A 55,727-nucleotide genomic window follows, 5' to 3' on the forward strand; every position below is an offset into this window, starting at 1 on the left:
CTGAGCCGGGTGCGCAGCTCGGCGCTGTTGGGCAGGCCGGTCAGCGCGTCGTGGCTGGCGCGGTGCGCGAGCTGCAGCTCGTGCCGCTTGCGCTCCTCGATGTCCTCGACGTGCGTGAGCAGGAAGCGCGGGCCGTCGGCGGTGTCGGCCACGACGCTGTTGCGCAGACTCACCCAGACGTACGAGCCGTCCCGGCGGGCCAGCCGCAGCTCGGCGCGGCCGCCCTCGGCCGAGGTCCGCAGCAGCGTCCCGATGTCCTCCGGATGCACCAGGTCGGAGAAGGCGTAGCGGCGCATCACGGACGCCGGCCGCCCCAGCAGCCGGCACAGCGCGTCGTTCGTCCGCAGCAGCCGGCCGTGCTGGTCGCCGCCCATCTCGGCGATGGCCATGCCGCTCGGCGCGTACTCGAATGCCTGCCGGAAGCTTTCCTCACTCGCCCGCAGCGCCTGCTGCTCGCGCTCCAGACGGACCAGCGCACGCTGCATGTTTGCCCGGAGCCGGGCATTACTGATCGCAATCGCCGCCTGGAAAGCGAACATCTGCAACGCCTCGCGGCCCCAGGCGCCCGGACGGCGCCCGTTGCGCGGCCGGTCGACGGAGATCACGCCGAGCAGGTCGCCGCCCCCGGAGGAGGCCGCGTACATGGGCGCGAAGAGGCGGTCCATCGGATGCCACTCGTCGGGGAAGCGCGGCGCGGGCCCGGAGGTGTGCCACTGCGGGACATCGTCGTCGTCCAGCACCCAGCCCTGCGTGTACGGGATGAAGCACAGGTCGCCCCAGCGCTCCCCCATGGCCAGCCGGCGCTCCCAGGACTCCCTGGAGCCGACGCGGCCGGACAGCAACGCCTCGGCGCCCGCGCTGCCTGCGACAGCGGCCACCACGAGGTCGCCATCAGGCCGTACGAGGTTGACCGCGGCGAGCTCGTAGCCCAGCCCGCTGATCGCCCCGTCGGCGACGGCCTGCAGGGTGTCCGCAAGGCTGCGTGCGGTGTTCAGGTCGGCGACCACTTGGTGCAGCTGCCGCAGGGTCGCAAGACGGACGTATGGCTCCGACTCGGTCTCCATCGCTCGCTCTCCCTGAGACCTCGACAGCAACTCCAGGCTTTTTGTCGTCCTCTAGTCGTCCGATTGCCACGGCCACTGAATCACAGTGAGCTGTACACCCGGTACACAGGGTCAACAATTACCCCTCGCTGTGACTCAAGTCACAGAACACGCCGTGAAGTTACGGAGGTCGCGTCAGGCCCCTTCCGGTGCCTCTCCGGGAGCTCCTCCTATGTGTTCGTAAACTTCCTGAACGCAAATTCCGGGCTCTGGAGCGCCCCGGCTCCGTCGGGGGTCCTAGGACGCGGCTGGTCCCAGGGCCCGATGCGGGCGGCACGCGGTCCCGTTTAGCGTTCATGACGTGTTCACGAACAACCCTGCCGCCGACGTCACCGACCCGCACACCGATCGGGAGACCAGCCCTGCTCCGGAGATGATCCCGCATGCTGGTGGGGTGAGTGCCGACGAGTTCCGTGCCGCCCTGTCCCGGCTCGCCGCCGGGGTCGTACTGATCACCGCCCTCGACCCGGAGGACGATCCGGCCGACGAGGATCTCGCGGCCGGGGACGGTCTTCCGGTCGGGGAGGACGCGGGGATGACCGCCACCGCGTTCATGTCCGTCTCGCTCGACCCGCCGCTGGTGATGGTGAGCGTCCGCAACGACTCGCGGATGGACGACATCCTGGAGCGGCAGCCCCTGTGGGCCGTCTCGGTCCTGACGGAGAGCCAGCGCAACATCGCCGGCCAGTTCGCCATGAAGGGCCGCCTCAGCGACCGCCTCCTCTTCGCGAGCGTCCCGCACGTACGGGGCGAGCGGACCGGCGCGGCACTCGTGAAGGGCGCCCTCGCGTCGATGGAGTGCCGCACGGAGCAGCGCGTCGTGGCCGGCGACCACACCCTCATCATCGGCCGCGTACTGACCGCCCACACCCCGAACATCGAGAGCAACCCACTGACGTACTTCCGGGGGCGGTACCGGAAGCTGGGCTAGGGCCGGTGGGGCGCCGTGGAGGGGGGCCGCGGCGGGGGCCGGTTCGGCCCGGTAACGGCCCGGTAACGGCTCCGGCCTCGGTCAGTGCCAGTCGCGGCCCGAGCGGCCGCGCTTCGTGTCGCCGCGCTGCTTCTTCTCCCGCAGCCTGCGCTCATTGATGCCGCGCGGGATCCGCGTCTTGCGGCGCGGCTTCGGCGGCGGCGCGGACGCCTCCGCCAGCAACGACGCGAGCCGGACCGCGGCCGTCTCGCGGTTGCGCCACTGGGAGCGGTGCTCCGACGCCCGTACGGACACCACGCCACCGTCGATCAGCCGCCCTCGCTCCCCCAGCCGCTGCAGCGCGCGGTCCTTCCAGACCTCGGGCAGCGCATCGGTCGCGGCCAGGTCGAAGCGCAGCTCCACCTGGCTGTCGGAAGTGTTGACGTGCTGGCCGCCGGGCCCGGAAGACCGTGAGAAGCGCCAGACGAGCTCCGACTCCGGGAGGGCGACCGAACCGCGGATGACATAGGGCCCGGACATGCCCCCCATGATCCCGCGTCCACGCCCGTCCCGTCACCCGCATTTCGTCACCGCATTCGTTGCCCGCATTTCGTCACCCGTGCGAAAGGGCGGCCGGGGAAGCGGCGGGGCGGCCGGCAGGGGCGGCATCAGGACTTGGCAAAGAAAGTAAAGCAAGCTGGAACCTCAAGGTCCCCGGCAGTCGTTGTGCAGGATGACGGTAGCTTCGTCCGGAGTACGGAGCCCGATGATTCGACGAGGAAAGAGGGCACTCCCATGGCTGTAAGCCTGTCCAAGGGCGGCAACGTCTCGCTCACCAAGGAGGCTCCGGGCCTGACCGCCGTCACGGTCGGCCTCGGCTGGGACGTCCGCACCACCACGGGCACGGACTTCGACCTCGACGCGAGCGCGATCGCGGTCAACCCGAGCGGCAAGGTCTTCTCGGACCAGCACTTCGTGTTCTTCAACAACAAGGCGACGCCGGACCAGTCCATCGTGCACACCGGTGACAACCTCACCGGCCAGGGCGAGGGCGACGACGAGCAGATCAACGTCAACCTCGCCGCACTGCCCGCCGACGTCGAGAAGATCGTCTTCCCGGTCTCCATCTACGACGCGGAGAACCGCAGCCAGAACTTCGGCCAGGTGCGGAACGCCTTCATCCGCATCATCAACCAGGCCGGCGGCACCGAGATCGCGCGCTACGACCTCAGCGAGGACGCGGCCACCGAGACCGCGATGGTCTTCGGCGAGCTGTACCGCAACGGCGCGGAGTGGAAGTTCCGCGCCGTCGGCCAGGGCTACGCCTCGGGCCTGGTCGGCATCGCCCAGGACTTCGGCGTCAACGTCTGACAGTCGAGAGCTCACGGCCGCCGCACCGCCCCGCGGACACGCGCGGCCGCACGTACGGCCCGCCCCCGCGGCTGCCGTACGACGCACCGGGAGGCCCGTCCGGCCTGCGCTCACGCGGGCGGGACGGGCCTTCGGCGTGCACACCCGGCCGCGCGGGCCTTCGGCGTGCGCACCCGGCGCCGCGCGCGGCGGAACTCCTTCGCGCCCGGCCGCGGACCCGGCCAGCATGGACCGTATGCCGCTCGTACTGGAACCGCTCTCGCCCCTCCTCGCCGAGCACGACGGGCACCTGCCGCCGCCGCTCCTCGACGAGCTGACGGAGCTCTACGCCTCCAACGCCGCGTTCTTCGCCCTCAGCGGCGACTTCCCCGACCCGTACGCCATCCAGCGCGACGAGGTCGCATCGAGCCTCAACGGGGAGCTGGCCCACCCGGCCGCCGAGGTGCTGCTCGCCCGTGAACACGGCAGCGAGCACGACAGCGAGCACCGCCGACCGACCGGCCTGGCCGTCACGCTGACCGAGCACCCGGACCCGGTCGACCCGTACCCGTGGATCGGCCTGCTCCTGATCCACGGCGGCCTCCAACGCACCGGCCGGGGCCGCCGGTTGGCGACCGCCGTCGAGCGGCGCCTGCGGGCGGCCGGGCACGACGGCGTACGGCTCGCCGTCCTGGATGCCAACCCGGACGGGCTCGCCTTCTGGCACGCGCTCGGCTATCGCGTCATCGACCACCGCACGGACCATGCCCTCGCCCGCCCGTGCACGGTCCTCCACAAGGACCTGCCGAACGGGTAACGGCTGCGCTCAGGCGGCCGCGGGCGGTGACGCGCCGGCGGAGTCGGCCCCGGCCTCGGCGGGCGGTGCCGCGAGTGCTGCCAGTTCGTCGAGGGACATGCCGAGGGTCGTGCCCAATGCGGCGATCGTGAAGAAGCCCGCCGTCGGCGCGCGCCCCGTTTCGATCTTGCGCAGTGTCTCCGCCGAGAGCCCCGCGGCCGCCGCGATCTCGACCATGCTGCGTTCGCCGCGCGCCGCCCGCAGCAGCGCGCCCAGCCGCTCGCCGCGCTCGCGTTCCCATGGAGTCAGAGGTGTACGGACCATGCCCGTGATACTAATACCGGTAAAGAAATACCGGTATAAAAATTGGCGACCGGTCGGCGACCGGCGTCGCCAGTCGTTTCCGCGCCCGCGCCTGCGGCCGGCATCACGGAGGTTCACCCATGGTCGAGATCAAGACCGACATCGCGCTCGAAGCCATGCGGCCCGCGGGCCGCGTCGTCGCCGACATCCTCACGGCCGTCCGCGCGGCGGCCGCGCCCGGCGTGCGGCTGAGCGAGCTGGACGAGGTCGCCCGGTCGGTGCTGGCCGAGGCCGGCGCCACCTCCCCCTTCCTCCACTACCGCCCGTCCTTCGCACCCACCCCCTTCCCCGCCACCATCTGCACCTCCGTCAACGACGCGATCGTGCACGGCATCCCGAGCGCGTACCGGCTGCGCGACGGCGACCTGCTCAGCATCGACTGCGGCGCGACCCTGGACGGCTGGGCGGGCGACGCGGCGGTCACCGTCGCGGTCGGCACTCCGCGCCCGGAGGACCAGCGGCTCATGGACACCACCCGGCGCGCCCTGGAGGCGGGGATCGCGGCCGCCGTGGTGGGCGCCCGCATCGGCGACATCTCGCACGCCATCGGCAGCGTCGGCCGCGCCGCCGGCTACGGCATTCCGGCGGACTTCGGCGGCCACGGCATCGGCCGCCAGATGCACGAGGACCCGTCGGTACCGAACGACGGCCGGCCCGGCCGCGGCTTCGTACTCCGGCACGGCCTCGTCCTCGCCATCGAGCCGATGTTCCTGTCCGGCGGCCACGGCGACTACCGCGAGGCGGACGACGGCTGGACCCTGCTCACGACCGACGGCAGCCGCGCCGCCCACTTCGAGCACACCGTCGCCATCACCGACGACGGCCCCCGCATCCTCACCCAGCCCTGACCCCCTGCCCGCCTCCCTCAGCCCTGGCTTCTGACCCTCGCCCGTCTCACCCAGCCCCGGTCCCTCCCCGTGCCGGAGCGAGCACTCCGACCGGCGTGCGACCATCAGCTACGTGATCGACCTCGGCTACTCGCTCTCCCGGCGCTTCCCTGACCCCCCGCAGACGGACTACCGCACCGCGGACGCCCGCGCGCTGCGCCACGACCTGTTCTGCGGGGACGTCTACCTCGCCGACACCGAAACGGACCGGGAAGTGTCCACGTCCTGGGGCTGGGTGCCGGTCCTGGACTTCGCCTGGGCCCTGTGCGACATCGTCGAGCAGCTCGACCGCGACCCGCACGGCAGCCGCGCCGCCCGCCCGCAACACGCCGAACTGGACTTCACCGAGTCGGCCGACCGGATGCTGTTCGAGCGCCGCTTCGGCTGGGTCGACGTCACCGCCGACTGGGTACCGGTCGAAGAGGCTCCGCTCAGCTTCAACCACGCCGCGCTGCGCCGCGAGGCCCGCGACTTCCTGCACGATCTGATCGCCGACCTCACGGACATGCACGACGGGCTGGCCGACAACCCGCTCGTATGGGACCTCCAGGCCCGCTTCCCCCGCGTGTAACCCCCTTCCCCCCACCGCCGCTCACTCCACCAGTACGCCCACCTCCGCCGCGAACGCCGGGGCCAGGTCCATGAGCTGCGACGGGCTGATCACCGCGCCCGCGAGCCGGTCGATGCCCCGCGCGATGTCCAGCGCCGCCGCACCCCGCAGATCGACGTCCCGCATCCGCGCCTGATGGAAGTCCGTACGCGCCAGCGTGCAGCCGTCGAACGTCACACGCTCCAGCTCGGCCCCGCCGAAGTCCGCCTCCACCAGCACACAGTCCTCGAACGCGACGTCCCGGAGCTTCGCCTTGCGCAGGTTGAGGAAGTCGAGCTTCCCGCCGCGCACCACGACCCGCTCCAGCACCGCGCCGTGCAGCTGCGTCCCGCCCAGCCGGGCGTCCCGCACCTCCACATCGCGCAGCGACACCTGCGAGAGGTCCGTGCCGACGCCCCGCACCCCCTCCAGCACGCTGTCGATGAACCGCGCCCGGGCCAGCACCGTCTCGTCCCACGCGCACCGCCGCACCGCGCAGTCCAGGAACCGGGCGCCCCGCGCCGACTGCCCCGCGAAGTCCGCGTCGGCGAACTCCAGTCCGTCGTAATCCCCCTCCGGCTCCCACTCCCCTCCGTCGTACGCCACCAGCTCCGGCAGCCGCACCTCCGGCCGTCGTACGGCCGGCATCGTCCGCCCCGCGTCCCCGCCTCGGCCGGCCACTCGCCCACCGCCCTTCTCCGCGCTCGCCCCGCGATCGGTCCGCTCTCGTCCCCGTTCCGCCCCGTCCTGATCCATCCTGCACCCCACCACTGACAATCGCCCTGACCAGCGGAAACACCATCGGATGTCACATCACCCCCGCCCCCTCCCGTCCATACGACAAAGGCCACCGGACAGGAGACCCGCCATGCCCCACCCCCGCCGTCGGATCACCATCGTCGGAGGCGGCTTCGCCGGCCTCACCGCGGCCATCTCCGCCGCCGAGGCCGGTGCCGACGTCACGCTCCACGAAGCGCACCGGTCGCTCGGCGGCCGCGCCCGTACCGACGAGGCGCCGTACCGCACCAACGAAGGCCCGCACGCCCTCTACAACCGGGGCCCGCACTACCCCTGGCTCCAGCAGCGCGGCCTCCTCGGGCCGCTCGCCCCGCTCCCCCTCCGAGAGGGCGCCCGGCTCCGCTTCCACCACCGCGGCGAGCTGCACCGTGTACCGCCCCTCGCCCTCCTCCGGCTCCGCAGCCGTACGGACGCCCCCGTGGGCCAGTCCTTCCTGACCTGGGCGAGCGCACATGTCGGAGAGCCGGCCGCGCGCGCCGCCGCGTACTACACCGGCGTCGCCACCTTCCACCACGACCCCGGTCTGCTCTCGGCCGCGTTCACCCACCGGATCCTCTACCGCACCACGCGCCTCAGCCCGGAAGCCCGGTACATCAAGGGCGGTTGGGGCGCGCTCATCTCCCGTACGGCGGAGCACGCCCGCGGCCTCGGCGTACGGATCGAGACCGGCTCCCGGGTCGACGCGCTGCCCGAGGACCGGCCCGTCATCGTCGCCACCCAGCTCGACTCCGCCCGTGCGCTGCTCGGCGACGACGCGCTGACCTGGAGCAGCGCCCGTACGGCCCTGATCGACCTGGCGCTGCGCGAGCAGCACCCGAAGAAGCACCGCACGACCGGGAGGCGTCGCCCCGCCGATCTCTTCGTGGTCTCCGACCTCGACCGCTCCGGGTGGATCGAACGGTTCACCGCGCAGGACCCCACCCTCGCCCCGCCCGGCGAGCAGCTCCTCCAGGGCCAGGTAGGCATCGCTCCCCATGAGACGCGCGCCGACGGCATGGCGCGCGCCGAGCGCCTCCTGGACGCGGGCTTCCCCGAGTGGCGCGAGCGCGTCACCTGGCGCCGCGACGCGCTCGCCACCGGCCGTACGGGGGCGGTGGACCTGCCCGGTACCACCTGGCGGGACCGCCCCGCCATCGACCGCGGCAACGGCGTCTACCTGGCGGGCGACCAGGTCGCGGCACCCGGTGTACTGAGCGAAGTGGCGTTCACCAGCGCCATCGAGGCGACCACCCTCGCCCTCTCCGCCGCCCGGTCCGCCACCCGGGCCAGGCGACTGGCCCCCTAGCCCACGATCCCCATCTCCCGGGCCGTGTTGTTCAGCCGCCGCCCGCCCGTCTCCGTGCACGTCACGATGTCCTCGATCCGCACCCCGAAGCGCCCCGGCAGATAGATCCCGGGTTCGATCGAGAAGCACATCCCCGGTACGAGGGGCAGGTGTTCGCCCTCGACCATGTACGGCGGCTCGTGCGTCGTCACCCCGATGCCGTGCCCGACCCGGTGGATGAAGTACTCGCCGTACCCCGCGGCCTTGATCACCTTTCGCGCCACCCGGTCGATGTCCTGGCAGGCGGCCCCCGGCCGCACCGCTTCGAACGCCGCCTGCTGGGCCTCCCGCACGATGTCGTGGACCTTGCGCTCCTCGGAGGTCGGCTCGCCCACGTGCACGGTCCGCGTCGTGTCCGAGCCGTACCCGTCCTTCAGGCCGCCGAAGTCCAGTACGACCATGTCGCCGTTCTCGATGACCCGGTCGCCCGCCTCGTGGTGCGGGTCGGCCCCGTTGGGGCCCGAGCCCACCACCGTGAAGTCCACCTGGCTGTGCCCGTGTTCGATCAGCAGCCGCGCCAGGTCGGCCGCCACGTCGCACTCCCGCCGGCCCCCGAAGGGCACCTCGAGGATCGCCTCGTACGTGGCGTCGGCTGCCGCGCCCGCCGCCGCCAGCCGCTCCACCTCGTACGCGTCCTTGACGGCGCGCAGCATCGGCAGCGCCTCCGTGAGCGAGGCGTACGCGCTGCCCGGGAGGGTGCGCTGCAGCCCCAGGAGGTGCATCGCCCACGCGGAGTCGGAGATGCCGTACCGCCGCTGCGGTTCCAGGAGCTTCGCGAGCACGGCATACGGGTCCTCGCCGTCGCGCCACCCGAGGAGCTCCGTCGCACGGGCTCCCGGGGCGTGCTGCGCGTCCGCCCGCTCCAGTACGGGCACCAACAGGCGCGGCCTGCTGCCCACGGAGAGCAGCAGGGCGGTCAGCCGCTCGGTGATCGCGGTCGGCTGGTAGCCGGTGAGCCACACCAGGTCGGGGCCGGGCGTGACGATCAGCCCGGCCAGCCCGGCGTCGGCGGCCGCCCGCCCGGCCCGTTCCATCCGCCGCTCGTAGTCCTCCCGCGTCACCTCGGTGTGCCCCGCCATCCTCGCGCCGGCCGCCGCCTCCGTACTCGCAGCAGCCCCTGCGCTCGCCGTCGCCGCCGTCGTCCCCTCAGAAGTCGCCATGACCGGGAATGTACGCCGGAAGGCGCCGCCCGGGGAGCGAACGTGCCGGGAGGGCGGCGACGACGCCGCTGACTGGGGCTCTCAGCCCTCCAGCAGCTTCTCGACGGCCGCCAGTTCGGCGCAGAGCGCCAGCCCCTCCAGGGCGTCGCCCAGCTCCTCCAGGCGGGGGTAGCTGGGCGCGATGCGGATGTTGCGGTCGCGCGGGTCCTTGCCGTACGGGAACGTCGCTCCGGCGGGGGTCAGCGCGACGCCCGCGTCCTTGGCGAGCTGTACGACCCGGGAAGCGCAGCCGTCCAGGACGTCCAGGCTCACGAAGTAGCCGCCCTGCGGGCGGGTCCAGGTCGCGATGCCGGTGTCCCCGAGCCGCTTCTCCAGGACGGCGTCCACCAGCTCGAACTTGGGCCGCAGCAGCTCGGCGTGGCGCTCCATGTGGGCGTGCACGGCCTCGGCGTCGGGCAGGAAGCGGGCGTGCCGGAGCTGGTTGACCTTGTCCGGGCCGATCGTCCGCTTGGAGAGGTGGCCGAGCAGCCAGTCGACGTTGGCGGGCGACGAGCCGAAGAAGGCCACGCCGCTGCCGGCCCCGGTGATCTTCGAGGTGGAGCCGAAGACGAACACCCGGTCGGCGTGGCCGTACTCCTCGCACAGGCCCAGGATGTCGGCGACCGGCTCGCGGTCACCCTGGAGCTGGTGCACGGCGTAGGCGTTGTCCCAGAAGACGCGGAAGTCCGGCGCCGCGGTCTCCATGGCGGCCAGCCGCCGCACCGTCTCCGGCGCGTAGGTGGTCCCCGTGGGGTTGCTGTACTTCGGTACGCACCAGATGCCCTTGACGCGCTCGTCGGCGACGAGGCGCTCGACCTCGTCCATGTCCGGGCCGCTCTCCGTCATCGGCACCGGGATCATGTCGATGCCGAGCTTCTCGCACACCGCGAAGTGCCGGTCGTAACCCGGTACGGGGCAGAGCATGGCCGTCCGCCCCTCCCGCTCCCAGGGACCGGGCGCCCCGGGCAGCCCGAACAGGACGGCGTCCACCACCGACTCGTACATCAGTTCCAGGCTGGAGTTGCCGAGGGTGACCAGCTGCTCCACCGGCACCTGGAGCAGCCCGGCGAACGTCGAGCGCAGCTCGGCCAGCCCCTTGAGGCCGCCGTAGTTGCGGCAGTCGGTGCCGTCCTGCGCGGTGTGGTCGTTCCCGCCCGGCAGGGCCAGCAGCGGCTGCGCGAGGTCCAGCTGCTCGGCGGACGGCTTGCCCCGGGTCAGGTCCAGGCGCAGCCCCCGCTCCTTGAGGCGGGCGTGCTCGCCACGGAGCTCTTCGAGCCGGTCGGACAGTTCGGTGTGGGTGAGAGTGGTCAGATCCATGCCTGTCATCCCTGCTCAAAGTCGCGTGCGGTACTCAGTGACCGCGGCCACCAGGCGCGCGGGCAGCGCCGAGAGTACCTGTACGCAGCGCCCGCTGCCGAGGCATTTGTGACGCACGCGGCTTTACGGCTCGGTACGGGAGCGGCGGGAATCCTTACGGCTCGGTACGGGAGCGGCGGGGCAGCACTGCGATGGCCGCGAGCGGTACCGCCGCGAGGACGAGCCACGGGACGGGCGCCGGCAGCCCCGTGTCGAGCAACGAGCCGGTCGCGGCGCTGCCGGCCAGGACGAGCAGCCCGGAGACCGAGGACATCGCGCCGGTGTAGAGGCCGAGCCTGCCGCTGGGCGCCAGGTCCGGCACCCAGGCCCGAGCGGCAGGCGTCACCAGCATCTGGCCCAGCGTGAGCAGGACCACGAAGGCCGCGGCGGGCAGCAGCCCGGCGGTGCCGGTCCACGCAGCCGGGCGGGCGGCGGCCACCACCGCGAACCCCGCCGCAATGAGGAGCAGCCCGGCCGCCATGGAGCGGCGGAGGTCGAGCCGGTCGGCGGCCCAGCGGGTGACCGGCAGCTGCGCGACGACGACCAGCAGCGAGGAGAGCGCGAAGAGCCAGGCCAGCGGGGACTGCGAGCCGGCGGCGCGGGCCACTTCGGCGGGGAGGGCGAGGTAGAGCTGGTTGTACGCCAGGAGGTACGCCCCGTAGGCGCCGCACACCGCGAGGAAACGCCGGTTGCGCACCATCTCGCGCACCGCTCCCGGTGCGCGCACCCGCTCGCGGCCCGGGATGTGCTGCGGCAGCAGCCACAGATGCCCGGCCAGTACGAGGACAAACACCCCGGCGCCGGCCAGGCACGCGGTACGGAAGTCGACGGCGAGCAGCAGGGCGCCCAGGAGCGGGCCGAGGAACGCGCCCGCTTGGCCCGCCACGCTGAGCAGGCCCAGGACGCGCGTACGGGAACCGTGCCCGGCCTCCTCCCAGAGCACCGACTGGCGGGCGACCTCGGACTCGACGGCGGGTGAGAACAGGGCGGCCGCGAACCCGATCAGCAGGACCGCGCCGATGACCGCCCACGGCTGCTGCGCGTACCCCAGCCAGGCGAAACCGGCGATCCGCAGCACGCAGCCGGTGAGGACGACGGGCCGTACGCCGTACCGGTCGGTCAGCGCGCCGCCCAGTACGAAGAGCCCCTGCTGGCTGAACGTCCGCAGCCCGAGCACCAGGCCGACCAGCCAGCCCGCCATGCCGATGGCCGCGCCCAGATGCTCGGCCAGGAAGGGCAGCACGGCGAAGAAGCCGATGTTGAAGGCGAGCTGCGTCGCGATCAGCAGCCGCAGCAGCGGGGAGAGGTGCCGCCAGGTCCGCTCGCGCCGGGACCATCGGGACCGTCGGGACCATCGGGAACGCCGCACGGCGGCAATCCCCGTCACCGGGCCACCGTCCCGGCACCCGTACCGGCCGCTGTCCCGGCCACCACGGCCTCCCGCACCTCGGGCTCCGGCTCCGCCGCAGGCGCGGGCACCTCCGCCCGCCGCGCACGCCGCAGAACCCGCGGCATCCGCATCCGCACCCCGCCCGTCACGGTCACCGCCAGCGCGCCCAGCAGCGCGAGTACGGCGGCCGGTGCGAGCACCGTCCACGGGGCCCGCTCGGCGTACGGCTGGTTCTCGGCGAGCAGCAGGCCCCACTCGGGCGACGGCGGCTGCGCGCCGAGGCCGAGGAAGCCGAGCGCGGCGAGGGCCAGCGCGACGGCGGGGAGGCGCAGCAGCGCATGGCGGGTGACGGGCGGCAGGACGGCGGGCAGCAGCTCGCGCCGGAGCAGGAACCAGCGGCTCGCGCCGAGGCTGCGCGTCGCCTCCAGGTGCAGCGTGGCGCGCTCCTGTTGGAGCAGCGCGGCGGTGTGGGCGGCCAGCGGGGTCCAGGCGACGGCGGCCACGGCGAGCGCGGGGGTCGCGGGTCCGCTGCCCGCCACGCCCGCGACGAGGAGGCCGGCGAGCACGGGCGGTACGGCGTTGACCGTGTCGACGAGCGGCCCGGAAAGCCGGGGCAGCAGGCCGAGCAGTACGCCGATGACCAGCGCGGCGACGCTGATCGCGAGGGCCAGGGCGAGGGTGGTGAGCGCGCCGTGCGCGACCCGGGCCAGCATGTCCCGCCCCAGGGAGTCCGTACCGAACGGATGCGCCCACGACGGAACCTCCAGCCGCGCCGCCGTATCCAGGGCGAGCGGATCGCGGGGCAGACCGATCGCGACGACGCACACGAGCAACGCGCCGTACAGGAGGGGCAGCCGGCCGGACCCGTGCCGCTTCGGGCCGCGCAGGGACTCCCGCGCGCCGTGCAGGGACTGCAACGCGCCGTCCCGCAGAGCGGGGCCGAGCGCGAAACGCGCCACGAGGCGGACCAGCCCGCCGGCCACCGCTGCGAGCAGAACGAGCGCGAGCGTACTGGTCTGCAGTACGGGCAGGTCCTGCGCCACGGCGGCCTGCAGGGTCAGCCGCCCGAGCCCGGGGATGTCGAACACCTGCTCCACGGCGACCGCGCCTCCGGTCACGCCCACGAGGAACAGCCCGAGGTTCGGCAGCAGTCCGGGCACGCAGCGGCGCAGCGCCTGCCGCGCGATGCGCCCCTCCGGTATGCCGCGGGCGGCCGCGGCGCGCGCCCACGGTTCGGCGAAGGCGCCGGGCAGCAGATCGTCAAGGAGCCGCCCGAGCAGCGCCCCGGCGGGCAGGCCGAGGGAGAGCGCGGGCAGCACCATCCACTGGGGCCCGTACCAGCCGAGCGCCGGCAGCCAGCCGAGGTGCACGCCGACCACGGTCGCGAGTACCGACGCGGTCAGGAACTCGGGCAGCGCGGCGAGCACGGCCGCCCCGCTGCCGCCCGGACGCCGCCCGGCGAGCCGGCGGCGCGCACCGAGCCGCAGCGTACGGGCGCACACCACGGCGGCCGTACCGACGGCCACCACGATCGCCGCGCCCATCAGCAGCAGCGACACCCCCAGGGCGTGCACCACCGACGGCAGCACCGCGTCCCCGGAGATCCACGACCGCCCCGCGTCCCCGTGCAGCAGGCCGCCCGCCCACCGGCCGAGCAGGTGCAACGGCCCGGCGTCGAGCCCGATGTCGGCCCGGACGGACGCCAGTACCTCAGGAGTGGGCGTACGCTCCGCCGCGCGCGCCTTCAGAACGGTCAGCGCCGGATCGGTACGCGACAGCCAGGGCAGCAGCCCGATCCCGCACACGAGGGCGACGGCGAGGGCGACCCGCCAGAGACCCCTCATACCGCCAATACGGCTCATACCCCTCATACCACTCAGCGCCGCGTACCGGTGCCGACCAGCGTGCGCTCGTACGGGTCGAGGAGCACGCCCTCCACGGAGCTGCCGACGCCGGTGATGATCCGCTGGTGGACGAGCGGCACGACGGCGTCCGTGCCGAGGATCGCCGTCTCGGCGGCCGCCGCCGCGTCCTGCCGCTTCCCGATGTCGGCCGTGTCCTCGGCCTTCCGCACGGCGGCGTCGACCTTCTTGTCGCAGAGCTGAGCGAGGTTGTAGCTGCCGTCGCAGGTGTAGTCGCTGGCGAGGACGGAGACCGGGTCGCCCGTGTCGAGCATGGTGTTACGGGCGCCGACGAACGCGTCGAACTTCCCGGCCAGCGCGTCCCCCTCGATCCGCGAGGATTCGCGGACCTCCAGCTGCACCTTGAACCCGGCCTTCTGGAGCTGCTGCTTGAGCACCTGGGCGACCTCGGGCAGCTCGGGCCGGTTGTCGTACGTGCCGATGGTGATCGGCGTACCGTCGGCGCGCTTCGCCCCGGCCCGCCCGGCGGGCTTGCCGCGCTTGCCTTCCGCCCAGGTCATCGCAGGCCCGAAGACCCCCTCGCCCGGGTCGGCATGGCCCTCGTACACGTCCTTGGCGAGCGCCGAAGTGTCGATCGCCTTACGGGCCGCGGCGCGCAGCCCCGGGTCCTTGAAGGCCCCGGACCGCGTGTTGAGCTGCAGGCTCGTCGTGCGGGCGGTGGCGGTCTCGCGCCCGCTGCCCTTGTCCAGCGAGGCGGCCTGCGACACGGGTACCGCCTCGGCGATGTCCACATCACGTGTACGCAGCGCGTTGGTCCGGGCAGTCCCGTCGGCGATGAACTTCGCGTCGATACCGGACGCCTGGGCCCGGCCGCCCCAGTAGTCGTCGAAGCGGTCGAGGGTGGCCGCGGTGGCACCGGTGGTCTTCGTGAGCTCGAACGGCCCGGTCGCGGTACCGGCCGGACTGACCCGGCCGCCCTTGCTCCCCTTCCCCTCCTTCTCGTACGCCTTCGCGGAGAGCACGGCCAGCCCGGGGCTGGAGAGGCGCAGCGGCAGCGCGGGGTCGGGGTCGGCGGTGGTGATCCGGACCTGATCCTTGCCCACGGGCTCGGCGGTCAGCGTGACACCCGACAGTGCGGCCGTCACGGGCTCGGCCTTCGCGGCGTGGTCGAGGGCATTGGCGACGGCGGACGGCGTGACCCGCGTACCGTCCTGGAACTCCGCCTCGCGCAGCGTGAACAGCCAGCTGCGGTCGCTCTCCTTCTTCCAGGAGGCGGCGAGCGCGGGGGCCGCGGTGCCGTTGGCGTCGAGCTTGGTCAGGCCCTCGGTGACGCCGAGCCGGCTGAGCAGCGTGGCGTCGGCGCCGTACGGCGAGAAGTTCTCGGAGGGCGGGAAGGCGAGGGCGACCTTGAGCCGGGCACCGTCCGCCGACCCGTTCGAGGACGAGCCGTTCCCGGCGGCGAAACAGCCGGAGAGCAGGCCGGAGAACAGGGGTGCGACCAGCAGGCCGGCTATGAGCTGACGGCGGCGGACGGTGTGCATGGTCCTCGTTCTGGGGTGGGGTTCAGGGGAGCGGTGTGGGGTTCACGGCGTACGGCAGCCAAAGCCTATCCGGCAACCGTTTTCATTAAATCCGCGCGGTCACGGTGCGGAGCGCCGCGCGACCACGGGTACGGAGCGCCACGCGGCTCCGAGTTCTGGGCGTACGCCCTACACCCTCATCGCCACCTCGAAGTGCACGACCCGCGCCCCACCCGGCTCCTCCCGCTCATCAAGCACCGCTTTGCCCATCGAGCGCCAGAAGTCCTCGGCACCGGGCACCGCCGGGTCCGTATGCAAATAGACCGATCGGTATCCGCCGGCCGTCGCCGCGAAGTCGAGCAGCTCACCGACCAGCCGCCGGGCCAGCCCGCGCCGCCGGTGCTCGGCCCGCACGTACACCCGCCGCAGCTGCGCCGTCTCCCCCGAAGGAAACCGCTCGGCGATCCACGCCGGGTTGGGCGGATGCGCGGGCCCGCGCGAATCGAGCGCGGCGGTGGCAACAACGCCACCGCCCTCCTCCTCGTCCACGGCGACCAGCAGCGTATGCCGCTCGGGCCGCAGATAGGCGCCCTCCAGGTCGATGATGTCGCCGTGCCACTGCGGCACGTACCCCGTACCGAAGTCGCGATAGACGGTGTCGAGCATGACGGCACGCGCAGCGCCTATGTCGTCGCGGGTAGCCGTTCTGATGCCGTAATTACGCACTTGCACATCCTAGGCATTAAGCCGGAACGGGATACGGGGGGTGTGCGCAGGGCGCGCATCGCCCCCGGCCGCGTGGCGGGACCGACACCGTGGGCCCGAATGGCCACCACGAAAGTGCACACGCGGCGCACAGGTGCCTGACTGATATGGGCGCTGCACCCATGGAGGGCCGGGCGTCCGCTCAACGTCGCGCCCGCCGCTCCCCGCCCCCGGACGTCCCGCTCGCTCCCCCACGGAGGCCGCTCATGCCCAAAGTCACCGGTCCGTACGCCCCCGGCACCCCCTGCTGGGCCGACCTCACGGTCCCGGACCAGCAGGCCGCGCTCGACTTCTACCGTGACCTGTTCGGCTGGCAGGGCGAGATCGGCCCGCCCGAGACCGGTGGCTACGCCGTCTGCACACTGAACGGCGAACCGGTCGCCGGAATCATGGCGGCGATGAACCCGGACGGCAGCGTCCCCGACCCGATGCCGCCGGCCGCGTGGACCACCTATCTCGCCACCGCCGACGTGGACACCACCCAGAACGCGATCACGACCAACGGCGGCCAGGTGATCATGCCGGGCATGGACGTGCTCACACTCGGTCGCATGGCGGTCATCAGTGACCCCACGAACGCCGTCTTCGGCCTCTGGCAGGCCCGCGACTTCCCCGGCGCCGGGATCGTCAACGAGCCCGGCGCCATCATCTGGAACGAGCTCAACACCAGCGACCCCGACACCGCCTCGTCCTTCTACTCCACGACGGTGGGCCTCACCGCCGCCCCCATGGAGGGCGCACAGGACTACTACTCGCTCTCGGCGGACGGCCGCATGGTCGGCGGCATGCAGGACCTCGCCACCCTCGAGGACCTGCCCCCGGACGTGCCCTCGCACTGGCTGCCGTACTTCTCGGTCGACGACGCCGACAGCACGGTCGCCGCACTGGTCCGCTCCGGCGGCAACGTCCTCAAGCCCCCCTTCGACATGATGGCCGGCCGAATGGCCATCCTCCAGGACCCCCAAAACGCCACGTTCGCCATCATCAACACGTCCTGAGACCGGTCCGCGTACCTTCTTCCTCAGTCGCAGTCGGGCCTCAGCCGCAGTCGGGTCTCAGGCGCGACCGAGCCCCGGTGACTCGGTCGCCGGAACGGCTGGCCTGAGCGCGACTATCGGCATTCGTCGGCGGCTTCGAGCAGGAGGCGGCGCAATAGGTCTGCGCCGGCGGCCCACTGACCAGTGAGCAGCTACCCACCCTGCTCAGCCATCCCATGGACCAGTCCCTCCTCCAACGCACCGACACCCCTCGCAGGCCCCGCTATTCGATGCTGGACACGATCCGCGAGTACCGGTTGTGGGCGCGGCTACCACCTTCGGTCTTGCCTGAACGGCCATGGACGGCCATGAACGGCGCTGAATGAGACCGACATTGAGACGGAGGTGTCGGCTGTCGTTGATGTCGTCGGCGGGCTGAGAGTGGGGTGGTGCATGGAGGTACCGAGCGGCAGGGCCGTATCCTGCAGCAGGCGAGGCAGGCACTGCTGATGCGTCGCAGCCGTCCGTTGCAGCCGGGCGACTCCCCACTCCGGGTATCAGGTATCCGACGAACGACCAGGAGGTTGACCGGTGATCACTCTGGCCGCAGTCGGAGGAGTGGCACTGGTCGAACTGGGCATGGCCCTGACTCCAGGGCCGAACATGATCCACCTCGCCTCCCGCGCGATCACCCAAGGCCGCAGGGCGGGCCTGGTCAGCCTCAGCGGGACCGCCGTGGGATTCCTGTGCTATCTGCTGGCCGCGGCTGCGGGCCTGTCCGCATTGTTCGCCGCCGTGCCGGTGGCGTTCACGGCGGTCAAGCTCGCCGGGGCCGCCTACCTGGCCTACCTCGCCTGGGGCATGCTCAAGCCCGGCGGCCGCTCGCCCTTCACCCCGGCCCAGGACCTGCCTCCGGTCTCCGACGCCCGCCTGTTCTCGATGGGGCTGCTGACCAACCTGCTCAACCCCAAGATCGCTCTTATGTATGCCGCTCTACTGCCCCAGTTCCTTGACCCGCAGGCAGGCCCGGCCTGGGGGCAACTGCTCCAGCTCGGTGGTGTGCAGATCATCGTGGGCATCTCCGTGAACGCTCTGATCATGCTGGGCGCAGCACGGGTGTCCGGGTTTCTGACCGCCCGGCCCCGCGTCATGACCGCCCAGCGGTTCACGGCAGGCAGCCTGCTCGGTGTCTTCGCGCTGCGCACCGCCCTGTCCCGCACTCCCGTCTCCACTTGAGTCAGGCCCACGTGTCCGTAATCCCGGTCCTGCTGTGAGCGCCACACGGGGACGTTGATGGCACCCGCGGGATGCCGGAATCAACCCTGTCCAGTGCAGACCGCCCCAGCTTTCGTCCCGGACGCCGTCGACCCCCACACCGTGGAGCGCCCGCCCCTGGGCCGCGTCTGCTCGGCTCTGCCTGGGTGGACGGTCCGCGGGACGGAAACCCCACCACTTGTCACCACCCACGGCTTGCAGTCGGCGACAGTGCCCCGACGCTCCCGGTGCCGACCGATCCCCCGCCGGAGGCATCGTCTTGTGCCCGCGGATGACGCCCCGCCGTTGTCCGCTTGCACGTAGCGCGCCACCGGGCGCGGCCAGCCGGGGCGCAGAGTGGACCGGCTTCTGAACGTGTGGATGTCAAAGCGCCCCGGTCAGGCCCCTTCGAGGGCCCGACCGGGGCGTTTTCGCTGTTCAGCGCGCTCTCGCGCTCCGAGCCCCCTGTCGGATTCGAACCGACGACCTTCGCTTTACAAGATCTCTTAGGGCGTCTTCCTGACCTTCGGGAAGGCGCCCGCAGGCCGTTTGACCTGCGAAAACCTATCCCGTCCTGTCACTCGTTATCCCGAGGCTTCCCGGTCTCATCTGTACGGAATGTGTACCGGGTACGTACTGCGGAAGAGATCGTCACCGGCTCTCGGAGACGGTCAGCGTGCGTCATCGCGAGCAGACCAAGATGCCGCCGAGGCAGGAAATTTCGAACGCGCCGTGTCGATCGATGTGGTCCGTCAGGATCGCCCGAGCGCGATCGATGGTGGCATCGAACGGCACGTCGTGCTGATCGGCCCATGCTCGGTACGACTCCATGTGCGCGATCACCGGCCCGGGCGTACGCACGGCGATCGTGCCGGGCAGCTCTGTCGCCTCGATCTTGTGGAACTCGGCTCCGAGCAACGCCGGCGCCTTCTCCAACGAGAATCGAGCACTGAGCGATATGCGCGACGGCCCCCGGTCGACTCCCAGCACTTCGCCCGCAGCGCGTTCCCACAGCCGGTCGAGCTCTGCCTTGTCCCGGTCGCTGTTCGTAGAGGCGATCACGATGCCGTTGTCGGTGACGACTCGTCCGAGTTCCTTGATCGCTACGGGTATGTCCTGCACGTGGTAGAGCATGTGCAGCGCAAGAGCGGCGTTGACGCTTCCTGTGCGCAACGGGAGCCGCTCGGCGTCGGCCACGCCCACGGGGCGGGGAACTCCGTCGAGGATGCCGAGCGAGACGTCGAGCCCGAGCACACGCAGGTCGGGGCGATCTTGGTTCAGTCGACTGATGAACTTTCCGTTGCCGCACCCCACGTCGACGACCGTGCCGCTCACCTGCTGCAACCGGTCGACGATGATCCCCGGCAGGTCATAGCGCGGTGTCTGCCATTGGTAGAGCGACTGACGGGCAGCAAGGTCTCGCCCGGTGCTGTAGGCACTGCCGGTCAGGATGGCTCGGTTCGTCACAGCGGCGTCGTGCTCGGTGGGCAGGTCGGTCACGTCAGCGGCTCCGGTGGTCGGCGGCAGGCAGGGCGACGCGCTGGGTGGTGCTCCTGATGCGGTCGCTCAGGTGTGCCACTTGGGGAGCACCACGGTACTGCGCAGCGCTGAGTTCCTCGGCAAGATCGGACAACCGCGATCGGATGCTCGCTGAGAGCTGCCCGGGAGGGGTGCTGAGAACGAAACCGATCATGGCTTCGGTTGCATCGATCTCCCCCGCCACCATGTGACACCTCGCGAGATCGAGGTGTGCGGCATGCAGGTCGCCAACCGAACGATCATCGTCCGTGGTCGAGCGGTACAGGCCGACCGCGGCTTGTGCCGCCTCGATCGCCTGCTGCACATTGCGCGCTCCCCCTATGGCGAGATGGGTCGTGCCCGCATAGGCGAGCTGTTTCGCGTCCGGGAAACTGAACACGCCCGGCATCTCGTCCGGCTCGCACATGGCGTCGCGAGCCCGGGCGGCAGTCGCCAGAGCAGCCGCGGCCCCACGCTGATCGCCGGCCACAGCGAGCGCTCTCGCTTCCAGACTCGCCAGCCTCACGCCGATGCTCCCGGGCGCCGCGTACTGCTGCCCAGACTGGGCCAGCTCCGCGGCTCGTCGCGGGTCGCCGTTCCAAAAGGTGATCAGCGACTCGACTCCCCGCACCCATCCCCTGAGCCCGTTGTGCCCTGCTGCATCAGCACATGCCCACGCGGTACGAGCATGGGTCATCGCTGATTCGTAGTCGCCCATGTCGAGGCACACGTGCGCCGACAAGCCACACAAGCGCCCTGCCGTTACGTACAGGTCGGTGGTCTGCCGCGGGCGCTGGCGCCCTCTCAGGAGATCGAAGGTCTCGTTCCGCAGGCTGTGAATCCCGGCGTACAGCTCGGACAGCGGCCGGCTGACGAAGTGCCGGGCCAGCGACGCGACCTCGGCGTCGAGCTGCTCGACTGCGTGCTCGTCCGTGTTGCGCGCAGCGATGAACCGCGCGAACTGCGCAGATGCGGCAGCGTCCGCAGCTAAGACGTGACGAGAGGGGGGAAGGACCGCCACAGCCGCGGCCGCGGAATCACCGGCATCGCTGCCCAGCAAGGCCACGCTCGAAGTCTGCGCTTCCTTCCTACGTCGCTTCGTGACGGCAGCGGCGCGATCCAGTACGAGAGAGTCGATACCGAACACCTCAGCTAGGTGCCCGCGGGTACGCGGCGTAGGGGTTCGACTCTCACGCTCGTATCGGCCGATCTCCTTGCCCGTCATCACGGACCGACCCTCAACTTCGTTGTAGCGGTCCGCCACCTGCTGCTGTGACCAGTCGAGGTCTGCCCGCAGCCGCGCAAGGCATTCGCCGATGCCGATTTCGCTCATCTTGGCTCCCTTGCCGCGCTCCTGGCCCCCATCTTGGCCCCCTATTTGGCCCCCGTGCAGGCTCCCGACCGGAACGAGACACGGCTGTTTCCTGGTGCCATGCCGTCACAGGACAGCGGCGAAGCGTCTTCGGCACAGCTCTGAGCACAGACAGCAGGGGCCGAGTCGCGATCGCCGTAGCGCGCTGGCGGCCCGGAGCTAGTGAGGAGCGTCGACATGCCGCCATGTTTCGCCCGAATCTTCGATCACCTTCTGCGCCTGTTTCTGCCTGCGCCCGGCCGCCACAGGGGGAACGAAGTCCGCCCCTCAATCAGCCGCGGCGACGAGCCGACCATCCCCCTGCCGCGGGTGGCCCGCGTCGACGCGTCACCGACACTGACGGGGGCCGACGTAGCGCTCGTCCGCCCGTACGTGGTCGCCAGCGAACTGCGGCGGAAAGAGGAGCGCCAGCAGTGGCAGCGCCGGCGCGCGCTGTGGCTCGCGGTGCACGGCGTCGATATCGGGCCGCGTCGGATTCACGGAGTCGAGGTGACGGTGTGATGGCCGGAACCCCGTCGCTGCCGCAAGGGGCACCGAAGAGTCTCGTGCAACGAACGATGCTCGCCGACGTCCCATCCGAGCCGGAGTCGTTCGCCCCTCTCGAATGGCTGCGTCAGACCGGTACGGACATGGCGGCTGCACAAGAGGCGTGGGCGGATCACAGGCTTGCCGAGGCACCCGCCGGCGTTGCCTGGGACGTCGTACGACTCACACACGGTGTCGGATGGGAGACGCTTCGGCACCTGCACACGATGCAGGCGCCCCTCGGCCCCGTCCTGCACACGAGCGACGGCGTCGAGTTCCTCGTCGCCGTTGGGGCCGCGGACGACTGGGATCTCCCCGACACCACTGTGATTCCCGCCGGCGAGATCGTCCTGCTGCCGCACCCCGTCGTCATCGCGCCGAACACCTGCCATGCCCGGACATGGATCACCGCTCCGAGGCACGACGTCGGGCTCACCGATGCCGCTGATCTGTACGGCGCGTACGCCGCAGCGCTTGCCAGCCTCGATGCGGCGTACGGCCGTCGGCGCTGACCCCGATCAAGGAACCGCACCACTTCACACAAAGGAAGTGAACCGTGGAACAGTTCGAGCGTGCCAGCCTCGACGCCTACTTTCAGCGAATCGCCGCGGAGTTCGCCCCCGCCGAACGCCCCGCGTCGTTCCTGATCACTCACCTGCTGTCGGAGCGTCCGAGCTTCGTACAGGCCGTAGCGCAGCAGACAACCTTGCGCGCTGTACTCCCGAAACCGAAGTCGATCGACGCCGGGGCACGGCGAGAGGTCGAGCGATCGGTGCAGTGCGACCCCCTCTCGCGCGACACCTTCGAGGACCCCGAGCTGACCGTCGACTACGTCGAGGCGCGCGCCGCCGGGCACGCGGTCGTGCTGCTCGACGTGGGTGGGTACTTCGCCCCGACCCTCGACGCTCTGTGCGACCGGTTCTCGGGCCGCATCCTGGGCGTGGTCGAGGACACCGAGAACGGCCACAAGAGATACGCCGAGTGCGAGAAGCTGCCGTGCCCAGTGGTCTCGGTCGCCCGTTCCCCGCTCAAGGACCCCGAGGACTTCCTCGTGGGGCAGTCGGTCGTGTTCTCGGCCGAGGCTCTGATGCGCTCCCGGAGCGATATCCTGCACGGCCGCCCGGCCCTCGTCATCGGCTTCGGCAAGCTGGGCAGCTCGATCGCGCGGCTGCTGCACGCGAAGGGGGTACAGGTCACTGTCTACGACATTGACCCTGTGCGCCGCACGCAGGCCCTCTCACAGGGATTCACGGTTGCCCGCGACCGTGACGCCGCCCTCAATGGGGCCGGACTCGTGCTGTGCGCGACGGGCTCGGTGTCGCTCCGGGGTGAGGACTTCCCCCGACTGCGCAACGGCGCGTACGTCGCGACGGTCACCTCATCCGAGGACGAGCTCGACCTCGACTCGTTGCCCACCATCTACCAGCGCACGCCTGCCGGCGAGCACGTCACGCGCTACCAGACGACCGGGCACTACTTCTATCTGCTCAACGGCGGCAACGCCGTCAACTTCCTGCACGGCGCGAGCGTGGGGCCGTTCATCTACCTCGTTCAGGCGGAGATCCTCGCCGGAGTTCGAATGCTCGCCCGCGGCGATCTCGGCCCCGGTATGCATGAGGTCCCCGCGAGCGATCGCACGACCGTCGCAGCAACGTGGCTCAACTACTTCAACCGGTAAGGAGAATCATGCCGATCACTGCACAGCATGTACGCGGGACCCTCGACGCCTACCTCGACCGGCACCCGGACGACAAGGGCTCGCTCACTGTCCTCTCTGATGTGCTCAACGAGGCAGGCGACTCGATCACTTCGCGCAAGGAGTTCCGCGGCCACGTCACGGCCGGCGCCATTCTGCTGCGCCCGGACGGCTGTGTGCTCACCATCGAACACCGTGCGCTCGCGAAATGGCTGCTGCCCGGCGGCCACGTCGAGCCCGGCGACGAGACGCTGCTCGGCGCCGCGCTGCGGGAGCTGACGGAAGAGACCGGTATCACCGCTGCGCACGTGCAGGCGGCGAGCCCGGTTCCGCTGCACATCGACGCACATCAGATCCCGGCGAACGACGCGAAGGGGGAACCGGCGCACCTGCACTTCGACTTCCGGTTCCTCTGCCGCACGACCGTCAACGACGTGGCGTTGCAGGAAGAGGAAGTGACGGCCTACTCGTGGCAGCCGGCGGACATGCTGACCGCCGAGCCGCTACGCGGTCGGGTGCTGGCTTCCCTCTGACCGTCTACCGGTGACCCCCGAAACAGGGGCGCTCGGCGGTGGCGCAATCCCGCCGGGCGCCCCGATTGGCGCCGAGCCGCGCTTTCGCGGCATTGAAAGGCGAAGCATTTTTCCGGCATCGTGTTGCTGTTGTCGCAACCGCTGCCCGGCCGAAAGACCCCAACACGATGGATCAGCAGAGCCAGCAATGGTCCTTCTTGAGCAAGCACACACGGGTGCTCTGGGCCGTCGCCTCGACTCCGAACGTCCGATTGCGCGATCTCGCGGCCGTGTGCAACATCACCGAGCGCACTGCCCAACACATTGTCGCTGACCTCGAACAGGCCGGGTATCTCGACCGAGAACGAGTTGGCCGGCGCAGTCGGTACACGGTCCATCCCGACCAGCCCCTCAGACACCCAGCAGAGGCCGGGCTGCTCGTTCGAGACCTCCTGGCCCTGCGACCGGCCGTTGAGGGTGGGGGGTGACTCTCCTCCCCGGCCGGTCAGAGCCCCGGGAGGAGCTGCGGCGAACGTTCTGTACGGATCTGGGGGATCGCCGCTCAGCGGCCTCGGCACGGCCGTCGGTGGCCTTCCTGACGGCTTGTCGACGACGAGCCAGGGTGATTCGCTACCCGCTCCGGGAGGACGGCGCACAGCTCGTCGGCGTGTCGCCGTATCAAGTTTCCGCGGGTGAGCGCGCTGTATCCGTTACGCGCGACACGCCGAAGCGCTACGCGCCCGCCTGCGCTCGCTCTCCCTCGCGAGACGCCTTGAGCCGTGCACGGCCACGGGAGACCTCGCCGAACGCTGGCATGGAGGCACCGTGCGGAAACTCGCGAGTTTCATACGTGGGGAGCGCCGCAGCACCTCCCGGGGCGTCGGTCCCCCACCCCCCCGGGAGGTACCCGCCAGGGGACAAAAGAGCGCCCCGCCAGTGAGCTGACGGGGCGCAGGATGGCTGTGAAGCCGGAGAGGGTCAGGCCGCTGGTGGCCCGAAGGGGTCGACGCCGTGCTGTCGGGTGCCGGGCTGTACGTCGTTGAGCGGGTCGTGCGGCTTGCTCTCGGAGGCAGCGGTGTACCACTCGTCGAGCTTGGCTCTGGCGGCGCGGCCCCGTGTGCCGCCGGTCCGGCCGATGTGGGCCAGGCGGCCGCGGTTCATCGGGGTGTCGTCGAGGGCGGCGAACTCGTCGACGGCGGTGCTGGTGTCGGTGTCGTTCCCGAACATCCTTCGGTACAGCTTGCGGCCGGCTTCGACGCCACCACTCTTGTGCCGTTCCCTGGTCATGACGCGGTCCTCCTGTCGCGTGCTCACGCTTCGATCTTCTGGAACTCGGTCCACTCGGAACCGTCGCCGCCCTTGTATCGGGTCGGCTTATAGATCGGCTCCCCGCTCCGGTCTTTTTGGGACTCGCCGCCGCGCGCCACGGCGTCCGCGCGCTGCTCGGCGTACGCCTCTCGGAGCTCGCCGAGGGTGGGCAGCCAAAGACGAACGCCGGGGGTGGTGAGTAGCCACATGAGCCATTCGCGGTCGTGCCGCACGTCGAAGGGGCGCTGCGGATAGGGCACCGGCCACGGGGCGCGGATGTCCTGCCCGTCGCGGCGTTCCGGCGTGTACTCGGGCCAGACCTCCGTGACGTTGGCGATCTCGGACCAGACCGGCAGGACGGACGCGAGTGCGAGATGCCTGGCGCCAATTTCGATGCTTTCTCCGCCGTTGTTCGCGGCCCGGGTGAGCGCGTCCTGCGCAGCCCGGATGCGCTTGTACCGATCGGCGAGCGCGTTGAACTGGGACCATGCGGCAACTGCCTTGGGGCCGTGGTCGATGGCGGTCTGTGCGTCGTGCACACTGCGGAGCGTCTCGGCCATCGGTCGAGCCTCGGCGAGCAACTCGTCGAGGACGCCGCGCAGGGCAGTCAAGGCGGTGTCGGCGCCGGCGTGCAGGGCCTGTTCCCGCTTGTGCTTGAGACGGTCCGCCACGCTGAGCAGGAGTTGCAGTTCGGCTTGGGTGAACTGGGCTGCCTGCCGTGTCTCCCATGCGCGCCGGCCAAGGTCCTTCGGCATCGACTCGCCCTTGTCGAGCGCGGCGAGCGTCTCGCCGACGAGGTCGGGCTGTGGGGTGCTGCCCGGGTTACGCAGGTCGGCGATCCGCTGCTGAACCTCGGCCTCGCCAGTCTGCACCTTCCGGAAGGCGGGGATGGCGTCGAGGGCGATTTCGAGGGGGTCGCGCTCGGTTTCGGTGATTGTGGGCATGGTGGTTCCTTTCGTGGTCAGGCCGCGCGGGGCGGCTCGTCGGTGTCGGCGCGGTACGCGCCGCATGGTCGGGGCCGGTGAGTGGCCGCGGCATCACGCCGCCCTGCGCCGGCATTGGGGGTGCGTGGTCATGCCCGGGTGGGCGCGGTCCATGGGCTGGCCGCACTGGTCACAGAAGCCGATATCGAGCGTTTCGCCGATCACGTTGTGTGACGACTCGTCGGGCAGTCGGGTCACTGAACCGTCAGTCGGTTCAGTCGGTTCAGCTCCCTGGGGGGTGGACTGACTGAACCGACTGCGGTCCGACTGGGGGTTTTGGGGGTGTCGCCATACCGTGCCGCCACCGAACCCTTGACGCTCCGTAATCGTCACCTTGGCCTTGGACCGGGCCCGCTTGATCGTGGATTCCGAGAAACTGTGTGCCTTCGCCGCCTTCATCACATCGGCCCGCGCCGCTTCGCCGCCCTGGTCCGTCAGGTACCCGAGCAGCCACGTCACGGCCTCGGCGCGCTCGCCCGCCTCGTCGGCGTCGAGCGACGCTGACAGCGTGTCCTCGACGCTGCGGTCGGATACGCCGGTGAAGAAGATGTGGCCAACGTTCGCCGTGCCCTTGGGGGTGGACACGTCGCGCCCTTCGATGCGGTAGGCGAGCGAAGGCAGGTCGAGACGACCGAGGCTGTTCTTGGTCTGCGTCATGATCTGCTCGTCCCCTTCGCGGTCGCGGGCGAAGGCGAGTACGGCGCGGGCAAGATCCTTGAAGGCGCCCGAGCCGGAGATGAGCTGTGATGCGTCGGTGCCGCTGCCCTTGTTGAAGTGGGCAATGCCGAGTGTGAGCGCGGTCGTGCGCTCGGCCATGCGAACGAGCGGTTCGAGTGCCTGCCGTACGTCCTGCGTGCGGTGTGCGTCAGTGCTGCTGCCGAGTGTCGACATGAGCGGGTCCACGATGAGCGCGGCGACGTCGTGCTCGGCAATGGCTTCTTCGATCAGGGTGACGTCGAGCGGTAGTGAGATCATCACTTCCCCGCGTAGGACGTCCTCGACGTCGACGCGAAACACCCGGGTGAGGTCGGCGCCGGCCGCGATGAGCCGCGGTACGAGCGTGCGCGACCACGAGTCCTCGACGGCTGCGTACAGGACGTTGCGCGGCTGACCGTAGAACATGCCCGGTAGCTCTCCGCGGGAGAGCCGTGCGGACAGCCAGATGCCGAACGACGACTTCCCCGTGCCTTCGCGGCCCGCAGCGAGCGTGAGCGCTCCGCCAGGGATGCGCCCTTGCCCGTCGGGCTCCCATGCCCAGATGACCGGCTCAGGCTCGATCTCCGAGGCGCGGGTGAGCTTGAGCCGACGGGTAGGCATCTCCGGCTCGTCGTCGGCCGAGCCGTTGAGCCCGTAGCGCGTCGAGATATCCCGTGCTTGTTCTGCGGTCATCGGGCGTTCCTCGACTTGTACGCGGACTCGATCGTGTGTCGGGCCTCGGACTCGCTCAGGCCGATAAGGGCGGCTGCCTCGGCCATGGCGCCCGTGATTGCCTGCGGGGCGATTCCGCGCTGTCTGCCCTCCTTGAAAGCCGTCTGTGCGGCCCAGTACAGGCGTTCGTTTCGCTGCCCCTCGCGGGAGTCGAGCACGTACTTGACCAGTCCGGTTAGAGCGGCCGAGCGGGTACGGCCGACCGTGACCGTGCGCCGGGGTAGGGGCGCGGGCACGATGAGGTCGAGCAGCGCAGTCGGGATCGGCGCGACGGGGTGCGGCTCGGCGAACCGGTAGACGCCCCTGGACGTCCATGACCCCGGGCCGACGAGGTACCCGCCGTACCCGCGCACGTCGATGCCGGGGCCGAGCTTGCCCGCGCTGTTGGGCACCCGAGCGTCGGCCGGGCCGGTGAACCACAGGTGCCAGCCGCCGGACGGAGTCGCGATTGCGGTCGTCGGCTCGATGGTGAACCCGTGCTCGTCGGCGAGAGCACGCAGCGAGGCGACACCGTCGACGCCGTTCTTCCGGTCGAGGTCGACGCCGAGCAGCGGAAGCGGGCCGCGCCCGCACGCGATGCCGTATCCAGTGGCGTGCGGGGCAGTGGCGAACAGTTCGGCGAGCCGCTGCTCGTCGTCGGTGGCGTCGTGCACGCCGTGCCCTGGGCGCCCACATTCGCCGCGGCACTTGGGGGTGCCGGGCGGGTCGTCGCGGTGGGGCGAGCGAATCGCCGGCAACTTCGCCCGCCCGATGGGAAAGACGTGCCAGCCGCGCCGTATCGCCTCTGTCGCGTCGGCGAGTGCCTGCCGCCACACGGGGCCGTGTGGCACGATGTTGGGTGACTCGCCCGCCAGGTAGTCACTTGCCCCCGCGACCTGTTCCCGCAGGCCGGGGGTGCTTTCGTTTTCTGCGGTCATGCCGCCGCGCCTCCGACCTGCACAGTCTGCGCAGTGAGCCAAGCCTCGATGGCGCTGCGGCGGTACATGATCCGACCGGCCCGGCTCGACGTCGTCTTGATGTACGCAGGTCCGGAGCCCATCCATCGCCAGTTGGCGAGGGTCTGCCGGCTGAACCCGTATTGGGCCTGCACCTGCTTGGGAGTGAGAAGTTCGTCAGTCACTTTCCCGCCTCGGATGAGTTGCTTTGCGACTCGACTGCGCCTACATTCGACGCATGCAAAGGACAGTAACACTCCATCCGGAGCGAGTGAAGATCCGCCCAGTGCCTAAGCTGAGCGGCATGACTCAGCCCTCCCGGACGCCCACGCAGATCACCGACCCGACCGGCCGCACCGTTGCCGCCAACGTGCGACGAGTACGAGAAGCACGCGGTCTGTCCACGTATGAACTCGCGCGCAAGTTGAAGGACGCGGGTCGCCCCGTCTCACCGTCCGCTCTCGCCAAGATCGAGCGGGGAGAGCGCCGGGTAGATGTTGGTGACCTCATGGCACTTGCGGTCGCGCTCAACATCTCGCCGTCCGGGTTGCTCCTGCCGGTCGACACTGAACCGCTCGCAGACGTCGAGATCACGGGGAGTCGCACCGTTCGCGCACTCGATGCGTGGGAATGGATCGATGGCCAAGGCCCGCTTCACGATCCGCCGGCCGGAGTGCGAGCAGCCTACGAAGCGCGCATGACGTACCGGCTTCACGGCCGCCCGCACTGGCTCGTCGACCTGGAAGACCAGGAAGAGGGAGGCACCGAAGGCCGCAACCGCGCTGCCCGCCTGATGCGTGCCGCAGGCATCGAGCGCGTCGAGGGAACGAACCGATACCGGCTGCCAAAGAGGGACGAGTCCGATGGCTAGGGTCTGGATCGAGGACCGCGCCAACCACGCCGACTATCAACAGGCCGTGGAAAAGTGGCAGGCGGCGAAGCGTGAGGGCAGTAAGCGGCAGCCGCCGGGCCGGTGGCGAGTGCGGTGGTACGGGCCGGACGGCAAGCCGAAGGCGAAGACGTTCGGCAAGTTGCCGCAAGCCGAGGCGGAAAAGAACGCGATCACACAGCGGCTCGACAGAGGCTCGTACCGTGACCCGCAGTCCGCTAAGGCTGCGTTCGCGGTCGTCGCCGAGGAGTGGCACGGCTCGCTGCGGAAGCAGGGACGTCGCACCAAGGCCGACTACCGCGAGGTGCTCGACAGTTACGTGCTGCCCCGCTGGAAGGATTGGCAGGTCGGCGCGATTCGGTGGGAAGACGTTTCCGAGTGGATCGACGAGCTGTGCAAGGGGCCGGGGTTGTCCGGCCGGGCGCTCGGCCCTGCCCGCGTCACGAAGATCTATCGCGTGTTCTCCGCGGTGATGAAGCGTGCGGTCGTCTCCGGGCGGATCGCTGCGAGTCCGGCGGCCGGTCACGAGCTGCCGCAGCGCACGGACGACGATGATCACATCTACCTGTCGCACGACCAGGTCGAGGCGCTCGCCGCGGCCGCCGGCGAACACCGGCTCTTGGTGCTCGTCCTCGCGTACTGCGGCATCCGCTGGAGTGAGGCGGCCGCGATAAAGGCCGGCCGCGTCCAGGGCGAAGCGAGGCGCATACGAATCGTGCAGTCGTACAGCGACGTGAAGGGCGCGCTCGAACTCGGGCCTGTGAAGAACCACGAAAAGCGCTCGGTGCCGCTCCCCCGGTCGTTCGCCGCCGAGCTGCACGAGCAGGTGAAGGACTACCGACCGGACCGGCTCGTGTTCACTGCGCCCGAGGGTGGGCCGCTCCGGTACTCCAATTTCCGGTCCCGGTTCTTCGATCCGGCCGTGAAGGCTGCCGGCCTCGGCGAACTCGGGGTCACGCCGCACAAGCTGCGGCACACTGCGGCATCGCTCGCCATAGCGGCCGGCGCCGACGTGAAGGTCGTACAGCTCATGCTCGGGCACAAGTCGGCAGCGATGACGCTCGACGTGTACGGGCACCTGTGGCCGGACCGGCTCGACGAGGTGGCGGACGCACTCGACGTCGGCCGCGCCGCCGCACTCGGGCGGATCGGTTCGCCGATCGCCGCCTGACGCCGTGTGTACGAAATGTGTACCGCGGGGCGGATCACCGCCCCGGGTAACAGCGCTCCAATCGGCCTGTGACCTGCATCGGAGCTTGTAGAGCCCCCTGTCGGATTCGAACCGACGACCTTCGCTTTACAAGAGCGGTGCTCTGGCCAGCTGAGCTAAGGAGGCGTGTCTGGTGAAGTGTACCCAGGGCTGCAGGTTACCTGGGCGGAGAATTTTAGTGATGTCCGGGCTACTGACACCGGGTGCCGGTGCCGGTACCGTCCCTGGCAGCCCGTGTGCAGTGGACTACACCACGTCGCACACCGGGCTGCCCCATTCATTCCTTTACTCGGATCGTCCGGCACGTTCCTGCCGGTGAAGGGACACATCACCATGGCTACGGTCACGTACGACCAGGCAACCCGCATCTACCCGGGTTCCGACAAGCCCGCCGTCGATCAGCTCGACATCCAGATCGAGGACGGGGAGTTCCTCGTCCTGGTCGGGCCGTCCGGGTGCGGCAAGTCCACCTCCCTGCGGATGCTCGCGGGCCTGGAGGACGTCAACGGCGGCGCGATCCGGATCGGGGACCGCGACGTCACGCACCTTCCGCCCAAGGACCGGGACATCGCCATGGTGTTCCAGAACTACGCGCTGTACCCGCACATGACGGTCGCGGACAACATGGGCTTCGCGCTCAAGATCGCCGGCGTGAACAAGGCCGAGATCCGGCAGAAGGTCGAGGACGCGGCGAAGATCCTGGACCTGACCGAGTACCTGGGACGGAAGCCCAAGGCGCTGTCCGGTGGTCAGCGGCAGCGTGTGGCGATGGGCCGCGCGATCGTGCGTGAGCCGCAGGTGTTCCTCATGGACGAGCCGCTGTCGAACCTGGACGCGAAGCTGCGTGTGCAGACGCGTACGCAGATCGCGGGGCTGCAGCGCCGCCTCGGGATCACGACCGTGTACGTCACGCACGACCAGGTCGAGGCCATGACGATGGGCGACCGGGTGGCCGTGCTCAAGGACGGGTTGCTGCAGCAGATCGACTCGCCGCGGAACATGTACGACCGGCCGGCGAACCTGTTCGTGGCGGGGTTCATCGGGTCGCCCGCGATGAATCTGGTGGAAGTCCCCATCACGGATGGCGGGGTGAAGTTCGGAAACAGTGTCGTGCCGGTCAGCCGGGAGGCGCTGAGCGCGGCGGCGGACAAGGGCGACCGTACGGTCACGGTCGGCGTGCGGCCCGAGCACTTCGACATCGTGGAGCAGAACGGCAGCGCGGCGAAGACGCTGGCCAAGGAGGCCGCGGACGCGCCTGCGGGGCTCGCCGTGACGGTCAACGTCGTCGAGGAGCTGGGCGCGGACGGGTACGTGTACGGCACCGCCGAGGTCGGCGGCGAGGTCAAGGACCTGGTCGTCCGCGTCAACGGCCGGCAGGTGCCGGAGAAGGGCTCGCAGGTGCACGTCGTGCCGCGGCCGGGCGAGACGCACGTCTTCTCCACGTCGACGGGCGAGCGGCTCAGCGACTGAGGCGCGAAGGCCGGGGACGCCCGGGAGGCCCCAGAGCCTCGGGGGCCGGAAGGTCCGGGGCCGGGAGGCCCGGGGGTCGGAAGGTCCCGGAGCGGCACATACCCCCGCGTCAGTCGCGTGAGCATGTTGTAGGTGCCCGGAACGGGTGAGTTTTGGCGGCGGGCGGGGTGGCCTTCCTTGTGGAGGGCCGCCTCGGCCGCCGTTTTCGCAGTTCTGCCCACTGGTTCAGGGGGACGCGAACTCCGTGCGGTACGGGCGGTTTGAGGCGGCGGGCGGGATGGGGAGGTACGTGAGCTTCCCGGTTGTCGACAAATACCCCGGCAGTTCGGCCATTTCGAGCAGTGTGCGTCAACATCACTTAGCGCACGACAGGCGAATTCATCCCTCGACCGGGTGACTAAATGTCGCCATATCATCACTGCTCGCTACCATCACGGACGTGAACTCCGCAGCCCGGCGTATCGGCCGAACTCTCGCTCTCGTCCTGCCCGTAGTCCTCGTGCTCTCAGGGACGCTCGCCGTCACCCGCGTGCCGTGGGCCTCGCCGACCTCCGAGTCGCAGATGCTCACCGCGTCCTCCGGTACGGCCACCAGCCACCAGCAGGCCCGCCACAGAGCCCCGCAGGACGTCCTGCGCGATCAGCTCCTGGCCGAACTCCAGGAGAAGAACCCGGGGACCGCCCTGACCCATCTCCAGGAAGCCACCACCAAGCGTCCGTCGCTGGCCAAGCACTGCGCGTCCATCGCCCGCGCCCTGGGGCGCGCCGCGGTCGAGAAGTACGGCGCCGCGCACCGCGCGCAGGCGTACTCGCGGCCGGTCTGCGACACGTCGTTCGCGAGCGGGGTCGCCACTGCGAAGTGACAGGTGACGTGACACATGCAGTGACAGATGGCGTACGTACGCGTGCAGTGACAAGTGACGTACGTACACGGCGCACGGCGTCCCTTCACGGAGCGCCCCCCAAACCGCCCGTTGGCCCCCTGGTCGCGGTGGCCACCGTCGGCCACCGCGATCGCCGCATAGGGTGCGGAACATGACAGGCGTCCCGTATCCGCATCCCACGCAGGCCGTGGTCCTGGCAGGCGGCCAGGGCTCGCGGCTCCGCCCGTACACCGATGACCGGCCCAAGCCGATGGTCGAGATCCCGGGCACCGGGACCCCGATCATCGGCCATCAGCTCGCCTGGCTGGCCGCCGAGGGCGTCACCGACGCGGTCGTCTCCTGCGGCCACCTCGCCGAGGTCCTCCAGGACTGGCTCGACCAGGCCGAACTTCCCTTGCGGGTCACCACGGTCGTGGAGACCGAACCGCTGGGCCGCGGCGGCGGACTGAAGTACGCCGCCGCCTCACTCCCCCGCCCCGACCAGCCCTGGTACGCCACCAACGGCGACATCTGGACGCGCTTCTCCCTGCGCGAGATGGCGGACTTCCACCACGAGCGGGGCGCGGAGGCCACGCTGGCGCTGGCCCGGCCGCGGATCCCCTGGGGCGCCGTCGAAACGGACCCCTTCGGGCATGTACTGGACTTCATCGAGGCGCCGCCCTCGCCGTACCTGATCAACGCGGGCGTGTACGTCTTCTCGGCGGCCTTCAGGGGGCTGCTGCCGGACCGCGGCGACCACGAACGCATGACGTTCCCGCGGCTCGCGCGCGAGCGCCGGCTGGCCGGTTTCCCGCTGCCGCACGGCGCCTACTGGCGCGCGATCGACACGGCGAAGGATCTCACCGAGGCCGCGAGCGAGCTCGCCCGGTACGGGCACGGGCACGGGCCCCGGTAGGGACACGGGCACGGTCACGGGCAGGGCCGGGCCCGCTGAACAGCGAAGCGGCCCGGGACCGAGGTCCCGGGCCGCAGGCCGTCCGTCAGCCCAGCAGGCCGCCCAGCGTGCCGCCTCCGGAGGAGCCTCCTGAGGAGCCGCCCGAGGACGAGCCGCCCGAGGAGCCGCCCGTCGTGCCGCCGCCCGTGCCGGCCGTGGAGGTCGGCGCCTGAGTGGCGGGCGGGGGGTCGGCCGGGGCGGACTGCTGCGGCGGTCCGCTCGTGCTCTGGCCGGGCTGGGCGCCCTGGGTGGCGCCGGCCGTCTCCCTGGCCGTGCTCGGCTGGGAGGGCGGCGGGGAGGCCGAGGAGTCCGTACCGCGGGAGGCGCCGGCGCTGGGCGAGGCGCTGCTGCCCTGCGTGGCGCCGGCCGTGCGGCCACCGTCCGTACGGCCGGGGGCCTCGCGCGGGGTGTGCAGCGGGCGGCCGGGCAGGCTGTTGGTCGGCGGCTCGCCCGGCTTCGGGACGGTCGGGCCGGAGGCGGACCGTACGGCGCCGCCCAGGAGGGAGCCGATCAGCAGCGTGAGGCCGGCGACCACCGCGGTCATCACGGCGCCGCGGCGCAGTACCCGGCGGCGCAGGTCCCAGACCTCGACGCGGGGGCCGAGGTTGCGCCACGCCTCGCCGGCCAGCCGCGCGTCCAGGGAGTAAACGGGGGCGCCCGCGATGACCAGGGGGCTCCAGGCGGCAAGGTAGATGATGTCCGGCGCGTCGTACACGGGGACGTTGCGCCAGCTGACGGTCATCAGGAGGGCGGCCGAGAGCAGCGCGCCCATGGAGGCGGCGACCCGCTGCCACAGGCCGCAGACGGTCAGTACGCCGACGACGACCTGGAGGAAGGCGACGGTGAGGCCGGCGCCGACCGGGTGCGCGAGCGCGAAGTCGCGCAGCGGCATGGCGAGCGTCCACGGGTCCAGCGACTCCAGCCACTTGACCATGGAGCCGCGCTCGCCGCCGTCGAAGTAGACGGGGTCGCAGAGCTTGCCCATGCCCGCGTAGATGGTGATGAAACCGAGGAAGACGCGCAGGGGGAGCAGGACGACGCCGAGGTTCATCCGGCGGTCGGGGTAGAACGCCTGCTTGTCGCCGGCGAAGCGGCGGCCGCCCTCCTGACGGGGCTCGAATTCGGCGTCGCTGTACGGGCCTTCACCGCTGTACGGGCCTGGGTCGCTGTACGGGCCTTCGTGGCCGTACGAGGCTTCGCCCCAGGCGTCGCGGGAGCCGCCGTCCGGGCGGCCGGGAGCCGAACCGTCGTACGAGCCGGCGGCGGGCCCCTCGTGCGATCCGTCGTACGTACCCGCGTACGCACCCGGCACGGCGTACGTGTCGTCGCCCGCGCCGTACGCGTCATCGGACCAGCCGCCGTCCGAGGGGCGGGCCTGCGGGACTTGGGGCAGCAGCTCGGTGTCGTCGGAGGCGCCGCGGGGCCCGATCACGCCGGCCGACGGGGGCGGCGCGAAGGAGGTGGTCTCCTCGGGCCGGACCCTGGGCAGGACCTGGGTCGCGCCGGCGTCGTCGCTCCGGCCCGCGTTGTTCCGCACGGCGTGCAGGAGTTGGGTGGTGGGGGCCGTGGTGTCGCCCGGTGTCGTACGGCCGCTCCAGACGACGGGCGCGCGCCGACGGGCGGGCCCGGACGCGCGGGCGCCGGCAGCGGCGGTACCCGGGCCGGACGCCGCGCCGGCCGTGGCACCCCGCGCGGCGCCCGCCGACACGGGGGCCGCGAGCTGCACGCGGAAGCTGGCGTGATTGACGATGACCTGCGCGGGGTCGCACGGCACCTTGACCGAGCTCAGTACCGGCTCGTCATCGAAGCCCGGCGAGCGTCCCCCCGTAGGCGTGCGGGGTGTTCTGGTGTCCACGCTCATCTAACCGAGTGACCAGCGTTTAAGACACTGCCTTGACCGCGTCGATCTGTCCGAGACCCGTCAAAACTTCCCGGGTTGTACGGAGGGTGATGTTCTGCCGGGGGTTATCCCCGGGCGAGGACCGACTCCCGGGCTCCTTTGGTCCGGTATGCGACCGGTCCGGGGAGCGGCCGGAGGGACAACGCACGCGGGGGCGGGCAACCGCCCGCCCCCGCGAAGCACGCGTGTGCGTGGCGTCAGGCCCGGCGGCGGGCCGCCTCCCACAGGACGACGCCCGCGGCGACGCCCGCGTTCAGCGACTCGGCGCCGCCCGGCATCGGGATGCGGACGCGCACGTCACAGGTCTCGCCGACCAGGCGCGAGAGGCCCTTGCCCTCGCTGCCGACGACGATGACGACCGGGCCGTCCAGCGGCTCCAGGTCCTGCAGCTCGACCTCGCCGTCGGCCGCCAGGCCCACGACGATCATCCCGGCCTTCTGGTACGACTCCAGCGTGCGGGTGAGGTTGGTGGCGCGCGCGACCGGCGTGCGCGCCGCGGTACCGGCGGAGGTCTTCCACGCGCCCGCCGTCATTCCGGCCGCGCGCCGCTCCGGTACGACCACACCGTGGCCGCCGAACGCGGAGACCGAACGGACCACCGCACCGAGGTTGCGCGGGTCCGTGACGCCGTCGAGCGCGACGATCAGCGGGTCCTCGCCGGCGTCGAACGCGGCCGCGGCCAGGTCCTCCGGGTGCGCGTACTCGTACGGCGGGATCTGCAGGACCAGGCCCTGATGGTTGAGGCCGTTGGTCATCCGGTCCAGCTCGGGGCGCGGCGCCTCCAGGATGTTCATGCCCCGGTCGGCGGCGAGCTGGAGCGCCTCGCGCACCCGCTCGTCGCTGTCGATGAACTGCTGGACGTAGAGGGTCGTCGCGGGGATGTCCTCGCGCAGCGCCTCCACGACCGGGTTACGGCCGACGACCAGCTCGGCCGTGCCCTTGGCGCCGCCGCGGCGCGGGGCCGGGCGGCGGTGGGCCGCCTGCTTGGCCTTCGCGTTGGCGACGCGGTTCTTCACATGTCCCTTGCGGGCGGACGCGGGCGGGGTGGGGCCCTTGCCCTCCAGGCCCCGGCGGCGCTGGCCGCCGCTGCCTACCTGCATGCCCTTCTTGTTGGACGTGCGGCGGTTCCTGCGCTGGCTGTTGCCGGCCATGGGTCACCTGTTTCTTACTGCTCTCGACGTCTCTCGACGTGGATGTCTGCTGCGTATACGTATGAGTGTCGCCCGCGGCGCCCTGTGCGGGCGACCGGGGCGGGGGCGGCGCCGCCCGCGTCCATCGGGAGCGCGGGCGTCGCCGTCTGTCACGACAGTGACCAGCGCGGCCCCGACGGGGTGTCCTCGATGGCGAGCCCGGACTGCTGGAGCTGGTCGCGGATGGCGTCGGCGGTGGCGTAGTCCTTACGGGCGCGGGCCGCCTGGCGCTGGTCCAGGACCATGCGGACGAGGGAGTCGACGACGCCGTGCAGGTCCTCGCCGCGCTCGGAGCCGCCGCCGGACCATCGCTCGTCCAGCGGGTCCAGGCCCAGCACGCCGAGCATGGCACGGACCTCGGCCAGCCGGGCGACGGCGGCTTCCTTGTCGTCCGCGGCCAGGGCGGAATTGCCCTGCCGGACGGCCGTGTGCACGATTGCCAGCGCCTGCGGAACGCCCAGGTCGTCGTCCATCGCCTCGGCGAAGGCCAGCGGCACCTCAGCGGCGGGCTCGACCGGTCCCCCGGCCAGCTCCACGACGCGCTGGACGAAGCCCTCGATGCGCGCGAACGCGGACTCGGCCTCGCGCAGCGCTTCCTCGCTGTACTCGATCATCGAACGGTAGTGCGGGGTACCGAGGTAGTAGCGCAGCACGATGGGGCGCCAGCGCTTGACCATCTCGGAGACGAGCACGGAGTTGCCCAGCGATTTGGACATCTTCTCGCCGCTCATCGTGACCCAGGCGTTGTGCGCCCAGTACCGCGCGAACTCGTCGCCGAACGCCTTGGCCTGCGCGATCTCGTTCTCGTGGTGCGGGAAGACGAGATCGACGCCGCCACCGTGGATGTCGAACTGCTCACCCAGGTACTTGTGGGCCATCGCCGAGCACTCCAGGTGCCAGCCGGGCCGGCCGCGGCCCCAGGGGGTCTCCCAGCTGGGCTCGCCCTCCTTGGCCGCCTTCCACATCGCGAAGTCGCGCGGGTCCCGCTTGCCGGTCTCGCCCTCGCCGGACGGCTGCAGCAGCTTGTCCAGCTCCTGGCCGGACAGCTCCAGATAGCCGGGGAAGGAGCGCACGTCGAAGTAGACGTTGCCGTCGGCGGCGTAGGCGTGGCCACGCTCGATCAGGCCGCGCATCATTTCGATCATCTCGGGGACGTGTCCGGTCGCGCGCGGCTCGTACGTCGGCCGCAGGCAGCCGAGGGTGTCGTACGCGGTGTTGAACGCGACCTCGTTCTCGTACCCGATCGCCCACCAGGGGCGGCCCTGCTCGGTCGACTTCCTGATGATCTTGTCGTCGATGTCCGTGACATTCCGCACGAACGTCACGTCGTAGCCGCGGTACTCGAACCAGCGGCGCATGATGTCGAAGTTCAGTCCCGACCGGATGTGCCCGATATGCGGGGCGGCCTGCACGGTCGCGCCACACAGGTAGATCGAGACGCAGCCCGGCGTGAGCGGGGAGAAGTCACGGATCTGCCGGGCGCTGGTGTCGTACAGGCGAATGGTCACGCATCAAGGGTAGACGGAACGAGGCAGTGCCCCGCGACCCGATGGCCCACGCGGACACAGAAGCGTGATACTCGCGGGTGTTCCACACCACTTCGCGGTGGTACGCCCGGGGGTGCGGGGTGGGGCGGACGGGGTGCGCGGGACGGGAGCGCGGCCGGACCGGTCAGAGGCGCCCGACAATCTTCCGTGGGGTGACGCGGACGACCACGCGCGCGCCGTCCCGGCCGGCCCTCGGGTTGAACTCCGCGTACGGCTTCCCCGTGTACTTCACCGAGACCTCGTCGAGCAGCTCCTGCGCGCCGTCGCTGGTGACCTCCGCAGTGCCGCGTATCTCCGCATAGACGTACGGATCGTCGGCAGGCTGGACGACAACGGTCACCCGGGGATCACGCCGCAGATTCGCCGCCTTCTGGCGGTCCTCGGTCGTGGAGAACAGCAGGTCGTCGCCGTCCCGCTTGACCCACACCGGGGAGACCTGCGGGCTGCCGTCGGGCTGAATGGTGGCCACGGTGACCAGCACCTGCGAATCGAGAACCTTCTTGAGCGCCTCGGAGAGCTCGACTGCCACGGTGGTTCCTTCCTGCGGAGCGTAAGGAGCGGACTCGGCGACTGCTGTTGCCGGGCCAACGTCCGTACGGGCCGGGGAATTCCCCTGCGGTACGGAATTCCCCCTGAGGAACGAGGAGTTCGGCGCTGCACCCGTATGCGCAGCCCCTGCCGAGACCGAGCCGGGCGGCTCAGCCCAGGCCGGGCCGGGCAGCCCGGCCGTGGGTCGCAGGGCATTACGCCGTGCGGATCACCAATGCCGTCGCCAGGGCGGCCAGGCCCTCGCCGCGGCCTGTGAGGCCGAGGCCGTCGGTGGTGGTGCCGGAGACCGCTACGGGGGCGCCGGCCGCGGCCGAGAGGGCCTTCTGGGCCTCCTCGCGGCGCTTGCCGATCTTCGGGCGTACGCCGATGACCTGGACGGCGATGTTGCCGATCTCGAAGCCCTCGGCGCGGACGATGCGGGCGGCCTCGGCGAGCAGGGTCACACCGGAGGCGCCGGACCACTCGGGGCGGCTCGTACCGAAGTGCGCGCCGAGGTCGCCGATGCCGGCCGCGGAGAAGAGGGCGTCGCAGGCGGCGTGCGCGGCCACGTCGCCGTCGCTGTGCCCGGCGAGGCCGTAGCCGCCGCTGGCCGCCTCGTCCCAGAGCAGGCCGGCGCACCACAGCTCACGCCCCTGCTCAAAGGCGTGTACGTCCGTCCCGATCCCCACCTGGGGCAACGCGACCATGAAATTTTCCTCCCTGCGAGTGAACATCGAACCGCGCGAGAACTCCGCCCCGCCCCCGCTCGTCGGACGGGTAGGGGGCCACCCCCCACCGCCCCGTATACGCCCCCACCCACCTCAAACCCCGAACAACGGGGCCGCGGGCCGCGGGACCGTCTCAGGCGTACCCGTCCGTCACCCGCCGCCGCGCCAGTACCGCCTCGGCGAGGACCAGGTCCAGCGGGCGGGTGACCTTGAACGCCTCTTCGTGGCCGGGTACGACCACGACCGGCGCGCCGAGCCGTTCGACCATGCCGGCGTCGTCCGTGGCGCCCTCGCCGTCGAAGGTCACGGTCGCGTGCGCCTTGACCAGGGTGTCGCGGTCGAAGCCCTGCGGGGTCTGTACGGCGCGCAGCCGGGCGCGCTCGGGTGTGCCGACCACTGGCTCGGATCCACCGTCGGAATCCGGCCGTACTTCCTTCACGGTGTCGGCGAGCGGCAGCGCCGGTACGACGGCGGGCGCGCCGCCCCGTACGGCGTTGATCACGGTGTCGACGGTGTCCACCGGTACGAGGGGCCGCGCCGCGTCGTGGACGAGGACCACGTCGACGTCCTCGGGCAGGGCCTGCAGGCCGAGGCTCACGGACTGCTGGCGGGTGTCGCCGCCGGGGACGACCAGCAGCTCGGTGCGCTCGGGAAAGGTGTGGCTGTCCAGCAGCGCGCGTACCTCGGGCGCGCCGTCGGGCGGCGCGACCACGACGACGAGCGAGACGGCGCGGGAGGCCGCCATGGCCCGTACGGCATGGATGAGCATGGGCGTGCCGCCCAGCGCGCGCAGGGCCTTGGGGGCGCCGGGGCCGAGGCGTACGCCGCGGCCGGCCGCGGGGATGACCGCCGCTGTGCGAAGTCGGCGGGAATCTTCAGACATCGGTTGCACTCCGTGAGCCGGGGGTCGCACCCCGAATTTCGAGCGGCAGGTTTGTTTACTCGGCAGAGGTGGGTATGGCCACACCGTGCCGGGCGCGACGCCCCGATCGGACCCTTCCGTGACGACCGGTCGAGCCAGCTGCCCGGGCCCGGCACGCCAGTTCCGGGGTTCGGTTCCGGGTACGGCCGTCGCGGTCGGCCCGGGTACGCCGGCCGCAGATACGTCGGCCATCGCCGGCCATCACAGCCGTTGGCACGCGGGTCACCAGATATGCCGCAGCGCCCGGCAACGGACTGCTTCCTGGGGAATCCCAGGGAAGCAATCGTCGCTCGGGCACCGCGGCATTTTCGTGCTGAGCGCCGCTGAGCGCGCCTCATTGTGCTGAGCGCCTCATTGCGGGGTGTACCACCGTGAGCGATCACTGCGGAGACAGCGATCACTGTGGAAACCCAGCAGCGGCGGGGTCAGGACGCGAGGACCTCGTCGAGCAGAGCCTCGGCCTTGTCTTCGTTGGTGTTCTCCGCGAGGGCGAGCTCGCTCACCAGGATCTGGCGGGCCTTGGCGAGCATTCGCTTCTCACCTGCGGAGAGTCCGCGCTCACGCTCACGGCGCCACAGGTCGCGAACCACTTCGGCGACCTTGATCACGTCGCCGGAGGCGAGCTTTTCGAGATTTGCCTTGTAGCGACGGGACCAGTTCGTCGGCTCTTCGGCATATGGTGCGCGAAGCACCTCGAAGACCCGGTCGAGCCCGTCCTGGCCGACCACATCGCGCACACCGACGAACTCCGCATTGTCCGCTGGCACACGAACCGTCAGATCGCCCTGGGCGACCTTCAGCACCAAGTAGGTCTTGTCCACGCCTTTGATCTGGCGAGTTTCGATGGCCTCGATCAGCGCGGCCCCGTGATGGGGATAGACCACGGTGTCGCCAACCTTGAACGTCATGTGACAGGTACCCCTTCCGTGGCTATCCATCCTAACACGGGAACGGTCCGTTCTGAATGGCGTTTTCGCAGGTCAGGGCGTATCTCGGGGCTTGACAACGACGGTCGTGACGTGCATCGACCGCTTGCCGGAAGCAGGTATTCGCAGGTCGGAGGCGCTTCTTGTGCGGAGCGAAACGCGTACGTTACAGCTCCGGAAGAGGCCGATCGAGAGGGCGAACGTCCCGTTTTGCCGGGATCCGGATGGCGTGCTTCCACTACTCCGTTCGGTCACTCCCGACCACTCCCGCCCGAATCGAGAATTGATCATCCCGTCACCCGGCCGGGGGTGCCGGACATGATCAATTCGTGTGACGCGGCGCATTCCTTTGCCTTTGCCGCTATTCCTCTCGGCGGCTCCGGCGGATTCTCCCGCGGCGATCACTCGAACGGACGTTGAGGTGAATTCTTCCGGCAGTTCTCGTGAGGGCTCCGGTAAGCCGCCCGGGCGTCCGTGGGGAGGGGCTGCCGGCAGCGGCGTCGAGCGCGTTCGGGTGGCCGGTCGTGACCATGTGAGCGGCGCCTGATCGGCACGTGATCGCCCAGGGGGCGGGTCGGGTGCGGCGGCGGAAGGGCGGCTCGGTAACCTAGCGGCGCTGACACACCCTTAGGGCGGCTTTACGTACGGCGCCGACGCGCCGCGTACGGAACGGCCGCCCAGCCGTCCACCCCGCGACCGGGCATGACCGTTCGGCCGCCGAAGCTCGTCCTAGGAGATGCCGCCGCCGTGAGCCGCAGCCTTCGACGCGGCGCCCTCGCCGCCACCGTCCTCACGCTCTCGATCGCCTCGCTCTCCGCGTGCGCGGCCGGGAACGATGCCGCGACGCTGCAAGTCAAGCCGGACAACGCCGCCACTTCCGTCGGCGACATCAAGATCCAGAACGCCGTGGTGATCACCCAGCCGAAGCCGGAAGCCAAGGGCCCCGCAGTGGTGTCCGCGACGGTGTTCAACGGCGGTACGAAGGACCAGACGCTGGACTCCGTCACGGTCGACGGCAGCAGCCAGCAGGTCGAGCTGAAGCCCGCCAAGGGCTCCGGCAAGATCACCGTGCCGGCCGGCGGCTCCATCGTGATCGGTGGCAAGGGCAACGCCTCGGCCACCCTGTCCAGCGGCCGTGAGGCCGTCAAGGACGGCGACGCGCACAAGGTGACCTTCGACTTCAGCCGCACCGGCAAGGTGACGCTGCGGGCGTTCGTCGTCCCGGCGACGAGCTACTTCAAGGAATACGGGCCGACCGAGGTGCCGCAGCCGGACCAGTCCGGCTCCGCCACGCCGTCGGGCTCCGCCTCGCCGTCCGAGTCCGGCAAGCCGTCGGAGGCCGCGCACGCCGACGCCGGCCACTGAGCCGCAGCGGACGCCGTACGGCACCCAGAGCGCAGCTGACGCCCGTCACGCCCCCGCCTGCCACACAGGCCGGGAGCGCGGCGGGCGCAGCCGTACACGAGGCCGTACGTGCAGCCGTGTACAGGGCCGTACGTACGGCAGGTGCGCGTACAACGCCACAAGCGCCCCACCCGGGATCAGGCGGAGCGCTGGAGCGATGCGTGTCGTGCCGGTCGGTTCACCGGCGGCGGTCGGCTTACGGCTCGAACTTGTACCCGAGGCCGCGGACCGTGACCAGATAGCGCGGCGCGCCCGGGTCCGGCTCGATCTTGGCGCGCAGGCGCTTGACGTGGACGTCGAGGGTCTTGGTGTCGCCCACGTAGTCGGCGCCCCAGACGCGGTCGATCAGCTGCATACGGGTGAGGACCCGGCCGGCGTTGCGCAGCAGCATCTCCAGCAGGTCGAACTCCTTGAGCGGGAGGTCGACCTTGCCACCGGAGACCGTGACGACGTGCCGGTCCACGTCCATGCGGACCGGGCCGGCCTCCAGGGCCTGCGGGGTGACCTCCTCCGGCTCGCCGCGGCGGCGCAGGACCGCGCGGATGCGGGCGACCAGCTCCCGCGAGGAGAACGGCTTGGTGACGTAGTCGTCGGCTCCTATTTCCAGGCCGACGACCTTGTCGATCTCACTGTCCTTGGCGGTCACCATGATCACCGGGACGTTGGAGCGGCCGCGCAGCTGGCGGCAGACCTCCGTACCGGGCAGGCCGGGCAGCATCAGGTCGAGCAGGACCAGGTCGGCGCCGTTGCGCTCGAACTCGTCCAGTGCGTCGGGGCCGGTCGCGGCGATGGCGACCTCGAAGCCCTCCTTACGGAGCATGTACGACAGGGCGTCGCTGAAGGACTCCTCATCCTCGACGACGAGCACTCGGGTCACGGAAGGACCTCCGGGGCAGGGTAGGGCGCGCGTAGCGCTTCCGGGGAAGTGTGGTGGTGGGTGACGGCCGGGCCGTTGAAGGTGTCGTACGGACCGTCCTCGCCATCGAGGTCGTCCGGGTCTGCTGCGGGGTCGTCCCGCCGGTCGTCGCGGTCGCGGACCGCGCCGGCTTCCGGGAGCCGCAGGGTGAAGGTGGAGCCCTGTCCTTCGGCGCTCCACACCGTGACCTCCCCGCCGTGCGAGGCGGCCACATGCTTGACGATGGCGAGACCGAGTCCGGTACCGCCGGTGGCGCGGGAGCGCGCCGGGTCGACGCGGTAGAACCGCTCGAAGATCCGGTCCCGGTCCTTCTCGGAGATGCCGATGCCCTGGTCGGTGACGGCTATCTCGATCATCGTGCCGCCGGACGCCGGGACTCGGCGGCCGGCTATGCCGACGCGGGTGCGGGCCGGGGAGTAGTTGACGGCATTCTCGACGAGATTGCCGAGGGCGCCGGCGAGCTGGCTTCTGTTGCCCCATACGCGCAGGTCGTCGATGCCGCCGACGGCCATCGTGATCGACTTGCTGCTGGCCTGCTGGCGGCAGCGGTCCATCGCCTCCTCGACCAGCTCGTCCACGCGGACGGGCTCGGCGTCCTCCAGGGGGTTGTCGTTCTGTACCCGGGAGAGGTCGATCAGCTCCTGGACCAGGCTGGTCAGGCGGGTGGCCTCGGTCTGCATGCGGCCCGCGAAGCGGTTCACCGCCTCGGGGTCGTCGCTGGCGTCCATCACCGCCTCGGAGAGCAGCGAGAGCGCGCCGACCGGGGTCTTGAGCTCATGGCTGACATTGGCCACGAAGTCGCGGCGCACCGCTTCTATGCGGCGGGCTTCGGTGAGGTCCTCGACCAGGAGCAGGACGAGACGGGAGCCGAGCGGGGCGACTCGCGCGGAGACGGCGAGGGCGTCGCCGCGGCCGGTGCCGCGGCGCGGCAGGTCCAGCTCGACCTGGCGTATTTCCCCGTCCCTGCGGGTGTCGCGCGCCATCTGGAGCATCGGCTCGACGGCGAGCTTGCCGCCTCGTACGAGGCCCAGGGCGTACGCGGCCGAGCTGGCCTTGACCACGCCGTCGGCCTCGTCCAGGACGACGGCGGAGGACCGCAGCACCGAGAGGACGGTGTCCACGCCGGGGGGCAGGACGGCGTCGGTGTGCAGGGACGTACGCGTGGGCTTGGCCTGCTCGCGTTCGCTCCAGCGGAACGCCAGCATGGCGATGACACCGGTACAACAACCGGCGATCGCTGCCACTGCGGCGATGGCCGCGTCCACGTTCATGAGTCCAGGTTATGCGCCGGTTGTGACAGTTCCCCAGCCATCAGAGGGTCACCTCGGCCACTGGTTGCCGAGAGTTCACCTTCATGTCGGTACCGGTTCACTCCGGAGGGGCGAACCGGTCGCATCCGGGCTCGAACGTGGGAGCGTGGGAATCGTAGGCCCACACCACCAGGGGCGCAGCCCGGGCGACTACGCAGGGGCACGGACCCGGAGGTCTGGACCACGGGCGTCGCAGGCCCACACACGACTCGATGCGAGAGAAGGTCACTGATGCGGGACGCGTACCACGAGGAGCTGGATTCGATCGGCGAAGGTCTGGTCGAGATGGCCAGGCTCGTCGGCTCCGCGATCGGGCGCGCCACCACGGCGATACTCGACGCGGACCTGAAGCTGGCGGAGAACGTGATCGCCGGCGATGAGAAGGTCGACGATCTGCAGCGCGATCTGGAGGCCCGGGCCATAGCCCTGCTGGCGCGCCAGCAGCCGGTCGCCACGGATCTGCGGATCGTCGTGACGTCGCTGCGGATGAGCGCGGACCTGGAGCGGTCCGGTGACCTGGCGCAGCACGTCGCGAAGCTGGCGCGGCTGCGGTTCCCGGAGACGGCGGTGCCGCGGGACCTGCACGCCACCATTCTGGAGATGGGGCAGCTGGCGCAGCGCCTGATGGCGAAGGCGGGCGAGGTCATCATCACGAAGGACGTCGATCTGGCGCTGCAGCTGGAGCAGGACGACGACGCGATGGACATGCTGCACCGCACGCTCTTCCAGCACCTGATGGACGACCGCTGGCAGCACGGCATCGAGACGGCGGTCGATGTGACGCTGCTGGGCCGTTACTACGAGCGGTTCGCCGATCACGCGGTGTCGGTCGCCAAGCGCGTGGTGTACCTGGTCACGGGCGAGCACGCGGACGAGATCGCGCCGCCGGCCGCGGTCGACGGCAGCTGAGCGCCTCGGGGTGCGGGCGGACGGGGGGAGCCTGCGCCCCGCTCCGTGCAGCCGCACGCCGTTGGTGCGCCCCCTGGCGTGGGTAAGGGAGGGAAGGAACCTCCCTTATGGCTGCCAACCAGGAGGCACTTCATGCCCCACTCCCCTGTTCCCAGCACACCTGAACCCACAGCGGCCAGCGGCTGCTCGTGCGGCCCCGGCTGCGGCTGCGGCTGCCAGTCCGGCGGCCCGTGCAGCTGCGGCGGAAGCTGCGGCTGACGGCCCGCCGCCGGCCCAGGAACGACAGTGAGCCCCCTGCCAGCGGGAAACCGCAGGCAGGGGGCTCACTGCTGAGAAGGACCGGGGGCTTACTTCTTCTTGCCCTGGTTCTTGACCGCCTCGATGGCGGCCTTGGCGGCCTCCGGGTCGAGGTAGGTGCCGCCCGGGTTCAGCGGCTTGAAGTCGGCGTCGAGCTCGTACGAGAGCGGGATGCCCGTCGGGATGTTCAGGCCGGCGATGTCCGCGTCGGAGATGCCGTCGAGGTGCTTGACCAGGGCGCGGAGGCTGTTGCCGTGCGCGGCGACCAGGACGGTGCGGCCGGTGAGGAGGTCCGGGACGATGCCGTCGAACCAGTACGGGAGCATGCGGACGACGACGTCCTTCAGGCACTCCGTCTGCGGGCGCAGCTCCGGGGGGAGCGTGGCGTAGCGCGGGTCGGAGAACTGGGAGTACTCGGCGTCGCGGTCGAGCGCCGGCGGCGGGGTGTCGTACGAGCGGCGCCACAGCATGAACTGCTCCTCGCCGAACTCGGCGAGGGTCTGGGCCTTGTCCTTGCCCTGCAGGGCGCCGTAGTGGCGCTCGTTCAGGCGCCAGCTGCGGTGGACGGGGATCCAGTGGCGGTCGGCGGCCTCCAGGGCCAGCTGCGCGGTGCGGATGGCGCGCTTCTGGAGGGAGGTGTGCACGACGTCGGGGAGCAGGCCGGCGTCCTTGAGCAGCTCACCGCCGCGGACCGCCTCCTTCTCGCCCTTCTCGTTCAGGTTGACGTCCACCCAGCCGGTGAACAGGTTCTTCGCATTCCACTCGCTCTCGCCGTGGCGGAGGAGGATGAGCTTGTACGGTGCGTCGGCCATGTCTTTGAGACTAATCGAAAACGGTGACAGGCCAGGCAGGGGGCCGGTGCGTGGACGCCGGGGCGCTCGTCTGTGCCCGGTGCTCGACGTTTGACGGTTCGCGTCAATTCAATGGCGCGGCGTGACCTGCGTATGTAGCTTCCCCTTGGCGGTTGCGCCACTTACATCGGCGCACGGGCACGGTTTATGGGGGAGTCAGGGTGAGACGAGCCGTCGTCGCGAGTGTGTCGGGGCTGCCGCGGCAGTTCTGGTGGCTGTGGGCGAGCACGCTGATCAATCGGCTGGGGGCGTTCGTCGCCACGTTCCTGGCGCTGTACCTCACGGTGGAGCGGGGGTACTCGGCGTCGTACGCGGGACTGGTCGGCGCGCTGTACGGGCTGGGCGGGGTGGTCTCCTCGGTGGTGGCCGGGGTGCTGACCGACCGGCTCGGGCGGCGGCCCACGATGCTGATCGCGCAGCTGGCGACCGCGGTCTCGGTGGCGCTGCTGGGGTTCATGGAGGACCCGGTGGCCATCGCGGCGGTGGCCTGCGTGGTGGGCATGGCGAGCAACGGTTCGCGGCCCGCGGTGCAGGCGATGATGGCGGACATCGTGGCGCCGGAGGACCGGGTGCGGGCGTTCGCCCTGAACTACTGGGCGCTGAACATGGGCTTCGCGATCTCCTCGTCGCTGGCCGGGCTGCTCGCCCAGTACGGCTATCTGCTGCTCTTCCTCGGTGAGTCGGTGCTGGTGCTGGCCTGCGCGGTGGTGGTCTTCGTGAAGCTGCCCGAGTCCCGGCCGGTGACGGCGACCGAGAGCAGCACCACGGAGGAGCCCGTACGGCGTGTGTCGATGATGACCGTGGTGCGGGACGGGCGGTTCATGACCGTCGTCGGGCTGAATCTGCTGCTCGCGCTGCTCTTCCAGCAGGCGTATGTGTCGCTGCCGGTGACCATGGGTCAGGCGGGCTTCAGCAGCTCGGACTTCGGGCTGGTGATCGCCACGAACGGCGTGCTGATCGTGCTGCTGCAGATCCCGGTGACCCGCTTCATCGAGCACCGCAGCCCGGCGGCGCTGCTGATCGGCTCGGCGCTGCTGACCGGTTACGGCTTCGGGCTCACCGCGTTCGCCGGTTCCGTGGCGCTGTTCGCGGTGTCCGTCGCCGTCTGGACGCTCGGCGAGATCATCAACTCCCCCACCCAGATGGGGCTGGTGGTCCGGCTCTCCCCCACGCATGGCCGCGGGCGTTACCAGGGCATGTACGCGCTGTCCTGGTCGGTGGCCTCGCTGGCCGCCCCGCTGCTCGGCGGCGCGGTCATCGACCGCTACGGCCCGGCCACCCTCTGGTCCGCCAGTGCGGTGGTCGGGACGGTCGCGGCCCTCGGTTACGGGCTGCTGCTGCGGCGGATGAACGCGGAGGAGCGCGCGGCGGGTACGAAGGCCCCGGAACCCGCGCCGGTACCGGACCGGACTCCGGAACCCGCGCCGGTCATGGACGCAGCCGGCGCTGCGCCTCGTACAGATTCCGTGGCCTGAGCGACCCCGGGCGGCCGTACGCCACGAGCCTGCTGTGCAGGTCACCCGTGAAGTCCGGCTCGTCGATCTGGCCGAACTCGCGGACCTCCGAGATGCCGGCGGTGACGCTGTACGGGGCCAGTTCGTCGATCTTCACCATGCCGGCCCGCCCGTTCGTGACGCGGACGTTCCAGTGCGTGAAGCGGGCCCCGAAGAGCGGCCCCGCGCGCAGGTCGCCGCCGTGCTCGCCGGTGTTGTCGATGGTGATGTCGGTACGGACGTTGGCGAACGGCAGGCCCCGGTGGGAGTCGAACGTGCCCATCTCCATCCGGCCGCGCGACCAGACGTTGTAACTGGACAGATTCTCGACGTTGATGCCGTGCAGGATCGTGCCGGGCGGTGCGGGGACGCTGCGCCGCTCGATCACGAAGTCCTCGAAGAGGTTGTCGTGCGCGCCCTCGCGGCAGTAGTACGGGTGGTGGGAGCCGCGGCCCGCGACACGGGTGTCGCTGATCGTGCAGGAGGACGAGGCCGTCAGCCCGAAACCGTTGTCGACGTGGCGCGCGACGACGTCCCGTACCCAGCAGTCGTACGCGCACTGCAGGAGGACGCCGTTGTAGCCCTTGTCCTGCAGATGGAGGGACTGCGGCGTTTCGACCGCCTCGATCGTCAGGCCCTCGACGCCGGCGCCGGTGAGCGCGGGGACGTGGGTGGTGAGCTTCGGGTCCCACTCCGGGCGTACGTCGAGGGGCAACGGGCGCTCGAAGGTCACTTCGCGACCCTTGATACGGACGATGCGTACGGGCCACTCGTACGGGACGAAGCTGTTGAGTTTTTCCCTGCCGTCCCAGGTGTACGAGGCGGGGCCGGGACCGCCGCCCGCCATGTGCTGGAGAAGGGTGTGGCCCTTGTCGTCGGCCAGCTGGAGGAGGACGAGGGCGCCGGGGCGGAGGCGCGACGTGTCGGTGACCGTCACCGTCCAGTCGCCGCGGCGCGCGGGGCGTACGGAGGTGAGCGTGCGCCACTCGTCACGCCGGTTGCCCGTCCAGCCCTCGAACGGCCAGTCCCGCTTCTTGATGGCCGCGATGAGGGAGTTCCAACGGGCGGTCGGGCAGAGCCAGATGAGGCCGCCGGTCCAGGACCAGGCGGACTTGTCGCCGCCGTACCGGCTGCCGTACGGACCGATCAGCTCGGTGAGGTGCTTGGTGGCGAGCAGCTTGGTACGGCCGCTGCCCGCGCCGCGCAGCACCACGTGGTTGTGGCCGATGCGGACGATGTCGTCGATGCGGTAGGTGCCGGGCGGGAGGGTGACGGTGCCGCCGCCGCGCCGGCCCGCGGCCTCCAGCGCACGGTTGAGGGCGGGCGCCGAATCCTTGCTGCCGTCCGGGACGGCGCCGTGATCCCGTACCGCGTCGATCACGGGACCGCCGGCGGCCCGGAAGCGGCGCCGGCAGCCGGCCCGGCCGATGTACGGGATCTGCGGATGCGTGAAGGGGCGGGCGGAGAACTCGTCCCAGAGTGCGTGGTACTGACCGGCCGCCGAGGCCGGGAGAGCGGGCAGTGCGGCGGCCGCCGCCACGGCGGTCGCGCTGCCCAGCAGGGTGCGCCTGCTGATGTCCATGGGCCGCCCTTCATGCAGGTGAAGAGGTGCATGGGAGAGAGAAGGCCGCGAGCATGCCACGGGCCCGCAGGGCGGTGGAAGAGCCGGGAAGAGTGACCGCGAAATGGGCCGGAAAGCGCTACTTGTCCCGGCCGGTCAGATGGGCGAATGCTTCAAGGTTGCGGGTGGATTCGCCACGCGAGACCCGCCACTCGTACTCCTTGCGGATCGCCGACGCGAAGCCCATCTCCAGCAGCGTGTTGAAGGAGCCGTCGGCGTTCTCCAGGACCGTGCCGAGGATGCGGTCCAGCTCCTCGGGGGTGACGGCCGCGAGCGGCAGCTTGCCGACGAGGTAGATGTCGCCGAGCTTGTCGATCGCGTAACTCACGCCGTACAGCCGGGTGTTGCGCTCCAGCAGCCAGCGGTGCACCGCTTCGTGGTTCTCGTCCGGGCGGCGTACGACGAAGGCGTTGATGGACAGGGAGTGCTTGCCGACGAGCAGCGAGCACGTCGTGGAGAGCTTGCGGGTGCCGGGCAGCTTGACGACGTAGCTGCCCTCCGCCGGGGACTCCCACTCCAGCTCGGCGTCGTTGAGCGTCGCCTCGATGATCTGCCGCGCGTCGTCAGCCATGCAGTGATCGTAGGCGACGGCGCCGCTCGTGCATCGCGGCGGTGTACACATCGGCCGTCGCCGCGGCCGCGGTGTCCCAGCCGAAGGAACCGGCGTGCCGGGCGGCCGCCGCGCCCATCCGCAGCGTGAGCGAGGGATCGTCGGCGAAGCGGCCCAGCGCGCGGGCGTAGTCCACCGGGTCGTGCCCGTCGACGAGGACGCCGCTGACGCCGTCCTGCACGGCGACCGGGAGGCCGCCGACCGACGCCGCGATCACCGGGGTGCCGCACGCCTGTGCCTCTATGGCCACCAGCCCGAAGGACTCGCTGTACGACGGCATGACCAGCACGCTGGCCGCGCGGTACCAGTCGGCGAGCTGGTCCTGGCCGACCGGCGGCCGGAACCGCACCACGTCCGCGATGCCGAGCCGGGCGGCCAGCTTCTGCAGGCCCTCGGGCTTGGCCAGGCCGCTGCCGCTCGGCCCGCCCACGACGGGGACGACGATCCGGGAGCGCAGCGAGGGGTCCCGGTCCAGCAGGACCGCGACCGCACGCAGCAGGATGTCGGGCGCCTTCAGGGGCTGGATGCGGCCCGCGAAGAGCGGGATCAGCGCGTCCTGGGGCAGGCCGAGACGGTCCCGGGCGGCAGCGCGGGCGTCGGCGATGCCGCTGCCCGCCGCGATACCGCTACCCGCCGCGAGGCCGCCCGCCGCGTCGCTCGCCGGGCGGAAGCGGTCGAGGTTGACCCCGGGGTGCACGACCGCGACCTTGTCGGGCTCGGCCTCGTAGTGCCGTACGAGCTCGCCGGCCTCTTCGGCGGTGTTGGCGATCAGGCGGTCCGAGGCGCGCACGATCTGGGTCTCGCCGATGACGCGGGCGGCCGGCTCGGGGGTGTCACCCTCCGCGAGCGCGGCGTTCTTGACCTTGGCCATCGTGTGCATGGCGTGGACGAGGGGGACGCCCCAGCGCTCGGCGGCGAGCCAGCCGACGTGGCCGGACAGCCAGTAGTGCGAGTGCACCAGGTCGTAGTGGCCGGGACGGTGGCCGGCCCACGCCTGCATCACGCCATGCGTGAAGGCGCACAGCTGGGCGGGCAGGTCCTCCTTGTTCAGCCCCTCGTACGGGCCCGCGTCCACGTGCCGTACGAGCACGCCGGGGGCCAGCTCGACGGCGGGCGGGAGGGCGCCCGTGGTGGCGCGGGTGAATATCTCGACCTCGATGTTGAGCGCGGCGAGTTTCCTGGCCAGCTCGACGATGTAGACGTTCATGCCGCCCGCGTCGCCCGTGCCGGGCTGGTGCAGCGGGGAGGTGTGCACGCTCAGCATCGCCACCCGGCGCGGCTTGCGGGAGCCCCCCAGCCGCAGCCGGGCGGGGCCCGCGAACTGGCTCTGGGGACGGCCGCGGAGCCGGGACACGTATTGGCTCACTGCGAGCTACCTCCGAAAATCCGGCAGAAACCCGGCGCAACAGCGCCTCTCCACCGGCCAACAACAGAGCCGGCCGTGCCATTTCCCGCCAGGCACCGCGCCGCCCCCTCTTTGCCAAAGCGTGACCCTAAGGGATGCTCACCGGATCTTCCCCGCCGGTCCACGGGCCGGACACCCCACAGCCACCGGGCCTGCCACCTGGCCTATCACCAGTCCGACCGCCGGACCGGCCACCTGGCCGACCCCCTGGGACCCAGCGCATAAAGTCATGCCATGGCCCGCAGCTCCTCCCCTCCCCCGTCCGCACGCCCGGTCGGGAGCGCCACCCGCGGGACCACCAACCCGAACCGGCTGCGCCGCATGGACCGCTGGATCGCCGCCACGCACGGCCCGCAGCTGCGCCGCACCGCCGACCCGGTCGCCGTCGACCTCGGGTACGGCGCCGCGCCCTGGACCGCCGTGGAGCTGCTGGACCGGCTGCGCACGGCCCGCGCGGACACGCAGGTGGTGGGCGTCGAGATCGATCCGGCGCGGGTCGCGGCGGCGAAGCCGTACGAGCGGGACGGGCTGGTCTTCCTGCACGGCGGCTTCGAGGTGCCACTGCCCGGCGCCCCGGGCCGCTCCCCCGCGCTGATCCGGGCGGCGAACGTGCTGCGGCAGTACGACGAGGCCGAGGTGGCCGCGGTCTGGGCGCGGCTCTGCGCGCGGCTGGCCCCGGGCGGCCTGCTGGTGGAGGGCACCTGCGACGAGATCGGGCGCCGGCACGTCTGGGTCGCGCTCGGCCCCGAGGGCCCCCGCACGGTCACCTTCGCGGCCCGCCTCGCGGCCCTGGCCACCCCTTCCGACCTGGCCGAACGGCTTCCGAAGGCGCTCATCCACCGCAATGTGCCGGGCGAGCCGGTGCACGCCTTCCTGCGCGACTTCGACCGCGCCTGGGCGGCAGCCGCCCCCTACGGCGCCCTCAGCGCCCGCCAGCGCTGGATCCGCTCGGTCCACACCCTCCACGCCGCGGGCTGGCCCCTGACCGACGGCCCCCGCCGCTGGCGCCTGGGCGAGGTCACGGTCCGGTGGGAGGCGCTGGCACCGGGTGCAGCGCATCCATGAGCGCGTCGACCAGCGGCCGGTCCCGGTCCTGGGTGAGGCGGTCGCGGGCCTCGGCCGGGGAGAGCCAGGCCAGCCGGTCGACCTCGTCGTTGGGGACGAACGCCCCGCCGCACGCCTCCGCCGCCCAGTAGCGGACCTCCTTGGGCCGGCCGTTCGCCTCGTAGTACACGGTCGAGAGCTCCGGGCCGAGCCGGCAGTCCATGCCGGTCTCCTCGGCGACCTCGCGCACGGCCGCCGCCCGCGCCTCCTCGCCCCGCTTCAGCTTTCCTTTCGGGTGCGACCAGTCGTCGTACTTCGGCCTGTGTACGAGGGCGATCTCCGGCCCGCCCGCCCCCGGCGAGCGGCGCCACAGTACGCAGCCCGCGGCCAGGACTGCCGTTCCGTTGTTGCTCATGCGGGTCTCCAGGCGCGGGTGAAGGCGTAGCGGGCGGCTTCCACCTCGTGGCGCTGGTCGGCGTGGAGGATGCCGAGGGCGTACGCGGTGGCCGGGGCGATGCGCGGGGTGCGGGCCGCGGCGGCCGCCGCGGTGGCGGCCTCGGCCGCGTCACGGTGCCGCTCCAGGGCCCGGGCCGCTTCCAGGAGCCGGAGGTCGGTGACGCCGCCGTCGGCGACCTCCTGCGCGTACCGGCTGTGCCGCAGCAGCAGCCGTACCTGGTGCCAGGCGCCGTCCTGGCGGTCGTCGGCGGACAGCGCCGCGGCGTTGTACGGGTGTCCGGCGCGGGTCAGCGGCAGCGCGGCGACGGCCTCGGCGAGCCGGCGGTGCGCGTGGTCGGCCAGCGGCGGCAGCGCTTCGGTGGCGAGCCGGTCGGCGGCGTTCTTGTCCAGCGGCGCTTCGGAGGCCAGTACCGCGACGGCGTCCGCGACGGCGTGGAAGCGCGAGGAGCCGAGCGCCTGGAGCGCGGCGGAGTGGGCGCGGGTGCGGGCCAGGGTCAGCTGCCGGTCCAGCAGCGCGCCGGCCCGCGCGGCCCCTGCCGCGTTGGTGGCGGCCGGGTCCTTGGGGTCGCGGGCCCGGTCGTCGCGGGTCCGCCCGTCCCGGGTCCGCTCGTCGCCGGACCGCCCGTCCCGGGTCCGCTCGTCGCGAGCCCGGCCGTCCCGGGTGCCCTCCCTGGTCCCCGTGGCGCGGGACCGCTGCGCGGGCGGGGCGTCGCCCTCCGGGGATCTCGCGGCGCCGGCCGGTTCGGCCGGGCCCGCCACGCGGTGGAGGGCGGCCAGCAGGCGGGCGAGCCGGTCGGCGTAGGCGTGTTCGCGGGCCAGGGTGCCCGACAGCCAGCCCAGTTCGGTGCGGAGCTGGTCGGCCCAGGCCTCGTCGGTCAGCGGCCGGAAGGTGTGCAGCGCGCCGCTGATCCGGCGGGCCGCGGCGCGCAGTTCCCGGGCCGCGTCGCCGGCGCCCCGCGCGTCCGAGCCGCTCTCGCGGTGCAGCCGCAGGTTGCGCAGGAAGGCCGTCGACTGCTCGTGGAGGTAGGCCGAGAGCACCTCGCCGGCCGTCGCGCGGTCGGGCGCCGGGCCGGCCGGGTGGGCTCCGGTCCGTTCGCAGGGCGGGGAGAGGTCAGGTCGCAGGGCCACGCCGGCGCCTCCGGGCGTCGATGAGCATTTCTTGTACGTTGCGCAGCGGGGTGCCGTCCGCGTCGGCCGCGTGCCGGGTCCAGTTGCCGTCCGGGCCGAGGTGCCAGGCGGAGGTGGTGTCCGACGTGCCGGTCCGCAGCAGGCGGTCGAGCGAGGCACGGTGGCCCGGGTCGGTGACCCGTACCAGCGCCTCGATCCGCCGGTCGAGGTTGCGGTGCATCATGTCCGCGCTGCCCAGCCACACTTCGGGCTCCCCTCCGTTGCCGAAGGCGAACACCCGCGAGTGTTCGAGGAAGCGGCCGAGGACGCTGCGGACGCGGATGTTCTCGCTCAGGCCCGGGACGCCGGGCCGCAGTGCACAGATTCCGCGTACCCAGATGTCGACGGACACACCGGCCTGGGAGGCCCGGTACAGGGCGTCGATGACGGCCTCGTC

The 55,727-nt window shown here is 71.1% G+C and carries 55 protein-coding genes and 2 tRNA genes (2 of these 57 running past the window's edge); 22 read left to right on the top strand and 35 right to left on the bottom strand.

The genetic code is table 11. From position 1 onward, the window contains the following. Positions 1–1,064, bottom strand: partial view of a diguanylate cyclase CdgB gene (gene cdgB, locus IF04_RS0111980; RefSeq protein WP_030254603.1) — the 5' portion only. It extends 601 nt beyond the left edge of the window; the window shows 1,064 of its 1,665 coding nt (coding positions 1–1,064); its start codon is at positions 1,062–1,064; the stop codon falls past the left edge of the window. 412 nt (positions 1,065–1,476) lie between these two features. Here cdgB and IF04_RS0111985 point away from each other — a divergent pair, with 412 nt between their 5' ends. Continuing rightward, positions 1,477–2,034: a flavin reductase family protein gene (locus IF04_RS0111985; protein WP_078600223.1), complete on the top strand. Its 558-nt coding sequence runs from the start codon at positions 1,477–1,479 to the stop codon at positions 2,032–2,034. Positions 2,035–2,115: 81 nt separating this feature from the next. On the opposite strand, the gene arfB is transcribed toward IF04_RS0111985, so the two are convergent. After that, positions 2,116–2,553 carry an alternative ribosome rescue aminoacyl-tRNA hydrolase ArfB gene (gene arfB / locus IF04_RS0111990; protein ID WP_030254610.1) on the bottom strand — a complete coding sequence of 146 codons (438 nt, stop codon included), beginning with the start codon at positions 2,551–2,553 and terminating at the stop codon, positions 2,116–2,118. 255 nt (positions 2,554–2,808) lie between these two features. Here arfB and IF04_RS0111995 point away from each other — a divergent pair, with 255 nt between their 5' ends. Beyond that, positions 2,809–3,384, top strand: coding sequence for a TerD family protein (locus IF04_RS0111995; RefSeq protein WP_030254613.1), 576 nt, complete (start codon positions 2,809–2,811; stop codon positions 3,382–3,384). A gap of 235 nt (positions 3,385–3,619) precedes the next feature. Further along, the gene (locus IF04_RS0112000) at positions 3,620–4,180 is read left to right on the top strand and encodes a GNAT family N-acetyltransferase (RefSeq protein ID WP_030254616.1); all 561 of its coding nucleotides are present in this window, start codon (positions 3,620–3,622) and stop codon (positions 4,178–4,180) included. A 9-nt stretch (positions 4,181–4,189) separates the two neighbouring features. Here IF04_RS0112000 and IF04_RS0112005 read toward each other — a convergent pair whose 3' ends face one another. Then, on the bottom strand, positions 4,190–4,483 hold the full coding sequence (locus IF04_RS0112005) for a helix-turn-helix domain-containing protein (protein ID WP_030254621.1): 294 nt from the start codon (positions 4,481–4,483) through the stop codon (positions 4,190–4,192). A gap of 119 nt (positions 4,484–4,602) precedes the next feature. On the opposite strand from IF04_RS0112005, the gene map reads away from it, so the two are divergent. Beyond that, positions 4,603–5,370: a type I methionyl aminopeptidase gene (map, locus tag IF04_RS0112010; protein WP_030254624.1), complete on the top strand. Its 768-nt coding sequence runs from the start codon at positions 4,603–4,605 to the stop codon at positions 5,368–5,370. Positions 5,371–5,482: 112 nt separating this feature from the next. After that, positions 5,483–5,980: a hypothetical protein gene (locus tag IF04_RS0112015; protein WP_030254627.1), complete on the top strand. Its 498-nt coding sequence runs from the start codon at positions 5,483–5,485 to the stop codon at positions 5,978–5,980. Positions 5,981–6,001: 21 nt separating this feature from the next. On the opposite strand, the gene IF04_RS0112020 is transcribed toward IF04_RS0112015, so the two are convergent. Then, positions 6,002–6,646, bottom strand: coding sequence for a pentapeptide repeat-containing protein (locus IF04_RS0112020; RefSeq protein WP_030254630.1), 645 nt, complete (start codon positions 6,644–6,646; stop codon positions 6,002–6,004). A gap of 220 nt (positions 6,647–6,866) precedes the next feature. Here IF04_RS0112020 and IF04_RS0112025 point away from each other — a divergent pair, with 220 nt between their 5' ends. After that, positions 6,867–8,081: an FAD-dependent oxidoreductase gene (locus IF04_RS0112025; protein WP_030254633.1), complete on the top strand. Its 1,215-nt coding sequence runs from the start codon at positions 6,867–6,869 to the stop codon at positions 8,079–8,081. Here the strand turns inward: IF04_RS0112025 and IF04_RS0112030 are convergent. The 6 genes from IF04_RS0112030 to IF04_RS0112055 form a co-directional block, all read right to left on the bottom strand. After that, a complete protein-coding gene (locus tag IF04_RS0112030) occupies positions 8,078–9,199 on the bottom strand; it encodes an aminopeptidase P family protein (RefSeq protein ID WP_030254636.1) in 1,122 nt (373 codons plus the stop codon). The two genes, IF04_RS0112025 and IF04_RS0112030, sit on opposite strands and share 4 nt — an antisense overlap. Positions 9,200–9,361: 162 nt before the next feature. Beyond that, positions 9,362–10,636, bottom strand: a complete 1,275-nt coding sequence (locus IF04_RS0112035; RefSeq protein ID WP_211259793.1) for an aspartate aminotransferase type Ic — start codon at positions 10,634–10,636, stop codon at positions 9,362–9,364. Positions 10,637–10,790: 154 nt separating this feature from the next. Then, positions 10,791–11,972 carry an MDR family MFS transporter gene (locus IF04_RS0112040; protein WP_245654380.1) on the bottom strand — a complete coding sequence of 394 codons (1,182 nt, stop codon included), beginning with the start codon at positions 11,970–11,972 and terminating at the stop codon, positions 10,791–10,793. A gap of 86 nt (positions 11,973–12,058) precedes the next feature. After that, positions 12,059–13,909, bottom strand: coding sequence for an ABC transporter permease subunit (locus tag IF04_RS0112045; RefSeq protein ID WP_078600189.1), 1,851 nt, complete (start codon positions 13,907–13,909; stop codon positions 12,059–12,061). 32 nt (positions 13,910–13,941) lie between these two features. After that, the gene (locus IF04_RS0112050; RefSeq protein WP_030254648.1) at positions 13,942–15,468 is read right to left on the bottom strand and encodes an ABC transporter substrate-binding protein; all 1,527 of its coding nucleotides are present in this window, start codon (positions 15,466–15,468) and stop codon (positions 13,942–13,944) included. A gap of 168 nt (positions 15,469–15,636) precedes the next feature. Then, positions 15,637–16,173, bottom strand: coding sequence for a GNAT family N-acetyltransferase (locus tag IF04_RS0112055; RefSeq protein ID WP_030254651.1), 537 nt, complete (start codon positions 16,171–16,173; stop codon positions 15,637–15,639). A 245-nt stretch (positions 16,174–16,418) separates the two neighbouring features. Here IF04_RS0112055 and IF04_RS0112060 point away from each other — a divergent pair, with 245 nt between their 5' ends. Together IF04_RS0112060 and IF04_RS0112065 are read left to right on the top strand one after the other, a co-directional pair. Beyond that, positions 16,419–17,210, top strand: coding sequence for a VOC family protein (locus tag IF04_RS0112060; protein WP_030254654.1), 792 nt, complete (start codon positions 16,419–16,421; stop codon positions 17,208–17,210). A gap of 570 nt (positions 17,211–17,780) precedes the next feature. After that, the gene (locus IF04_RS0112065; RefSeq protein ID WP_030254657.1) at positions 17,781–18,425 is read left to right on the top strand and encodes a LysE family translocator; all 645 of its coding nucleotides are present in this window, start codon (positions 17,781–17,783) and stop codon (positions 18,423–18,425) included. A gap of 477 nt (positions 18,426–18,902) precedes the next feature. Here the strand turns inward: IF04_RS0112065 and IF04_RS38680 are convergent. The 3 genes from IF04_RS38680 to IF04_RS35650 form a co-directional block, all read right to left on the bottom strand. After that, positions 18,903–18,979 (bottom strand) — tRNA-OTHER (locus IF04_RS38680). A gap of 145 nt (positions 18,980–19,124) precedes the next feature. Further along, positions 19,125–19,943 (bottom strand): class I SAM-dependent methyltransferase, encoded by an 819-nt coding sequence (locus tag IF04_RS0112070; protein ID WP_030254660.1) that lies wholly within the window; start codon positions 19,941–19,943, stop codon positions 19,125–19,127. Between the two features lies 1 nt (position 19,944). Then, positions 19,945–21,294: a helix-turn-helix domain-containing protein gene (locus IF04_RS35650; protein ID WP_037959130.1), complete on the bottom strand. Its 1,350-nt coding sequence runs from the start codon at positions 21,292–21,294 to the stop codon at positions 19,945–19,947. Positions 21,295–21,510: 216 nt separating this feature from the next. Between IF04_RS35650 and IF04_RS39050 the strand changes: the two genes are divergently transcribed. From IF04_RS39050 to IF04_RS37310, 5 genes are all read left to right on the top strand, one after another. Further along, positions 21,511–21,834 carry a hypothetical protein gene (locus IF04_RS39050; protein WP_030254666.1) on the top strand — a complete coding sequence of 108 codons (324 nt, stop codon included), beginning with the start codon at positions 21,511–21,513 and terminating at the stop codon, positions 21,832–21,834. Beyond that, positions 21,834–22,370, top strand: a complete 537-nt coding sequence (locus tag IF04_RS0112085) for a hypothetical protein (protein ID WP_245654374.1) — start codon at positions 21,834–21,836, stop codon at positions 22,368–22,370. The genes IF04_RS39050 and IF04_RS0112085 overlap by 1 nt, the downstream gene beginning before the upstream one ends. A gap of 44 nt (positions 22,371–22,414) precedes the next feature. Then, on the top strand, positions 22,415–23,536 hold the full coding sequence (locus IF04_RS0112090; RefSeq protein WP_030254673.1) for an adenosylhomocysteinase: 1,122 nt from the start codon (positions 22,415–22,417) through the stop codon (positions 23,534–23,536). An 8-nt stretch (positions 23,537–23,544) separates the two neighbouring features. Beyond that, positions 23,545–24,087 carry an NUDIX hydrolase gene (locus IF04_RS0112095; protein WP_030254676.1) on the top strand — a complete coding sequence of 181 codons (543 nt, stop codon included), beginning with the start codon at positions 23,545–23,547 and terminating at the stop codon, positions 24,085–24,087. Positions 24,088–24,254: 167 nt separating this feature from the next. Next, positions 24,255–24,554, top strand: coding sequence for a helix-turn-helix transcriptional regulator (locus IF04_RS37310; protein ID WP_078600191.1), 300 nt, complete (start codon positions 24,255–24,257; stop codon positions 24,552–24,554). A gap of 490 nt (positions 24,555–25,044) precedes the next feature. On the opposite strand, the gene IF04_RS0112100 is transcribed toward IF04_RS37310, so the two are convergent. From IF04_RS0112100 to IF04_RS0112120, 5 genes are all read right to left on the bottom strand, one after another. Beyond that, the gene (locus tag IF04_RS0112100; protein ID WP_157847642.1) at positions 25,045–25,380 is read right to left on the bottom strand and encodes a hypothetical protein; all 336 of its coding nucleotides are present in this window, start codon (positions 25,378–25,380) and stop codon (positions 25,045–25,047) included. Then, a complete protein-coding gene (locus tag IF04_RS0112105; protein WP_030254683.1) occupies positions 25,377–26,318 on the bottom strand; it encodes a hypothetical protein in 942 nt (313 codons plus the stop codon). The genes IF04_RS0112100 and IF04_RS0112105 overlap by 4 nt, the downstream gene beginning before the upstream one ends. A 93-nt stretch (positions 26,319–26,411) precedes the next feature. Further along, positions 26,412–27,746, bottom strand: a complete 1,335-nt coding sequence (locus IF04_RS0112110) for an AAA family ATPase (RefSeq protein WP_063829469.1) — start codon at positions 27,744–27,746, stop codon at positions 26,412–26,414. Beyond that, positions 27,743–28,702, bottom strand: coding sequence for a bifunctional DNA primase/polymerase (locus IF04_RS0112115; protein WP_078600193.1), 960 nt, complete (start codon positions 28,700–28,702; stop codon positions 27,743–27,745). The genes IF04_RS0112110 and IF04_RS0112115 overlap by 4 nt, the downstream gene beginning before the upstream one ends. Beyond that, positions 28,699–28,905 (bottom strand): helix-turn-helix transcriptional regulator, encoded by a 207-nt coding sequence (locus tag IF04_RS0112120; protein WP_030254694.1) that lies wholly within the window; start codon positions 28,903–28,905, stop codon positions 28,699–28,701. The genes IF04_RS0112115 and IF04_RS0112120 overlap by 4 nt, the downstream gene beginning before the upstream one ends. 119 nt (positions 28,906–29,024) lie before the next feature. Between IF04_RS0112120 and IF04_RS37315 the strand changes: the two genes are divergently transcribed. Beyond that, entirely contained in the window at positions 29,025–29,591 is a 567-nt protein-coding gene (locus tag IF04_RS37315; RefSeq protein ID WP_157847643.1) for a helix-turn-helix domain-containing protein, read from the top strand. A 46-nt stretch (positions 29,592–29,637) separates the two neighbouring features. After that, entirely contained in the window at positions 29,638–30,780 is a 1,143-nt protein-coding gene (locus IF04_RS0112130; protein ID WP_063829472.1) for a tyrosine-type recombinase/integrase, read from the top strand. A gap of 91 nt (positions 30,781–30,871) precedes the next feature. Here the strand turns inward: IF04_RS0112130 and IF04_RS0112135 are convergent. Next, positions 30,872–30,945 (bottom strand) — tRNA-Thr (locus IF04_RS0112135). Positions 30,946–31,152: 207 nt separating this feature from the next. Here IF04_RS0112135 and IF04_RS0112140 point away from each other — a divergent pair. From IF04_RS0112140 to IF04_RS0112150, 3 genes are all read left to right on the top strand, one after another. Continuing rightward, positions 31,153–32,289, top strand: coding sequence for an ABC transporter ATP-binding protein (locus tag IF04_RS0112140; RefSeq protein ID WP_030254704.1), 1,137 nt, complete (start codon positions 31,153–31,155; stop codon positions 32,287–32,289). A gap of 439 nt (positions 32,290–32,728) precedes the next feature. Further along, on the top strand, positions 32,729–33,151 hold the full coding sequence (locus tag IF04_RS0112145) for a hypothetical protein (RefSeq protein ID WP_030254709.1): 423 nt from the start codon (positions 32,729–32,731) through the stop codon (positions 33,149–33,151). Between the two features lie 172 nt (positions 33,152–33,323). After that, positions 33,324–34,067: a nucleotidyltransferase family protein gene (locus IF04_RS0112150; protein WP_030254713.1), complete on the top strand. Its 744-nt coding sequence runs from the start codon at positions 33,324–33,326 to the stop codon at positions 34,065–34,067. A gap of 85 nt (positions 34,068–34,152) precedes the next feature. Here IF04_RS0112150 and IF04_RS0112155 read toward each other — a convergent pair whose 3' ends face one another. The 7 genes from IF04_RS0112155 to IF04_RS0112185 all read right to left on the bottom strand — a co-directional run bounded on the left by IF04_RS0112155 (position 34,153) and on the right by IF04_RS0112185 (position 41,829). Continuing rightward, entirely contained in the window at positions 34,153–35,967 is a 1,815-nt protein-coding gene (locus IF04_RS0112155; RefSeq protein WP_078600197.1) for a DoxX family protein, read from the bottom strand. 236 nt (positions 35,968–36,203) lie between these two features. Continuing rightward, the gene (gene rlmB, locus IF04_RS0112160) at positions 36,204–37,157 is read right to left on the bottom strand and encodes a 23S rRNA (guanosine(2251)-2'-O)-methyltransferase RlmB (RefSeq protein ID WP_030254721.1); all 954 of its coding nucleotides are present in this window, start codon (positions 37,155–37,157) and stop codon (positions 36,204–36,206) included. Positions 37,158–37,306: 149 nt separating this feature from the next. Further along, positions 37,307–38,704 (bottom strand): cysteine--tRNA ligase, encoded by a 1,398-nt coding sequence (cysS, locus tag IF04_RS0112165; RefSeq protein WP_030254725.1) that lies wholly within the window; start codon positions 38,702–38,704, stop codon positions 37,307–37,309. A 163-nt stretch (positions 38,705–38,867) separates the two neighbouring features. Continuing rightward, positions 38,868–39,272 (bottom strand): PPOX class F420-dependent oxidoreductase, encoded by a 405-nt coding sequence (locus IF04_RS0112170; RefSeq protein WP_030254729.1) that lies wholly within the window; start codon positions 39,270–39,272, stop codon positions 38,868–38,870. 214 nt (positions 39,273–39,486) lie between these two features. Then, on the bottom strand, positions 39,487–39,978 hold the full coding sequence (gene ispF, locus IF04_RS0112175; RefSeq protein WP_030254734.1) for a 2-C-methyl-D-erythritol 2,4-cyclodiphosphate synthase: 492 nt from the start codon (positions 39,976–39,978) through the stop codon (positions 39,487–39,489). A gap of 154 nt (positions 39,979–40,132) precedes the next feature. Then, positions 40,133–40,882: a 2-C-methyl-D-erythritol 4-phosphate cytidylyltransferase gene (gene ispD / locus IF04_RS0112180; RefSeq protein WP_030254737.1), complete on the bottom strand. Its 750-nt coding sequence runs from the start codon at positions 40,880–40,882 to the stop codon at positions 40,133–40,135. Between the two features lie 464 nt (positions 40,883–41,346). Further along, on the bottom strand, positions 41,347–41,829 hold the full coding sequence (locus IF04_RS0112185; RefSeq protein ID WP_003953493.1) for a CarD family transcriptional regulator: 483 nt from the start codon (positions 41,827–41,829) through the stop codon (positions 41,347–41,349). A gap of 765 nt (positions 41,830–42,594) precedes the next feature. On the opposite strand from IF04_RS0112185, the gene IF04_RS0112190 reads away from it, so the two are divergent. Further along, a complete protein-coding gene (locus IF04_RS0112190; protein ID WP_030254740.1) occupies positions 42,595–43,212 on the top strand; it encodes a copper chaperone PCu(A)C domain-containing protein in 618 nt (205 codons plus the stop codon). Between the two features lie 235 nt (positions 43,213–43,447). Here the strand turns inward: IF04_RS0112190 and phoP are convergent, their stop codons facing one another. Together phoP and phoR are read right to left on the bottom strand one after the other, a co-directional pair. After that, positions 43,448–44,119, bottom strand: coding sequence for a two-component system response regulator PhoP (gene phoP, locus IF04_RS0112195; RefSeq protein ID WP_483855317.1), 672 nt, complete (start codon positions 44,117–44,119; stop codon positions 43,448–43,450). Between the two features lie 5 nt (positions 44,120–44,124). Next, entirely contained in the window at positions 44,125–45,438 is a 1,314-nt protein-coding gene (phoR, locus tag IF04_RS0112200) for a two-component system sensor histidine kinase PhoR (protein WP_030254747.1), read from the bottom strand. A gap of 270 nt (positions 45,439–45,708) precedes the next feature. Between phoR and phoU the strand changes: the two genes are divergently transcribed. Further along, entirely contained in the window at positions 45,709–46,386 is a 678-nt protein-coding gene (phoU, locus tag IF04_RS0112205; RefSeq protein WP_030254750.1) for a phosphate signaling complex protein PhoU, read from the top strand. 347 nt (positions 46,387–46,733) lie between these two features. Here the strand turns inward: phoU and IF04_RS0112215 are convergent, their stop codons facing one another. Beyond that, positions 46,734–47,495, bottom strand: a complete 762-nt coding sequence (locus IF04_RS0112215) for a phosphoglyceromutase (protein WP_030254751.1) — start codon at positions 47,493–47,495, stop codon at positions 46,734–46,736. A gap of 200 nt (positions 47,496–47,695) precedes the next feature. Between IF04_RS0112215 and IF04_RS0112220 the strand changes: the two genes are divergently transcribed. Continuing rightward, positions 47,696–49,009 (top strand): MDR family MFS transporter, encoded by a 1,314-nt coding sequence (locus IF04_RS0112220; RefSeq protein WP_037959136.1) that lies wholly within the window; start codon positions 47,696–47,698, stop codon positions 49,007–49,009. Here the strand turns inward: IF04_RS0112220 and IF04_RS0112225 are convergent. The 3 genes from IF04_RS0112225 to IF04_RS0112235 form a co-directional block, all read right to left on the bottom strand. Next, positions 48,963–50,609, bottom strand: a complete 1,647-nt coding sequence (locus IF04_RS0112225; RefSeq protein WP_030254753.1) for a glycosyl hydrolase family 28-related protein — start codon at positions 50,607–50,609, stop codon at positions 48,963–48,965. The genes IF04_RS0112220 and IF04_RS0112225 overlap by 47 nt on opposite strands. Positions 50,610–50,727: 118 nt before the next feature. Continuing rightward, entirely contained in the window at positions 50,728–51,219 is a 492-nt protein-coding gene (locus tag IF04_RS0112230; RefSeq protein WP_030254754.1) for a type III secretion system chaperone family protein, read from the bottom strand. Next, positions 51,212–52,624, bottom strand: coding sequence for a glycosyltransferase (locus IF04_RS0112235; RefSeq protein WP_030254755.1), 1,413 nt, complete (start codon positions 52,622–52,624; stop codon positions 51,212–51,214). Before IF04_RS0112235 ends, IF04_RS0112230 begins: the two co-directional genes overlap by 8 nt. A 273-nt stretch (positions 52,625–52,897) precedes the next feature. On the opposite strand from IF04_RS0112235, the gene IF04_RS0112240 reads away from it, so the two are divergent. Then, positions 52,898–53,728 carry a class I SAM-dependent methyltransferase gene (locus IF04_RS0112240; RefSeq protein ID WP_030254757.1) on the top strand — a complete coding sequence of 277 codons (831 nt, stop codon included), beginning with the start codon at positions 52,898–52,900 and terminating at the stop codon, positions 53,726–53,728. Here IF04_RS0112240 and IF04_RS0112245 read toward each other — a convergent pair. The 3 genes in view from IF04_RS0112245 to IF04_RS0112255 are tightly spaced (each overlapping or abutting the next) and all read right to left on the bottom strand, a layout consistent with a single transcriptional unit that may run on beyond the window. Beyond that, the gene (locus IF04_RS0112245; protein ID WP_030254760.1) at positions 53,682–54,122 is read right to left on the bottom strand and encodes an NUDIX hydrolase; all 441 of its coding nucleotides are present in this window, start codon (positions 54,120–54,122) and stop codon (positions 53,682–53,684) included. The two genes, IF04_RS0112240 and IF04_RS0112245, sit on opposite strands and share 47 nt — an antisense overlap. After that, positions 54,119–55,291, bottom strand: a complete 1,173-nt coding sequence (locus IF04_RS0112250) for a CHAD domain-containing protein (protein WP_030254762.1) — start codon at positions 55,289–55,291, stop codon at positions 54,119–54,121. Before IF04_RS0112250 ends, IF04_RS0112245 begins: the two co-directional genes overlap by 4 nt. Further along, positions 55,275–55,727, bottom strand: the end of a protein-coding gene (locus tag IF04_RS0112255) for an RNA degradosome polyphosphate kinase (protein ID WP_030254764.1). 1,806 nt of this gene lie beyond the right edge of the window; only the last 453 of its 2,259 coding nucleotides appear in the window; its start codon lies off the right edge, out of view; its stop codon occupies positions 55,275–55,277. The genes IF04_RS0112250 and IF04_RS0112255 overlap by 17 nt, the downstream gene beginning before the upstream one ends.

Origin of the sequence: Streptomyces violens, from assembly GCF_000717745.1 — a bacterium.
GTDB lineage: Bacteria > Actinomycetota > Actinomycetes > Streptomycetales > Streptomycetaceae > Streptomyces > Streptomyces violens.

Excerpts from the sequence above, each read along its gene's own strand:
- IF04_RS0111985 (WP_078600223.1), top strand. The coding sequence starts at position 1,477 with ATGATCCCGCATGCTGGTGGGGTGAGTGCCGACGAGTTCCGTGCCGCC.
- arfB (WP_030254610.1), bottom strand. The coding sequence starts at position 2,553 with ATGTCCGGGCCCTATGTCATCCGCGGTTCGGTCGCCCTCCCGGAGTCG.
- IF04_RS0111995 (WP_030254613.1), top strand. The coding sequence starts at position 2,809 with ATGGCTGTAAGCCTGTCCAAGGGCGGCAACGTCTCGCTCACCAAGGAG.
- IF04_RS0112000 (WP_030254616.1), top strand. The coding sequence starts at position 3,620 with ATGCCGCTCGTACTGGAACCGCTCTCGCCCCTCCTCGCCGAGCACGAC.
- IF04_RS0112005 (WP_030254621.1), bottom strand. The coding sequence starts at position 4,483 with ATGGTCCGTACACCTCTGACTCCATGGGAACGCGAGCGCGGCGAGCGG.
- map (WP_030254624.1), top strand. The coding sequence starts at position 4,603 with ATGGTCGAGATCAAGACCGACATCGCGCTCGAAGCCATGCGGCCCGCG.
- IF04_RS0112020 (WP_030254630.1), bottom strand. The coding sequence starts at position 6,646 with ATGCCGGCCGTACGACGGCCGGAGGTGCGGCTGCCGGAGCTGGTGGCG.
- IF04_RS0112025 (WP_030254633.1), top strand. The coding sequence starts at position 6,867 with ATGCCCCACCCCCGCCGTCGGATCACCATCGTCGGAGGCGGCTTCGCC.
- IF04_RS0112030 (WP_030254636.1), bottom strand. The coding sequence starts at position 9,199 with ATGGCGGGGCACACCGAGGTGACGCGGGAGGACTACGAGCGGCGGATG.
- IF04_RS0112035 (WP_211259793.1), bottom strand. The coding sequence starts at position 10,636 with ATGGATCTGACCACTCTCACCCACACCGAACTGTCCGACCGGCTCGAA.
- IF04_RS0112045 (WP_078600189.1), bottom strand. The coding sequence starts at position 13,909 with ATGAGGGGTCTCTGGCGGGTCGCCCTCGCCGTCGCCCTCGTGTGCGGG.
- IF04_RS0112050 (WP_030254648.1), bottom strand. The coding sequence starts at position 15,468 with ATGCACACCGTCCGCCGCCGTCAGCTCATAGCCGGCCTGCTGGTCGCA.
- IF04_RS0112060 (WP_030254654.1), top strand. The coding sequence starts at position 16,419 with ATGCCCAAAGTCACCGGTCCGTACGCCCCCGGCACCCCCTGCTGGGCC.
- IF04_RS35650 (WP_037959130.1), bottom strand. The coding sequence starts at position 21,294 with ATGAGCGAAATCGGCATCGGCGAATGCCTTGCGCGGCTGCGGGCAGAC.
- IF04_RS39050 (WP_030254666.1), top strand. The coding sequence starts at position 21,511 with ATGCCGCCATGTTTCGCCCGAATCTTCGATCACCTTCTGCGCCTGTTT.
- IF04_RS0112085 (WP_245654374.1), top strand. The coding sequence starts at position 21,834 with ATGGCCGGAACCCCGTCGCTGCCGCAAGGGGCACCGAAGAGTCTCGTG.
- IF04_RS0112095 (WP_030254676.1), top strand. The coding sequence starts at position 23,545 with ATGCCGATCACTGCACAGCATGTACGCGGGACCCTCGACGCCTACCTC.
- IF04_RS37310 (WP_078600191.1), top strand. The coding sequence starts at position 24,255 with ATGGATCAGCAGAGCCAGCAATGGTCCTTCTTGAGCAAGCACACACGG.
- IF04_RS0112105 (WP_030254683.1), bottom strand. The coding sequence starts at position 26,318 with ATGCCCACAATCACCGAAACCGAGCGCGACCCCCTCGAAATCGCCCTC.
- IF04_RS0112110 (WP_063829469.1), bottom strand. The coding sequence starts at position 27,746 with ATGACCGCAGAACAAGCACGGGATATCTCGACGCGCTACGGGCTCAAC.
- IF04_RS0112115 (WP_078600193.1), bottom strand. The coding sequence starts at position 28,702 with ATGACCGCAGAAAACGAAAGCACCCCCGGCCTGCGGGAACAGGTCGCG.
- IF04_RS37315 (WP_157847643.1), top strand. The coding sequence starts at position 29,025 with ATGACTCAGCCCTCCCGGACGCCCACGCAGATCACCGACCCGACCGGC.
- IF04_RS0112140 (WP_030254704.1), top strand. The coding sequence starts at position 31,153 with ATGGCTACGGTCACGTACGACCAGGCAACCCGCATCTACCCGGGTTCC.
- IF04_RS0112150 (WP_030254713.1), top strand. The coding sequence starts at position 33,324 with ATGACAGGCGTCCCGTATCCGCATCCCACGCAGGCCGTGGTCCTGGCA.
- IF04_RS0112155 (WP_078600197.1), bottom strand. The coding sequence starts at position 35,967 with ATGAGCGTGGACACCAGAACACCCCGCACGCCTACGGGGGGACGCTCG.
- rlmB (WP_030254721.1), bottom strand. The coding sequence starts at position 37,157 with ATGGCCGGCAACAGCCAGCGCAGGAACCGCCGCACGTCCAACAAGAAG.
- ispF (WP_030254734.1), bottom strand. The coding sequence starts at position 39,978 with ATGGTCGCGTTGCCCCAGGTGGGGATCGGGACGGACGTACACGCCTTT.
- ispD (WP_030254737.1), bottom strand. The coding sequence starts at position 40,882 with ATGTCTGAAGATTCCCGCCGACTTCGCACAGCGGCGGTCATCCCCGCG.
- IF04_RS0112185 (WP_003953493.1), bottom strand. The coding sequence starts at position 41,829 with ATGACGTTCAAGGTTGGCGACACCGTGGTCTATCCCCATCACGGGGCC.
- phoR (WP_030254747.1), bottom strand. The coding sequence starts at position 45,438 with ATGAACGTGGACGCGGCCATCGCCGCAGTGGCAGCGATCGCCGGTTGT.
- phoU (WP_030254750.1), top strand. The coding sequence starts at position 45,709 with ATGCGGGACGCGTACCACGAGGAGCTGGATTCGATCGGCGAAGGTCTG.
- IF04_RS0112215 (WP_030254751.1), bottom strand. The coding sequence starts at position 47,495 with ATGGCCGACGCACCGTACAAGCTCATCCTCCTCCGCCACGGCGAGAGC.
- IF04_RS0112225 (WP_030254753.1), bottom strand. The coding sequence starts at position 50,609 with ATGGACATCAGCAGGCGCACCCTGCTGGGCAGCGCGACCGCCGTGGCG.
- IF04_RS0112230 (WP_030254754.1), bottom strand. The coding sequence starts at position 51,219 with ATGGCTGACGACGCGCGGCAGATCATCGAGGCGACGCTCAACGACGCC.
- IF04_RS0112240 (WP_030254757.1), top strand. The coding sequence starts at position 52,898 with ATGGCCCGCAGCTCCTCCCCTCCCCCGTCCGCACGCCCGGTCGGGAGC.
- IF04_RS0112245 (WP_030254760.1), bottom strand. The coding sequence starts at position 54,122 with ATGAGCAACAACGGAACGGCAGTCCTGGCCGCGGGCTGCGTACTGTGG.